The organism is Paenibacillus agricola (assembly GCF_011440305.1).
In the GTDB taxonomy this organism is placed as follows: domain Bacteria; phylum Bacillota; class Bacilli; order Paenibacillales; family NBRC-103111; genus Paenibacillus_S; species Paenibacillus_S agricola.
In genome coordinates, this window is the sequence record NZ_JAAOIW010000004.1 from 403,700 (window position 1) to 460,929 (window position 57,230).

Genomic DNA, 57,230 nt, shown 5'->3' on the forward strand with positions numbered 1-57,230 from the left:
TGTATGTTAAGCCAAACCGAGGAAAAACCGTCGTAATAAGCGCGTCCCTGGACGTCATACAGCATGATGCCTTCGCCGCGTTCAATAATGAGAGGGTCAGAGTTATTGTAGTCTTTCATTTGAGTAAAAGGATGCCATAAGTGATCCTTATTGATGGCAGCAAGCCGTTCGTAATCCGTTGTCACAAATTATCACCATCCGTTAATTACATCAATTGTAAACTTAATTATTATTATTTTGGTTGACAATTGAATATAGCCATTCTAGCAGACGAGGCCGTCCCTGTAAAGAGAGTTCGAAGTGTACTATCGCGGGCACCCGACTCTTACACGAGCTTGAGAATTCAAAAAAGCATGATTACACCCAAATATAAGAGGGCTAACCATGCTTTTTATATGCTGAAAATAATGCACTGGCGAGCAGCTCAAATGAGCGCAGCCGTTTCTGCCTACGAGTAGGTTAAACGATTCTACCACCTGTTCGTGGATTTCTGTAAAATTCAATCATATCGATAAAGGTAACCCGATATAAGCGTATAACTGCCTCTAATTCGTACATTCGGCCATGACCGTCCTCTTTTAATGCGTATACGACGTCGTGCCGTACCTTATCCATCGCAATTTTGCCGATGAACTGGTGCTCGTACTCTGTGTATTTCTTTTTAAAATCTTCATTAAATTCCAATACCTCGATGTAAGAACGCTCCAACATAGCGTTTACCAGTGTCAGTTCTTTATCGTTTTTATCAATCGCCACGTAATAGTTACCGCGATCATCCTTAATCAAATCCGTAAACAATTCCACATTCAAGGCCAGAATCTCCTTTCTTTTTTACTATTAGATGAAAAATAATTCAAGGACTAGCTTTTCACGTCGATTGAAGGAGCGCTTGGCCGTACAAAAAAAAGGCTATGCTGCAGCACACGCTTGTTCCAGGAAAACAATCTGACTCTCGGTTAATAGGCATCTCTTCCACACAATAGTTTTTCGATTCTATTGGAATTGCTCATGAGTTCGTATAGACTGTTTGTTTGTGTTATCTGGAGCAGATAACCGTATAGGATCTTTCTTATCAAGGATTAATTTTATGGCTCCTGCCATCCCTCTAATGGTAAACAAGGTGAAATTAATCGATGCAAAGGTATGAAAAGCCGACCATGATTTCCATTTAAATAACTTCGTTTTTTTCTCCATGATCCATTGAGCAATTGTCATAGGTACACTAAAGTACAGGCTTCTTAACAGTGTCACGGAAAACCTTGTATGATATGTACACTTTACCCAAATCACACTTAAAAGAGGATAAAAGAGAAGATCATATAAAATGTTGGTGTCAAAAATTTTCGGAAAAGGCCTAACTGGGTAGGAAATTTGGTTTCTCTTAATAAAGATCGAGTCAATTGAGGTTGATAATACCCCTTTTGCAAAAAATATAGTTAAGGACATAAGCAGATGTTTACGTTTAAATATAAATGGAATAGAGGCTAAACAACCTGTAAATAACAATTTAAGCAAAATTCGTTCCAATTTAATTTCCTCCCATTAAAAGTTTGTTCTTATAGTATGGGAACTAAAGAACAATTTTATGTGATCATTTATACGTTTAATATGATCAGTGGCATAAAAAAATCGCCCTCTCCATGGTAAACATGTAGAGGGCAATCAAAGCTTTGGAGAATCCTTCAAGAAGAAAAACTATCAGGAGGATTGTAAGATGGTTGTATTCGTTTGTGTTAAGGTTGTACGGTCGGTCTAATCACGATCTCGTTGACTCCAGTATCATCGGGTTCATTAATAACATAGGCAATCGCCCTGGCGACGCTATATGGGGAAATGGCCATTTTTACCATTTGACTTACCATAGCTTTGATATCAGGACTACTAATCGAATGGGTCAGCTCCGTATCCGTCATTCCCGGAGAGATGATGGTGGAACGGATATTAGAGGCAGGAGATTCCTCCTGGCGCAGCCCTTCCGAAATCGCTCTTACTGCAAATTTTGTAGCGCTATATACGGATGAAGTTGGACTAACACTGTAACCTGCAACCGAGGAGATATTGATGATATGTCCTGATTTTTGTTCCCTCATAGTCGGCAAAACTGCGGCAATGCCGTATAAAACGCCTTTGATGTTCACATCGATCATTTGATCCCACTCTTGGACTTGTAGTTCATTAAGCTGAGAAACCGGCATAATTCCGGCATTATTCACAAGAACATCGATGCGACCATATTGTTTTAAGGCAAATTGTGCCAGCTTCTGCATATCTTCCGATGAAGCAACATTGGTTGTTTTATAGATAGCCTCTCCGCCTTCTTTTTCTATCTGACTCACAATCGTTTGCAGGCGATCCTCTCTTCTTGCAGCTAATACAATCTTTGCGCCGTTTTGGGCCAATAGCTTAGCTGTAGCTTCTCCTATTCCGCTGGATGCTCCCGTTATAATAATCACCTTAGATTTCAAGTTTTCCAATGGATATCGCCCCTTAATAATATTTTCAACATAACAACCGTTGATTAATTAACTGTTGTTGATTAATATTATATAGGGAAGCTAAGTTAATTCAATCGCTAATAAACGCGCTTTTGTTTCTTATACAACGGATACACTGGAAGTGTTCATTAACTTGAGGAGGCAATTGCAGAATGGTAACCGAGACGAAGATAGATAGACGAATCTTAAAAACAAAGGAAGCCATTAACAAGGCGTTTCTGGAGCTGTTTACCGAGAAAGAACTCGATCGAATCACTGTCAATGATATTGCTGAACGAGCCAATGTAAACCGGGGAACCATCTATCTTCACTACACGGATAAATATGATCTGCTTAATAAATGCATAGAGGACCATTTAAGCAAAATGTTCGATTCATGCCTTTCGATCGAATATAGTCTTGAACAAACAGATTGGATCAGTGCGCTGAAGCCAGCATTTGTTTATTTCAAGGAGAACTATCTCTTCTTTTCTTCCATGCTCTCTAATAATAGAACTACCGTATTTCGGGAGCGCATGCTGCATAACTTTGCGGCTAACATACAAGTGAAGATCCATATGCAGAACATTAATCAGGGAATGGATAAGGAATTGATTACACAATTTATGAGCTCTGCCTTCGTAGGCACCGTGGAGTGGTGGATTCTGAATAAAATGCCACATTCACCTCAATTTATGGCAGAGCAGGTATGGAGATTGTTTGAAAGAAATGATATTTACCCCAGTTGACCGTTTAGTTCCCTCAGATTGCAATCATCTATGAAGGGACGGCTACGAGTTCTCGAAAGAATCATGGATGACCTAAATCTCTAACAAAACTCCACGCCATTCGTTTCAATGATTTCATCCTTATTCATCTTGGATTCATAAATCGTTAAATTCTGGTTAACCGCCTCGAAGGCTCTATCCAATTCCACTTGTTTTTTATTAAGCTCCAGCTTGTGCGTTTCCAAAATCATTTTTCTTTCCGTTATCGTAGCATCGCCTTGGGCGGTAAGGTCAACCATTCGCTTTAAGGAGGCTATGGTCATGCCTGTCGCACGAAAGCAAGACATGAGCTGCATCCAGTCCAAATCCTTTTGCTCAAAAATTCGGTTCCCGTACTGGTCCCGTTCAATAGAAGGCAATAAGCCTTCTTTCTCATAATAACGTATCGTATGCGAAGCGAGTCCGAGGCATTCTGAAGCTTCTTTCATCGAAAAACCCAATGCTCTCAACTCCCGTCCATGCTATTTTTTAGACCCATGTAATTTCTGCTACCTCATAGTCTACAATAGCTTTGGGTTCCACATAGTTTCCCAAGCCATAAGCGCCGTGCTCCCTGCCGAAAAATCTATTATAAAAAAAAGAACCATTAAACAGGTTTCCCCTGTTTAATGGTTCTTAGTATTGGTCACTGCACTCGAATCCCCAAGCATTATTTAAAATCTAGCAACAAAAACCTCAATATCCGCGGGAACGTTTCTAGTAGCTAACAAGTCTCCATCTGCATTTCTTATTCTTAGAACATATGACACGGTTGTTAAGGTACTTATCGTACCGAATCTGGCTACTCCGAATTCATCGAAATCGGCTCTTATCGTTGTAGTGCCTCTTGTTAATGTAGCAGTCCATCCCGTTGTATCGCGAGCTGCGTTACTTAAATTCGTCGCGATAACATGTAGTCTATCAAATGTTTGTCTGATCCTCTTTTTCTTTTTTAATGCAGATGCCTTCAATTTCTTAACCATCAGGGCCCTTTTCATCATTAGAGCTTTTTTGTTAGTAATTACCAAGTGCTTCACCGCTTTCTTGTGGGATACAACAGTAGATGCACGATACGCGTTTTATGAACCTTACTACTACCTATTTTCAGAGAAAAAATAATAATATTACAGATTACTAGTTACGTACCTACTGGGTCAGCAAGGCATACAATGACTGGAGAGGTGAGCTATCCAACCAATGAACGGACAAAATTGGCATCAAAAATATAAGGCAATAATCAATCGACCCTTAAGAAAAAGACTGCAGCAATCGTATGCTCAAAACGTTAAACCTGCTGTAATTCCCGTCATTATTCAATTTAAGCAAAAAATAAATGCAGTCCAGCTGCACGCATTACAAACACATTTAGGCGCCTATACATTTCCGATCAAATGGCGTATCCCCCTGCTCAATTGTGTGGCTTCAAAAATTACAGTGAATTGTCTACGACGGATGTGCAGCTGGAAAGGGATAAGAAAAATTTATTTGGACGGCATTAAAAAAACATCGCTCTATATAGCGACGCCGTCAATCGGCTCTACCGCTATTAAAAGGCAAAAAGGGCTTGCCGGAAAAGGGATCAACATCGCCATTATCGACACAGGTGTATTCCCGCACCCAGACCTAACCCGTCCTGTTAACCGGATTGTGGCCTTTAAAGATTGGGTCAACCGCAGAAAACGTACGTATGACGATAACGGTCACGGGACACATATCGCAGGGGATGCAGCCGGGAATGGTTGGATGAGCAAAGGAAAATACAGAGGCCCTGCCCCTGCTGCTGGAATCGTTGGTGTCAAAGTATTAGATAGGGAAGGCAGCGGATATGACTCCACGATTATTAAGGGAATCGAGTGGTGCATTACCAATCGAAAGCGGTTAAGACTGCGGATTCTTTCCATGTCGTTCGGCGGTTCGGTGAATTCCTCTTGCGTAGACGATCCTCTCTGTCAAGCCGTAGAAAAAGCCGTCCGGGCTGGTCTCACTGTCGTCATCGCAGCCGGAAACAACGGTCCAAGGCGCAATACGATTGAGTCGCCGGGGAACAATCCTTCGGCGATTACTGTCGGAGCCGTGGACGATCGCCGCAGCATCGCGCAAGCGGATGACCGCATCGCCTGGTATTCCAGCCGCGGGCCGACTTTGGGCGGAAGGACGAAGCCGGATCTGGTAGCACCGGGCGAGACGATTATCTCGCTTCGGGCTCCAGGCTCCAAGCTGGATCGAGAGCTTTCTCACCTGCGTGTAGGGAAAGGATACTTTACGCTATCCGGTACCAGCATCTCTACGCCAATCGTTTCCGGTGCGGCTGCGCAGCTACTGCAGAGTAATCCAGCTCTTTCTCCCATCCAGGTTAAAACGATCCTGAAAAAAAACGCGTTTTCTCTGAGGCTGGGAGCTAATACCGAAGGGAGCGGCGAGATCAACATGAGGTTTCTTGGACTTCGCAGCAAGAGAGGACGCTAGATATCGGACTGCGCCTAATAATTGGGGTGAAATTGGGACGTAATCGGGGCGTGTTGGATACGCCCTCATTTTTCTTTTGCAGGGGAGATTAATTCAAGGGGCTTACTTAAGCTCCTCCAACACTCAGGAACATCCTCACGAATTTCAACGTAAACAGCTCGCAGATGCTTGGACACGCCGGTAACCTGGTCTTCTACAAGCACTTCGCGGACTTCTGAGGCTTTTACCGGTACGGTGTGATTAATGAGGAGCTTGAACTGATCGAGTGGAAGGAACATTGCTGGACTTTTTTTATAGGAGCAGTGGATGGGAAAGCGCGGCGAGCTGCCTGAATCATATTTAGACAGCTTTACAGCAGAATCATGCTCAACTAACAAGGAATAAGCATCAAATTCCAATACAGCAAATCCCCCCTCCGGCTCTCTTCGCATGTAGGTACCGATCATTTTCTGGCAGTCTCTTAAGGTGGGCCACAAAAATACATGCCGATCCAAGCAAGCGCGGAATTCTTCCTGGGTGGTAGAAGCATCGATCATGCTGTTCGCAATCCTCAGATGTGCATTTATTGTCACCCAATTTCCACCAAAGTCCACTCGCTCTGCCACTAATCGGCGCTCTCCTGTGAAATCCGGGTTGATTCGGTGACTCGAAAATAGAGCGTCGAAATGCGCAATGGCAGCCAAATTATCCACCCTTGTAAAATGAAACAGAGACTGCCGGCTTTTTGTTTTGGTTATGGCAGCTACGATTGCATGATTCATGGTTCGGCTCCTTCACGTATGCGGATTCATTGTAGTATGCTCATTTCATAGACAAAAAAAGCCCCACACTTTGTTGCAAAGTGAGAGACTCCTACTTCATTGCTGGATGTTTATTTAACGGCCGGAACCGGAATAACACGCAAGGAATTAAAATAGTTCAAGAATATACAAAGATGATGAAATTTATACATGTAATCAGCGGCGGAGCCAGCATACTTCTCATGGCTAAAAATTTGGTGCAGCTCCCATGAGCTCGAATACATATGCTGCAATACGTCATCTTCTGTCTTCGGCTTATGTAAATCCATACCATGTGAGATTTCGAATTCTTCTATGATTTGACCTTTATAGTAAGGAAAAATATTTATAGAACCACCGATCTTCTCAGAATAGGCAATACCTGTATGCTCATATGGGAGCCATAGGAGATTAGTTATACGATCTTGCAACTGCATGGTGTAGGCTAAACCGTGGTGCAAAGGAACAGGATTCAGGGAATTGGGAACTTCTTTGGCTTTGATTTTTTTCCAAAGGTTCTCCAAGAAATTGGTTGGATACACGCAGGCTCACTCCATAGTCGTTATAGGACTATTTTATCACCTGATTGCATAAATCGCTAATGATATTACATCATAAATCATTTTTGCCATAATATTTAGTAAGCTCCACCAAAAAACTTTTAATAATCTCCAGCTCTGCCTCCTTATATGGATTAATGAATTGCAAGAATTGCTCCTGTGCTTTCAAATGTAGCTCTTCATGCCCGATGAACAGCTTTTTACCCGAGGGAGTGAGACGGAAAAATATTTCCTTTTTATTGTCGTTTAATTGAGTTTTACGTAGCCAGCCTGCCTTTAGCAGCTTCGTGGTCACCTTGGAGATATTGCCTTTGCTTAATTCCATTTTATCAGCTATTGAGGTTAACTTGATCGGCTCATTATGTCCGATGCAAGCAATGACATGGATATCCGTCATATTCATAGGAGCTTCAACAGTAACCGTCTTGCGAAGCTCCTCCAAAAAAGCGCTGCTTTCCTTATCCTCATATTGCTCCATCTGATGGAGAAATTTGATAAAAAGCTCATGTATATGATACCTGCTCATTGAATACTGTTCCATGAAAGCCCCGCTCCTTTGTATGTAGCTCCTTCCATTATAACAAAGTTAGCTTCTTTTCCGCAGAGGTACGCGACTTGGGCTTAGGAGCTTTATCAAAATAACCCATATGTAGCACCCCAACAATTCGCTCATTGGCCTGCACGCCTACACCCTGGCAAAATAGCGGGGAACGGATGAATTCCATCGTAGACCAGATCATCCCTAATTGCTGCTCCCACGCCAGCAGCTGAAAGTTTTGAATCAAGCAGCATATAGCGGCGTAGTCCTCCTCTTGCTTATGCTCGTCTTTATCCTCACGCATCACAACAATTAAGTTGGCTGGAATCTGGCTATATTTATGCTTCATCAGCTGCTTTAACTTGGCAGGCAATAGCTTCACGCGCTTCAAATGGCTTAATGATGCAAGCATTAAATCGGCCATTTTCACCTTCGCCTCATTCCGCTCAACCACTATAAAGCGCCATGGCTCGCGCAGGCCGTGATTGGGAGCCCAGACTGCATCGTTAAGCAACCGCAGAATCAAGTCTACCGGCACCTGCTGCTCTCTAAACTGACGGATACTCCGTCTTTCTCTAATCGTATGGGCGATGCTCATCGTTTCCTCCACCTCTCTTGGGTTTGGTGCATGCATAAACTGTGTTCATGGGCTTCCTCTGGTGCTTGGAAAATGCTTGCAGATTAATAATTTGTTTCATATGAAACAAATAATATAAAGATAATGGCTCATTACCGCAATCGGCGCTGCGATTTACACCACCATTTTGAAGGTTTTATAAAACGATTTAAAACATAATATAGTTTCACATGAAACAATTTTATCATACTGCGAATCTATTCATCAGTCAAACCCATTATTTGACGAGAAGCACATGACTGGTGCAGCATGTAACCCTACAAGCAAAAGCCGGAGCAGCTAACGGCTGTTCTCCGGCTTGGCTTATTCATTGGCTAACAAGATTTGAGGCAAAGCCTATTTATCCTTTTCAGCCAATAGCTGTAGAAACGTTGTAATCGTAAGCAGGCCGTAATCGAAATTTTCCAGGTTGAAATGCTCATTGGGCGCATGCAGGTTTTCGTCCGGCAGCCCAAATCCCATCAGCACCACCGGAACCGATAGCAAGCGGGAGAAAGCTTCGACAATGGGAATCGATCCGCCGTCTTTAGTGAATACAGGACGCTTGCCATAAACGCTTTCGTAAGCATCGGCTGCTTTTTGCAGGACAGGTGTAGCGGGATCAATCGTGAACGGGTTGCCCTTTTCCAATTGCTTAACGGTTAGCCTAGCACCCGTTGGCACATGCGCCAGCAAATGGCGTTCGATCTTGTCCAAAATATCCTGCGGCTTCTGGGTTCCAACCAGCCGGCTCGTGATCTTGGCAATCGCCTCGCGCGGAATGACCGTCTTTGTCCCTTCGCCTTGGAAGCCGCCATACAATCCATTGATCTCAAGAGTCGGACGTGCGCCGATTCGCTCCACAAACGAATAACCGTCTTCGCCGTACATCGCATCAAGCCCGAGTTCCTGCTTCAGCTTCTCTTCATCGAAGGCGAGCTTGGTGAATTCGTCCCGTTCCATGGCGGACAGGCCCGGCACATCGTCATAGAAGCCCGCTACAGCTACGCGGCCTTGCTTATCGTGCAGCGAATCCAACAGCGAGACGATCGCATGCAGCGCATTCGGGACACCGCCGCCGAAGGAGCCGGAGTGGAGATCCGTGTTCGCAGTTGTGATCGATATCTGCATCGAGCATAATCCGCGTAGCCCCGTGCTGATCGCGGGACGCCCCTTCTCCAACAAGGACGTATCAGAGATTAGCACGTAATCGGCTGCCAGCATGTCCCGATTTTGTTCCAAGAATGCGGGTAGATTAGGACTGCCAATCTCCTCCTCGCCTTCGATGCAGAACTTTACATTAACAGGGAGAGGCAATCCCTGCGCCAGGAAGGCTTCTACAGCTTTGATGTGGAGAAACAGCTGCCCTTTGTCATCGGTAGCTCCTCGGGCATACAGCTTTCCGTCACGAATATTCGGCTCGAAGGGCGGCGTTTCCCACAGATGAAGCGGATCAACGGGCTGGACATCATAATGGCCGTAAACGAGCACCGTCGGCAAATTTGTGTCGCGCAGATAATCGGCGTAAACAACGGGATGCCCTTTAGTTTCGCGAATCGAAACATGTTCGAGACCGGCGAGGCGCAGCGCGTCCGACAGCCATTCGGCAGCCCGGCTTACATCTTGCTTATGGGCAGATAACGCCGAAATACTCGGAATGGATAACCATTCCTTTAACTCCTGCAAGTGCTGTGTTTTGCGGCTTTCGAAATACGATTGAAACGTCATGGTTCTCCCCCTAACTAAGAGTGATGGAATATGGTTCTCCCCATTTCCTATCATATTCCAGCGTGAAAAGCAAACTTTACGTGGAAGTTGCCCGCATTACAGCAGCTTTTTATAATCGCTTTCCATAATTTGCTTCACCAAAATGGGCCATTGGGGGTTGGCCTGGCAATATTTTCTGGCCACCTTCTCTATACTCGTATAACCCTTATCGACATAATGCTCAGATATCAGCTGTCCGAATTTCTGGACACTATCTCCCTTGGTTTCGAAGCTAAAGGCTTTATTGTAAGCATCATTGTCAATGGCGTTTAATCCGAACATATTGTTTTTATTGCGGGCGATTAAGCTTTTTCCGTGACCGCTTTCAAGCTTCATCACAGCAATGGTGAAATACGCGTTAATCCCATATTCCTGCTCAACCTCTAATATCGCTTTTTCCAGCTCATAGCCTGAGAGGGCAGTTCCTTCAAAAATTTGGGCAATATGTTCTTCTGTAAGGCTGGATGTGGAATTCACCATAGACGTTGGTTTAATGGGAGCCTTAGCCGAATCTCCGCTTCCGTCCTCTTCTGGCTCTGCTGACATCTCTCCTGTCCCATTCACCGCTATTTCCCAAGCTTTAGTGGCTGTTATCTCTTCGGCTGGATGTTGGACGGATAGCACCTTTACCCGTGCCGACTCCTTCATGGAATCTTCAGTTGTGCTCGGTTCAACCAATTCACCTGCTTCACGAGCACCACTTGGACCACTGAGCAGCTTGGCATACTTCGCGGAGACATATCCCGCAAGCTTAAGCTTGAGCCAGCCATTGTCGGATACTTCGACGACTTCAAGTACGCTTCCTCTTTGGACGACCTCAATAATTTCCGTTGCCGCATCTGCATAAGCACGTACATTGAGCAAATACGCTGTAACCTCATATTGGGCAACGGCTGGCGCTAACGGTTTACCGTTTTGCTGCATAACATTGATTTCTGCCATGTTTAACTCCGGCTGTCTATTAACCTCAAAGGCTCTGTTTAAGTCAGCAGTTGGAGCTTGTACAAGAGATGGGAGTCCGTTAACAATAATTGGTTCGGACGGCACCGTATTTGATGTTGGCGGCACACTTGGCGTGAGTTGTGTAGCTGGTATGGATGATTCAGTTGCAATCGTTAATGTGGACGGCGTCAATGTCGGAGATTGATGAGAAAATATGTACGAAGGATGATTATTGCTGTCATCAACGTTAATACCCATGCCCATGGTGAAAATCACGGTTACGCTTAACAAGAAAGCATTTAATTTCCATTTTAACATACTACGCATCTGTAGCACCTCTTTCATAGAATAATAGGCTACATTGATTGTACATAAATGTAATCAAGAAGCCTGTCAGTTTATCAGTGACTATTTAGATGATAATTGTCAGAATAATAAATAATCGATAGCTCCAGTAAATTTTATGTCCAAACCCTTGCAAAAAATGAAATAAAAAAACTGCCTAGCACGCCAATAATGGCATATTAAGCATTTTGATGGATTATAAGCGTCCTTCCGCACTGTGCACTTTTGGCATATTTTAAATTACTTTGACAGATAGAGTAATGTATGTTAACTTTACTCTAGCAGATAGAGTAATCTTGAACACAGGAGGAACATCATGATTCGTAGCGATATGATTCGCGGGCATTTGGATGCCATTATTTTGCGGCTTATTTACGAGAAAGACCAATATGGTTATGAAATATCCAAAGAAATCAGCCTGCGGACAAATGAGCGTTTCCAGATTAAAGAAGCTACCTTATATGCCGTATTTCAAAGACTGGAGCGCAGGGAATTAATTGAATCGTATTTCGGGGATGTTTCCCATGGCGGCAAAAGAAGGTATTACACTATCACCAAGCTCGGGAAGGCTTATTTTAAAGAAACCGTTGAGGAATGGCGTGAAATCAAGGCAATCGTAGATATTTTTATGGAGGGGTTATGAGGATGAGCAAAATCAAAGCACATGTCGAGGATTTATTCAAGGCTATACCGGATAGTGAACAGAAAGAGATGATCCAGCAGGATATTATCGAGAATCTGGAAGAAAAAGTACGGGATTTAATTTACCAAGGCAAGGACGAGGAGGATGCGATCAATAAAGCAATCGTCGAATTTGGAGATATTGAAGACATTAAGGATGAACTGGGTGGTGCCGTAATGCCGGCAAATAATCGCTTTGCCCTACATTTGGGATTCTCACTTTGGGGGAGCGGTCTGATCGTTGCGTTATTTGTTTTTATCAACTTCTATTACACGCCAGAGACGATCTGGTTTGTTTATCCGACCTTTGCGGTTGTATGGTGGCCGCTGGTCATGTTCTACAAATGGTTAGGCTGGAAATAACGGAAATAACGAACCAGGAGGCATCCGCATGAATAACCAAAAAGCTAATTTCGCGATAGCAGGAAGTATCTTATGCATTTTGCTGTTTATGTTTATCAATTACACTACATCGCCCGAGTATATTTGGTTTATTTACCCTACTTTTGCTATTATACATTGGCCGCTATCTATCTACTTTCTTGCCAATGGAAACGTGAGACCTTATTCGCTCATAACAAGCATTTTGATCGTTATTTTTCTATTTATCGAAAATCGTCTGCACTACCCGCAGCATCCTTGGTTTCTGTACGCCTGTTATCCGATTCTGTGGTGGCCCATTCTGATGTATGCCGGCAAATATGCCAAAAGCCTCTCCATAGCTGTAATTGGCGGCATCTGCACGATTCTCTATTATTCCATATTAAATATTGTGCTTTCTCCCCCATACCCCTGGGCAATTTACCCTGCCTATGTGGTTTTATGGTGGCCACTAGCCATATTTTTCACAAGAAAGCAAGATTATTGGGGATTCTCGGTGTGGGCAAGCATGCTTACGATTCTCTTCTTTACCTCTGTAAATGCTTTTTCTTCCCCCGACACCATCTGGGCGATTTATCCGATATTTGCGATTCTCTGGTGGCCGCTAAGCATGTATTATTTCAGCAAAAAAGCCAAGGCCTGAGCTTAAAACCCAAAACCTAGAGCTTTAAATGCTTTTTGGCACTTGGGCTTCCAACTCCTAAACCTTAACTTTCTTTCAGCGTTTATTCAATTCAGGGCTTTCGCCTCTTCTGGCGCTTTCTCGGCCTTGGAGCCTAATTTCAACCTTCTTATAACCATGGCTATTACCAATAAAGCTGTACCGTTAATAACGAACACCGCTGGTATGTTCAATTGGCTGGATAAAAAACCGCCAAGCAGCGGTCCGAGCATCATGCCCGCCTGCATCATCGACTGGTTCAAGCTAAAGGCACGTCCCCGAAAGCTGGGATCGGTCGTTTTCACAATTAATGAATTGAGGGCTGGGTAAACCGCGGCAAAAAACAGTCCATATACAAAACGTAGCCCCCCGAACAGCACCAGATTATGGAAGGCGATCTGCAATAAATTGCCTAGCCCGCCACCAATAAGACCTATAAATAAAACCTTGCCATAGCCAATCCTCGAGCCTATAATCCCCCACCGTGGAGCGGCTATAATCGTCGCCACTCCAACAGCCGAGAAAATAATACCCGAGCTCATCGCAGCATTGCTTATGTTTGAGCCCAATTGCAGCACGTAAATCGTTAATAACGGCTCCAATATCATCACCGACATCGAGGTAATTAAAGTAAGCAGCAAAATCGTCGATAGATCGCGGTTAGCAGCGGCATCTTTAATATTGCCCCATACCTTCGATCTTGCCGACGATCGGTTAAAGTTCGTTTCTTTCACCCAGACAATCGCGATAATCAGCGAAACCAACGTTAACCCACTGGACACCAGGAACGTATTCCTGTTGCCAAGCCAATGGCTAAGAAAGCCGCCCATTAAAGGTCCCAAAATATTGCCTGCCGCATTCGCAGTCGACATCACACCAAGTGAATAGCCCACATGCTTTTCAGGTGTATTGGTCGCCACTAAGGCAATCGCAGCAGGTATGTATCCGGCAAACAGCCCATTAAGCAGCCTGACAGCCAGCAATTGATAAGGGTCCTGAACAAAATAAGTTAGGAAATATAAAATCGTAAAGCTTAATCCCGAGCGGACCATCATTGATTTGCGCCCATATTTATCAGCTATCGTCCCCCAAAAGGGCCCCATCAAAGCACTAGCCAAAAAGCTAATGGAAAATACGGCACCGGACCAAAGCTCCAGATTGTTCGTTACACCTAATTCATCATGAAGGAAAATCGGCAAAAAAGGCACTGAAACGGTATAAGAAGCGCTTATGAAAAATGAACCTATCCACATGATGTAGAGATTTCTTTTCCAAGAAAAAGCCATACTATGGTCCTCCTATCCAATCCCTGTTAAATTAAGCATAACATTAGAGCGCTTTCAGTGTGATCCGTTTTAGTTATCCTTATGATAAAAAACTACTATCGCAGGATTTCCCACATTCAATCATAATGACCCCAAACCATGCTTGGTAAGGACATCGTGTAAACCATATTGAATCATCACTTTTGTGACCCCTCCATTTATTCATGAATATTATTGGATAAGACTGCAAATACTTAACATAATAAATCAGGAATATAAAGGAGTTGCCGTTATGTATACAAAAGTGAAATCGGTACTTAAGGATTACTTCTTACCACAGAAGTTGCCCAATGATTTTTATTATTTGAATGAGTTTGGTATGTATTCTTACTACTATCATACAGAAACAGATATATTAAATGATGAGTTAGAAACATCGTATGTCCAACCCTTCCCCAACAAGCCATAAATACAATTAAAAAAGCCCTCTTTCCACTTGGATTGAGGGCTTTGCTGTATTTACACCCCAGCAATAATCATTCCTTACCCATTTCTTTCTGTATTCACCAGATAACGCGACTTACCCCGACCTTCATATATTTCTGCAGTATCGAATACAAGCCCGCCATCTCGCTGTGCCTTTATCGCCTCCATAGCAGAAGTCCAGTCAAGAAAATCTGTAAGAACTAGGACAATCGATTTATTTTGCTTGAATACGACTTCATACTTTGTTCCCATTTTCATCACTCATTTCTGCTTCATATTTTATATGTCCAGTAATCTCGATGAGTCTTATTACCCACAACTTTTATTTTTTCAACTTACATAAACATTTCTTAATATGTGTTTTAAAACGAAAAAGCCTCAATCTTTATGATTGAGGGCTTTGCTGTATTCCATAAACAAAAAATGCCCTCAATCCCGAAGGAAGGAGGGCATTGGGCTCCCACATTTGGAGCATGATTTTATTGCATTAGCCTAGGCCGTTTCATCATGAAATGGATTTTGAAACAGTCCGTAGTAGAAGCCCTTTTCCTCTAGCAGCTCCTCATGGGAGCCGCGTTCAATAACCGTGCCGCCATCGATTACAAGAATTTGATCGGCCTGCTGGATCGTATTCAGCCGATGGGCGATTACGATGCTCGTTCTGCCCTTCATCAGGCGGAACAACGCTTCTTGAATTTTCAGCTCGGTAATTGTATCGATGCTGCTCGTCGCCTCGTCGAGAATCAGGATAGACGGATCGGCCAGGATGGCTCTGGCAATGGACAGTAGCTGCTTCTGCCCTTGACTGATGCCGCTGCCATCCTGCTTGAGCAGAGTCTCGTATTGCATCGGCAGCTTCATAATAAACGTATGCGCATTCGCCGATAGAGCTGCCTGCTCGACATCCGCATCGGTGGCGTCCAGCTTCCCATAGCGGATGTTGTCGCGGATCGTTCCTTGAAACAGGAACGTATCCTGCAGGACGAAGCCCATGTGGCGACGAAGATTCGCCCGTTGTATGCTCGTGATGTCATGTCCGTCTATCAGGATCTGCCCGGCGTCCGCATCATAGAACCGGGAAAGCAGCTGGACAATCGTCGATTTGCCTGCACCGGTAGGCCCGACTAAGGCAAGCGTTTCGCCAGGCGCTACCCGAAACTCCACCTCACGCAATGTCTTCCCATCCTTATTGTAAGAAAACGATACATTCGAGAATACAATTTCGCCCCGCAGCGCCGTCAATTCGATAGCATCCTGCTCGTCGCTGACCTCCCCATTTTCCTCCAGCACCTCGAATACCCGCTCTGCTCCTGCAATCGCCGACAGAAAGGTATTGAATTGGTTGGCCAGATCATTAAGCGGGCGAATAAATTGCCGGGCATACTCGGAGAAGGTCACCACGACACCTATCGAGATCGTGCCGTTCATAACGAGCATGCCGCCTACGATTGCAATTACTCCGAAGCTAAGATTCGTTAATCCATTCATCACCTTAGGAATAAAGCCCGAGTAGGTCTGCGCCCAATAGCCGGACATCTTCAGCTTCTGTGCCTTGGCCAGAAATTCCTCGGTGACCTGCTCCTCCCGAGAGAATACTTTAACAATACTTTGTCCGGAAAGTGTCTCTTCGACAAACCCGTTAAGCTCCCCCAGGTTTTGCTGCTGCTGTTTAAAATATTTGCTCGTACGAGCCGTAATCCATTTCATCCCAAAGAACATCACGGGAATAATAAACAAAGTAATTAAGGTGAGCAGCGGGCTCAGCCAAATCATCAAAATAATCATCCCTGTGAACGTAAATACACTGGAAATCAGCTGGATAAATGAGCTGTTCAACGTTTGGCTGACATTGTCGATATCATTGGTGAGCCGACTCATTAATTCGCCATGCTGACGTTTGGCGAAATACGAAATGGGCAGCCTATGCAGCTGGCGAAATAAATCCTCCCGCATCGCATACACTGTTTTCTGTGCCACGCCGATCATCCAATAATTTTGCAGCCATGTCGACAGCGAGAATAGGATGTAGTTACAGGCCAGCAGCAAAAGCAGCAAAATAAGACCATCGCTGTCTGTAGACACGACAAACCTGTCGACCGCAACACCTAACAAATAAGGACCTAACAGCCCCAATGAGGAGCTTATAATAACCATACAAAAAATAAGTGCCAGCAGCCCTTTATAAACCGAACAATACGACCAGATTTTTCGCAGCGTAGCGCTCCAATTTTTTGGCATTGGTTTTTTGCTTGCATTCTTTGCTTCAGGCTTTGCGACAGGAGGCTTAGCCTTACTTGGTAATTGAGACATGTAGAGTAGCCTCCTCTCTTATCTGGGATTGCACTATTTCTCGGTACAGCGCAGACTGTGCCAGCAGCTCCTCATGGGTTCCAGCCGTACTTAGGCTGCCTTCCTCCAGAAGAAGCACCTTATCGGCAGCTATCGCTGTGCCGATTTTTTGCGTAATGATCAGTGTCGTACACTGGATCGTTCGTAGCGCAGCCAAAAGGGCTGCCTCTGTCCTGACATCAAGCGCACTGGTGCTGTCGTCTAAGAGCAGCAGCTTAGGCTTGCGCAGCAAGGCGCGTGCGATCGAGATCCGCTGCTTCTGGCCGCCTGACAGATTAACACCCTTCTGGCCAACAATCGTCTCATATTGCTCAGGCAGCTTCATAATCGTTTCATGGATTTGTGCCTTTTGCGCAGCCTCCATTATATCCTCCATGGAGGCATTATCCTTACCCCACAAAATATTTGCTTTGACGCTTCCTGTAAACAGCATCACCTCTTGAGGGACATAACCAATCTCGCTGCGCAGTACGCTAGGCTCGAAGGCTCCGATATCGTTTCCGTCAATCCAGATTTGCCCGCCGCTTAGCTCATATAGGCGCGGTATAAGCTGGAATAAGGATGTTTTGCCAGAGCCGGTTGCCCCTAACAGTGCAATCGTTTCCCCGGGACGTGCCTGAAACGAAACCGATTTGAGCACCGGTTCGGACATATCCGGATATTGGAACGATACTTGATCAAATACGATACTGCCCGCCGTCACCTGAGGAGTCGATGTTTTCAATTCAGCATTGGCTGGATCCTCGGTTGTTGCTAACACCTCGGTTACTCTGGTTGCCGATGCTTTGGCACGCGAAAGTGCCATCACCAGCATCGAGATCGTGGAGAAGGAGCCTGCTATCCGCGTTGCGTAATTGACAACTGCGACAATCTGCCCAATCGTGGCATCCCCCGTATTCACCTGCAAATGCCCTGACCACAGAATGAACATAATACTCAAGTTCATAACGAGCAGCAATAAAGGAACCGTGAGCTCAATCAATCGCAAAGCAGCCATCGTCCGCTCCATCAACGCTTCATTCGTTTGGCTGAAGCGTTTAATTTCATGGGCATCCCGCACAAGCGCCTTAATTAAGCGCATACCCATCAGATTTTCGCGCAGCACTCCATTTGTTAGATCCAAGCGCTCCTGCACCGATCGGAATAAATAAAACGCTTTCTTCATCATCCAGATTAAAAGCAATAACAATAGTGGTGTTACCAATACCAGAATCAACGCTACCTGAAAATGGACCATCATGGCCATCACCATGCCGAATACCATAAACAGGGGAGCACGCATCATGATGCGCAAGCCCATAAACACCGTATTTTGCAGCTGGGTCACGTCACTTGTAATTCTTGTAATCAATGATGAGGTTTGGAACTTATTGAAATCGGCATAAGGGATCGACTGTACCTTGGCAAACAAGCTTTTTCTAATATCGAACCCAAAGCTTTGGCTGACATGAGCGGCAAAAAACGAATTGACAATCCCACCCACAAAGCCGAGAAAAGAAATGACGACCATAATACCTCCCCAAAACAGCACGGTGGGAAGATCCTTCTGCATAATACCATTATCTATCACCTTGGACATTAGCAGTGGATGGAATAGCTCAACCATTAATTCAACAAGCATAAGCAACAGTGCAATGGCCATGGCCACCCGGTACGGCTTTAGAAACGACAGGATGCTGCGCATTCAATATCCTCCAATCCTATTAGTCTTTCATTACTGGCATAGACTATATAGAATTATACCCCTCCATTATAAAATATCAATAACATTAAATGAATATAGCAAGTAGATAAACCAAATTATTGCTAGCAGCTTTTTATTCCATGGTGGTTTCCAGTCCATATTTTAAATGATTGATTAATATACGCTAAAGAAAAACTGTCGAATTTTAATGGGGCGATGGAAATCAGAAAAAGGCTACTCTGCAAACCCGCTAAAAATAGTATCTTTTCAAAAAGAAGCCCCGATGACGCGTACATGCAAAAAACAACGCAATAGATAAATTTTTAGCTATTAATTTAAATCCATTAATAGAAAATGATTTAGTTCCCCAGGAAACCCTAATTTTTGCAAATCTCCATTTTTTTTATGTTTATCCATTTCAAAAACTCCCCAAAGTTTCTATATTTAGGCCCCTAATCCTGTGAGTTTGATTGCTTTGAGGCCTCTAGATTACGTTTAGGAACCTTCTTACCTTTTGAATACTCATTGCTTGCGGATAAAGTTGAGAGTTCCTTTTTCATATTTCTTGAGCCCGAACTATTATTCATACTCGCTTTCCCAATCAGAGATATAGCCAGTCTGGTCATCCAATAGTTCTTTCAATCAAATTCCGGGCTTTCCCCTTACTTTTACGCCAAGCGGAGCCCAAGCGAGCGCAGCCATCTACAATGTGGTCGAGACCGCCAAGGAAAACGGGCCACATCCCTTCCGTTATCTGAAGTACTTGTTTGAACAGTTGCCACAAATTGCTGATCTGCAAGAGCCTCGGGTATTGGAGCTGTTTATGCCGTGGTCACCACAACTCCCCGATTTTTGTCGCTTAAGTCAATCTGTGCTCATCATACACTCGCTCCCATCTGACCGCTAGGTGGGGCTATTTGACGCATACTTTTGAAAGTCTTTGAAAAGGACATCGGCTGCGATTTCGCGCAGTCCCTCTTGTTGAATCTGGGCATGTAAGAACAATTTTAGGTAAGCATAAGTCGTGAACTTCTTGACGTAGTTATCTTGTTCTCCTTGGGCAATCCGTTCTTTGAAAGTCTTTGCACAGATGGGAGAAATCCATTTACCAAATGAGGAAAATAGGGTATGGTTGTCCATGGGCTGAATCCTTTTCGATGGATTATGGACAGGTACTACCTGACCATTTCAAAATTATGAATATTCAGAGAATATTAATGCAACGCTAGTGATATAAGTTCTTGTCCCCAGTAAAAGACAAGAACTTATATCCATTAAACGAAAAAACCACACCGGGCATTGTTCTCGTTAGATCTGACGTTTCGCACCCTTGCATAAAGTTCAAAATAATATTATTTTTATGTATAATTTAAGGTTAATATTCAATATAAAGTAATTATTTTGCATAAAACCAAAATTACTCTGCATAAATACTCAAGGGTGCGAAATGTGAGTTAGATATATGTTCCTGTCCAATTACAACAGTCGGTGACAAGAACTTGATGTCATAAATTACAAGAACTTTAAAAAGGGAATGCCGTTACTCTATAAAAGACGCTTTTACTAATAGCTAGAAATTGATGAGAAAGGAAGTATTTCTTTGAGTGAACGAACTAAGCATCATATTCAACAAGCATTTTATACGTTATTGAAAACGACATATTTCTCTGACATTACCGTGCAGGATATTTGTGATCAAGCTAGGATTCACCGTAGTACATTTTATCGCTATTATAATGACAAATATGTACTATTAAATATAGTAGTTGAGGGGAAATTTAAAGATATGCATTCTACACTCCCTTTATCAGAATCGAAAACAACTATTGTTGCGCATATAATTGATTATTTTGAAGATAATATGTCATTCTTTAAACACATAACAGCAGAAAATTCGGATTATTTATATGAATCACTGGACCAATTTATCAGTCAAATGCTTTTACAAAATGCATCAAAGTATGAAGATGCTTTATCACAAAAGATTCATAACGCTAAGCACCCAGAATTACTAAGTAATTTTTATAGTAGTGGTATTCGTAAAATTTTAAAAAAATGGGTTATTGATCCTGATGATCAATATACAAAAGATGATATTATTGAGTTTTTTGTATATATAGTTGAATGAATTTCATAATTCCAAACCCTTGGTGGGCTTAAGTCTTTAAGGCAAAAAAAAAAGGAGTACCTCCCCAAATCTCGAAGTGTTTAGCACCGCTACCACACACTTGAGAGAAGGTTGGACTCCCTATGTATAGGGTACACCAAGAAAGCTTGTTTACGTTAGAAGATTTATTGATTTTGTTCCCCAAGATACCTACCGGTTCTTTTTCAACACGTTGGATATCCGTCCTTTTTTGAAGGTCGTATCCAAAAAGTTTGTTTTAGGAGCACCCACTCAACTGAACTATACGGCCCTGTTGGGGTCGTTTTTGCTGTCTTCGGGTTCGATCAACGACGGAAAGATGGCAATTCCCTTGTTAAAAGCTTTAGCTGAACACCATCCCGAGCTGGAGGTAAAGCAAGTTTTAGCAGACGCTGGCTATGACTTGGCCCCGATCTATAAGCAAATCGAAGGCATGGAAGCCCAGGCACTCATCGACTATAACCGCAGGAACGAATCGCCGGTTGAATGCACAGACAAGTATTTCCGCCCCCTTTGCAAAGAGGGCAACAGTTACCGGTACGATAGCTTTAATGCCAAGTCCAACACGCTGAAGTATACGCAGCCTAAAGAATGTGCCAATTGCCCATTTAACGATGGGACTTGCCAGAAGGTTTTTAAAATTAAAAGGGATTCAGACCCCAGAAAATACACGGTTCCGGCAAGGGGAAGCGATCGTTACTACGCTCTCTACAAAAAGCGAACTGCCGTTGAACGTGTCAATGCCTATCTCAAGGAGTACTTTCAAACTGAAAAATGTGAGGCATCGCGGCACGAAGGCACAAGTTAATTTTTACTTTTCCTGCTTAACTTATCGCTTGCAAACTAACTGTGGACCGCTGGAACCAAACCCTGAAACGCTCTACCAAGAAAGTCTCTTAATTTTTAAAAATACTCAATCATTATTCTGTTCGTACGGTTTCAAGTATTAATCTTTATGAAATTGATTCAGTTAAATAAAAAGAAACAAAAATTATTATATGTTGCAAATTAAGACACTTTTCTTTTTTTATTCGTGGTCGATCTCCGATATAACTTTTATTATATAAATACAAAGTAACAAAATACTTTGGAAGTATCACGTTACCATACAAAAACTAATATCATAAAAAAGGAGATCACCCAAGATGAACGAAAAAAAATTAGAAGACTTAAATGTAGTTATCATAGGTGGCGGTATTGGTGGTTTTGCAACAGCAGTCGCATTACAAAATAAAGGAATTCAAGCACATGTTTATGAGCAAGCACAAAGACTTGGAGAAGTAGGAGCAGGGATTACCATACATCCATCTTCTCAACATTTATTTGAAAAGTGGGGCTTAGGTGAAGTCTTTTACGAGAAAGCACGTATAAATAAGACTATTGAATTTTTTACACCGCAAGGTGAGTTAGTCACAAACGATGTAGAAAAAATACTACCTTCATTAAAACAAGACAAATTAGGTTTACATCGAGCATCTATCCATCGTGCACATTTATTAGATTTATTAATATCACCAATTGATCCAGAATACATTCACTTAGATCATAAATTTAAATCACTTATTGAAACAGATGACTATGTAGAAATAACTTTCGAAAACGGTGCAGTAGTACGAGCAGATGTTGTGATTGCAGCGAACGGAATTCACTCAAATATCCGTACAATCTTCAGTAATGATGAACCAATCTATTCAGGTATACATTCGGTCCGTACAATCTTAGGTCTAGAAGCAACAAAAGAAACAGCAAAAGAAGATGGTACTGTCATGTATAGAGATGATAGAACGGTCATATTAATGCAACCAGTAGCTGGAGGTATGCACTTCGATATCCTCTATCCTTCTGAGGATTCATCTTGGGTAAAGGACACAGTAAAAGAGGAACTACTCTCTAAATTGACTTCGTTCGATGAAAAGCTAGTTAGACTGTTAGATACGATTGAATACCCTATCGTATCTCGTGCATTATATTGTCGTCAACCAATCCCACAGTGGAGTACAAATCGTGTTACATTACTTGGTGATGCAGCACACTCCATGTTACCGACACTAGGTCAAGGTGCTAACTCAGCAATTGCTGATGCCGATTCGATTGCACGAGCATTGAGTGAATGTGCGACAGTAAAAGAAGCCTTACAACAGTATGAAAATGAACGCCGCCCAGTTACAACTGCCATTCAAAATGAATCTCAACAATATGATCAATTATTAAACAAATGATAATTCTCTAATTTACCAGGAACTGATAGTACTATTCCTTCTCTGTCCATTCCTTGGCAACCATTTGTCTTGCTGTATAGTGATAATAAAATTATTTAAAAAAGATAAGAGGGGCTGTCTTATAAGTTAAAACAGGTGAAGAAAAACAAATCGTTTTTCTTCACCTGTTTTTCTATTTTTATAATAATTTACTGAAAGTAGCTGACGTAATCCAGCTACTTTCAGTAAATTATGTGCTAGGGCTACGATGCCAAACTCCGTTTGAACTTTCGCTAAGCCCCGAAGCGAAAAGCGACGGAACGACCTATTGCCCTTTATTTTCTTGGTCTAACACTTTTTCAGTCTAAAACTTTATTTTCTTTCGACACATAGTACGGATGTTCATAAGTACAGAGGTTTTAGTTTTCAGTTCTAATACAAACGAACGGGACACGATAGTTTAATAAAGCAGCGGCAGTCTAGGACTTAATTTTCATGTCCAAGGCTGCCGCTCTTTATTGTGGCAAAGTCAGTCTAATACTTATTAATAATTGAGAGCTGCCGATTTTGCGCCCCCATAAGCCGCGTAAAATCAATAACTCCGGTCTACAACTTTATTTTCTTCGTACACAAGAAGGCCAATAAAATAAGGAGCAGCCGCTTAAGGCACTGCTCCTTGTTTCGTAAAGATTATCATTTGTTATGTGTTCAAGAAAGATCGATTCAGGCTTTGCTTTCCCTGCTTCAATCTCACTCAAAGTACCTTGGGCTACGCCAATTAAGCCGATGATACAATGGCCTTAACACGTACACCCTAGCATGGTATAAATCCCGCCAGCACTCCGATCAGATTTCCCTGGTGCCGTTAACCCGCTTCTGTACCTCCCCTACCTGATACGGGTCACGAAAAAAAATATTTTTAGATCTTGCGTGTTCGTATTTAGTTCGCATAAAATATGTATAGAACTAATGTTCCCACAAATAGGAGGTAATACAAATGATGAACGTATCCAAGCGGCCAGAAAGAGATGAATCCGATCTGGAAGAATTGGGAGATAAGCTGGGTGAGGCCAAGCATGAAAGAAACGAAATGCTGCTGACAGTATGGGGGAAATCCGAGGTCATTCGAGGCCGAATCGTGGAGTTGGATGCTAACACCCGAAAGGTTCATGTAACCCAATACGGGGGAGAAATGGTGAAGATTCCTTTTATGGACATCATGAAGGCGGAAACATGCGGCGCCTGATTGAACGCCGGCATGTATATCCGTTAGGTTTTTATTCGTACTTGGATATATTTGAGACGACAACAAACACCCCATTCTGCTTTCTTAGCAGTTTGGGATGTTTGTTTTGGGATACCCTCTTGGACGTTAATAGATGCTTGTAAAAACAGAAGACGTGCCATATGCTAATGGAACTGCCAGTGCGAGCATCAGGATCGGCCCCCACCATACCGCCAAAGAAAAACCTACAAATAAGCTTAAGAGCAGCAGCGCTGGTAGCACCATAATCGGTGTAACAGCCTGTAAGGCTTGGTGCTTAGCCTTATCCTGGATATGAAATAAATTCAGAAAAGGGGCCGCTAATTCTTCTTTGCAGAACCTTCTTCGCCAGTAAGCCAGCAAGCAAGCCGCTACGAGCAATAAAATAATTTTGAGAATGCCCGGTACGAAAAACAAGACAGCTCCCATCACAACAACAAATTGCAGCGTAAGACGCCATTGCGAACCACTGCGAAAAAAAGATTTGACCAGGAAATCCGATAAGCCAACACCTGGCCCTGTCCCTTTGAACAGCCGCTGCGACTTTCCGAATAAAACTGGGCGTTTGCGGGCTGGCCTGATGCGCTTCCTGCGCACAACTCGGATCAACAGGATCGAGACGATCCGCATCCGCGAATCGCTCTCCCTAGCGATATCAGCGAAGAAAGCTCCCTTCTGCCTTAGCCGCCAAATGCTTATACATACAAGCAGCACCAGCAATATCGCGATAAGGGCCCAGCTTATCATAGGCATTTCGTTAAAATGGACAAGCTGGTATTCATACAGAAAGTATAAGCCGAAGAACAACGTCACCCGAACCAGCCACAAAACGATGCCATACAAATGGATCGTCAGCAATTGGCGTGCCATGCCCATGTTTACTTTTAACAAATAGGTCACCAGAAATAAGCATATTAGCTGATTCTGGCTCATAACGTACGTGTTTACCAATAAAGGAAGCAGTAGCAAAACCAGCAAGAGCGTTGTCACACCCTGCAGCATAAGCGAATACCGCCAGCCCTGGACCATCAAATGCTTAAACCAACGTGTATTTTGCCGCAAGAAAAGCTGGTCGCCCTCCTCTACAAAATAACGAATCGTCCCTAGCCAAGCAAATATGTAGAACACCACTATCACTAGAGACAACGGTATCCAACTAAACCAATCAGGCGGCTCCATCAGCCACGTATAATAATGGTAGCCTGCTATCAGCATAACCGGAATGACAAAATATAAAGCAATAATCCAATCGACTACAAGCCTCATTGCCTGAATTTGATAGCCCCAATCGGATTGGACTCTCCTAATAAACAACCGAAAGCTACTGGTCATTGCAATCCGTCCCCCTATCATAGCAGGGAGTGAAAGCAATCGAATAAAGGAGCGTCAGGCAAGCCACTCTGCTTTTGAATATCCAACAACGTCCCGTTCGCTACCAATCGGCCGCCCGAAAGCAGCACAAAGGAGGTACAAATACGTTCAGCTGTATCCAGTACATGGGTACTCATCAAGATGCCAGCACCGCGTTTGCGTTCATCATCAAGCATATTCAAGAAATCCTTGATCGCCTTGGGGTCTAGCCCAATAAACGGCTCGTCCACAATATAAACGTCAGGCTTATTTAGGAAACCCAGAATCAGCATAATTTTTTGCTGCATGCCTTTGGAGAAGTTGCTTGGCATATTGTGCTTTTCATCCAAAAGCCTAAAACGCTGCAATAATTCCTCGGCTCTTTCCAGAAAAACCTCCCGATCCAACTCATACACCGCCGCGGCAAATTCCATATGCTCCCATAAGGTTAGCTCATCATATAAAATCGGCTGCTCAGGAATATAGGCATAACTTTTACGCTCACCCGAAAAGGAAATCTCCCCTTTAAAATCCTTCAGCAATCCGAGAATGCTCTTGATTGTAGTACTTTTCCCGGCTCCATTGGGACCCAAAAGCCCCACAAGCTCGCCACGGCGCACTTCAAATTGGATCTGTTTAATAACATCAGACTGGCCGTCATAGCCTGCTTGCTCGATATTGACCTTCAATACGGCTTGGTCGCCATCCTCAAGATTTTTAGCGGTTTGTTTTTTTTCGGTATGCTTTTTCTCTCTATGCTTTTTTTCCAACATTTTTTTCTCTACTAATTTGTTTTCTGCCACTTGCGCTCACTTTTCCTTTCCGATGTGTACCGCTCTACATATATGATCTTCCAATTATATAGCACAATGCGTAATAAAGCACATGTAACCCTGACCACAAAGGGCCAGAGCACACCTAAGCATATGTATTAATATACAAGCTTAATGCTGGAACCTAGCTACCAGACCTCTAAGATTCGTCGACAGCTCGGTTTAACTTCATTATGTCCCAGTCACGACTAATTTCGACATGTTGATTATTCAATCAAATATACGGGAAAAACACATTATTTACTAGTAAATATTTCATACAGGATTAAATAGTCATCGATTTGCCTGAATCCATATTCGACTTTTGGGGGGAACCACTTTAACCGGTTCTGGTCTCCATTTGCCCACCTCTTTTTTACAGCTCTTGAGCGTTAAAGGTATCGCCTCCCTGTAAATTGCCGCCCTGAAAGCCTTTATTAAACCAGCGCTTGCGCTGCTCGGACGTACCATGCGTAAAGCTGTCTGGCACCACATAGCCTTGCGCTTGCTTTTGAATGCGGTCATCACCTACAGCACTTGCTGCTGTTAAAGCCTCCTCCAGATCACCCTGCTCCAGCAAATCCATCTGCTGGGCATGGTAAGCCCATACGCCTGCCAAATAGTCGGCCTGTAATTCAAACCGCACCTGAAATTTATTATATTCGGTTTGGCTAAGCTTGGCACGTAAAGGCTCCAACTGCTCGGTAGTCCCTAGTAGCGTTTGTACATGGTGCCCTACTTCATGGGCAATTACATAGGCCATTGCAAAATCTCCAGGAGCCTTGAATTGATCCTGCAGCTCTTGATAAAAGCTGAGGTCTATATAAAGCTTCGAATCACCCGGACAATAAAAGGGCCCTACAGAGGAACCGGCTGTACCACAAGCGGACTCTACACTGCCTGAATATAGGACAAGAACCGGATTCTTATATTGTAGGCCTTCCTTACGGAATACATCTGCCCATACCTTTTCTGTATCAGCAAGAACAACGGACACGAATTGTGCAAGCTCTTTATCCTGCGCGGTTTCCTGGTAAGCCGTGCTGCTGGAGCCTGTATTTTGACCCGTTCCCAGAAAATCTCCGGGATTGCCGCCGAGTAAAGTAATGATAATGACGATAACTAGTCCGATTCCACCGCCAATCACACCTTTGCCGCCCATGCCTCTGCGATCCTCAACATTCGAGCTACCTTGCCTGCCTTGCCATTTCATCGCAATTCCCCCTTATAGGTGTGTAATTCACATGATGTAGTTGCTATATTAATAGTCATATACCCGTAATGGCTAGTATTTAACCGAAGGCGCAGCACTCACTATGATTATTCACCGAACCTCTAACTTGGCAAGTTATGCAAATACAACTTCCTTTTATGCTATACTAGCTTTAAAATTTCGCAGAATGGGGGTAATGATGTGGAACCATACCAGACGTTAATTGGAGTCGTATTGGAAAAGGTCGGGCAAACCTATAAGGAATTAAAATTCAACTATGATGGTTTAGAGGGCGTTCTTAAGGGGCATTCTCAAGCGGAAATCGAACAAACCCCTGAGCTGCTCACGATCACTATGCTAAAGGATATGTACGGGGCACTTATTCTGGAATTAGAACAACAGCTTCCCGGAATTAAGGATTGATCTTTTATAGGTACATTTCCAAGTATAAATAGCTAGCTGGCAAGGAATGCTAAAGATTATATTTCCAATTCCTTTAAAGGAGCTAGCCTATGCTGGAAAATATGATCGTTGCCCTCCTCTTATTTAGCGCATTACTGGCTTGTGATTTCCGAACAATCGCCCAATTAGGCTGGAAATCAAGGTCGTTATATTTACTTTGTACCCTCTCATCGATCTATTTAGCGCTTATTTTTATATTCCATTTATCTTGGTTCCACTACGGTGACCTTCTGAAGGCTATATATGGATGGCCGGCTGGGCAGGTGGTGGGCTATCTCAAGCATGAATCTTAAACCTTCCACAATCTCTTCGACCCAGCTTGCCGCCTTATTAATGGCTTATTCCTTGGGCTCAGCCATCGTTTATATTCCCAATCCACTAAGTCAGGCTGCAGGTAATGATGCTTGGCTTTCCTTGATTCTGGCCTATGTCTTCGGGATGATTGTGCTGGCCTGCACGCTTTACTTATACAATAAGCATGATGGAGCCAGCCTGATCGCATACAGCCGCAGCCTGATTGGAAATGCGCTAACCATCATTGTTGCTATTCCTTTAATTGGCATGCTTCTTTTTGCCACTTCGGCAATCAATAGCGGAATTGGTGATTTTGTGACAGATGTCATGATGGATAGAACTCCCCTTTACGCCTTTAATTCTATTAGTATGGTTATTGCCGGCCTAACCGCCAGAGCGGGAATTAGTGTTACGGCCAGGATGTTCGTTTTATTGCTGTTTTTGCTGGTTGTCTTCTCCATGAGTGTGCTTATCCTTGCCATTCCCACGTATGATCCGGGCCACCTGATGCCAATGATGGAGGAGGGGATTCGCCCTCTGCTTCATGGTGTTTTTATCTCTTCCGGCTTTCCCTTTGGCGAGGTAGCTTTATTCTCGATGCTGCTTCCCTTTACCAATTCCAAAAAAGTTGAAAAGCTTCCATCTAAACTGTATATGGCATTTTCATTTACAAGCCTGATGCTGGTGTTATGTACATTATGTACGACAATGGCTTTTGGCAATGCTTCTGGTTATTTCAAATATTCCTTGTACCGTCTTGCCAGTGAAATCCAAACTCCGGAAATTTTTCAACGGGTTGAGTCCATTGTTAGCATAGCCTTGATTCTTGGCTCCTATATGAAGGCGACTTTGTTTCTAATTATTTTGAATCAAATCATCATCCAGGTTTTTCGGATCAAAGAAGAGCGAGCCCTGATTTATCCGCTCACGCTGTTGTGTATCTTTTTATCGCTTACGATGTTCCAATCTCCCGCCGATTTTGAGCAGCAAGTATACCAAATATGGCCATTCACGGTATTGGTCGTAGGCTGCGGATTTATCTTTTTGTATACGCTGTTGACATGGCTGCGCAGTATGAAGAAATAACCAGAGATGGGGCGTTCAACCTGGCTACAACCAATAAAACCAAGCAACCGTTTGCTTCAGACTTGGCCACCAATCGGCAACAGATGGAGCTTGTATTTGCCAATTGCCATGATATGGTGTTCGAAATCTGGAATTACGGTGATGAGCTACAGTTTGAAGCTATGACCGTCTACTGCTGCTCGTTGGTTAGTATGCAGAAGCACAAGATCCTGGAGCAAACGCTATCGGATTTGGTTTTTCACCGAGCGGGCATTGCAGAACCTGTAACCCCTACGTTCGTAAGCAGCTATTTCGGCAATAAGGGGGTAACCAAGCATCCTTTTTTTCTTATTTGCACTTTAGAGGAAGCCTATAAATGGCTGATGGACGGGCATGTCGTTATTTTAATTGACCAATGGGATGAAGCGATTGTTTACCGAACTGAAGGACCCAGCAAAAGACAGGTAACTGAACCCGTCAATGAACCCGTCGTACATGGCCCTCGTGAGGGCACTGTTGAAAATTTGGAAATAAATATCGGAATGCTGCGACAACGGATTAAAAATCCCCAATTCAAAATCGAATATTTCTATGCGGGTGAAATCGCCCGAAACAAAATCGTTTTTGGCTACCTTGAAGGAGTAGTAAATCCTGAGGTGCTGCTGGAATTCCGCTCCCGCATTGCCGGCATGGAACAATACGAGGTGCTGGAAACCTCTTATCTGGAGGATTGGATCGAGGATTCCCATTACACCCCCTTCCCACAAGTCCGTTACACAGAGCGAACTGATTCTGCTGCTGCCTCGCTTATGGATGGAAAAATTATCGTCATGGTAGAAAATTCTCCAATGATCATGATTTGCCCTGCGCTATTCGTCGAATTTATGGGAACAAGCGAGGATTATTATGTAAGGTCGGTGTTTGCAACATTTGTACGGCTATTAAGAATTATCGCTTTTCTGATCGCACTTACATTGCCCAGCATTTATATCGCCCTCTCCACCTTCCATCCCGAGCTTATCCCTACCGTGCTGCTGTTAGCCATTCTTGATACCAGAGAGGGCATTCCCTTCCCTGCCTTCGTTGAGGCTTTAATTATGGAGGTATCCTTCGAGCTGCTGCGCGAAGCCGGTATCCGCCTCCCCCGCCCTGTGGGATCAGCCGTCAGTATTGTTGGTGCTCTCGTAATCGGACAAGCCGCCATCATGGCCAAGATTGCTTCGCCCATCATGGTAATCGTAATAGCTACTACAGGGATTGCTTCCTTTGCTATCCCCCATTATGATATTGCGATCGCCATTCGCGTGCTGCGTTTTCCGATGATGATTGCTGCGGGGCTGATGGGCGGCTATGGATTGATGGCTGCATTTTTGTTGACGTTGCTCCATATGACTTGCCTGCATACGTTGGGCCAGCCCTACCTGTCTTCGTTGGCACCACTAAAAATTCGGGACCTACGCGATATATTCATCCGTGTTCCCCTGGAATATTTCTTGCGTTCCCCGCGTAACCGCCGTCTCCATCGTTCTGGAGGCAATAACCGCAGCTAGAGAGGAGCTCCGTCCATGCATAAACTGGCAGCCACCATTATGCTTTCTATTACGATTGCCGTGACAACTGGATGCTGGAACAAGCTGGAGCTTACCGATTGGGGCTTTGTACAAGCCGCCGCCATCGACGAAACGGCGGATGGACGCATTCGCTTGACCTCACAAGTTTACAAGCCCGGCGGCTCGGACAAGCCAAGTATGGAAGCCTCCCAAGGCTCTACCTTTATTGATATTATTAACGAAAACGAAACCGTCTATGGCGCTTCGCTTGATGCTACCAATGAGCTAGGCAGAAATCTGCAATGGAGCCATATGCGTGTACTGCTAATCAGTGAGGATATTGCGAGGCATAAAAATATCGGGGAGCTGCTTGATTTTTTTTCGCGTACCCATGAACCCAGAGGAACCGTAGCCATCCTGATTACAAACGGAGCGGCAAGCCCCTATTTGACATTAAAGCCCTTGATCGAAAGCACGATGGGGCAGCAGCTTAAATCGATCGAGCAATTAGCCCATGACCAATCTAGCAAAACGTTAGAGGTCACGCTAACCGATGTATTCAAGCTGTCCAAAGAACCTTTTTCTACATTAACGATTCCTTATGTGAGCCGTGTTAAAGAAGCTCAAGAAGTGGCTACTGTTTCCGGAATCGCCGTTCTTAATTTCCCTGAAGGCAAGATTAGCAGCATTATCCCTAGTGAGCGCACCCCTTATTTGCTCATGCTCATGGATCAGTACAAAGGCGGATTGATCACTATCCCTTGCTCAGGCCCTAATAAAGATGCACCATCCAGCTATGATTCCTTTCGCGTTAACAAGCTACACACCTCCTTGAACCCAAGCCTTCGCAACGACAAGCTTTTTTTGCAAATCCGTATCGTCATGGAAGGGACAGTAGGGGAATTAAGCTGCTCAAGGACGATTTCTGAAGCGGAGATAAAGGATTTTACTACTCGAATTAAGCAGAAGGTGGAAAAGCAAATCCGTGATACCTTCGTCTATATTCAGAAGCAAAAAGCCGATGTGATCGGGATAGGCATCGAGCTTCACCGTTGGCATAATAGCTTGTGGAAAACATGGAAGCCGGATTGGAAGGAGCATTTTGCGGAAAGCGACTTTACGATTGATGTGGACGTCTCCTTAATTAGCACCGGCGTATATGCAGGTAAACCTTTCTCAGCCAATAGCAACAAGTAAACAAATCCAAGACTCACACCAGCCAGTAAGCATGTGTATGCCATGCTTGACAGTGATAACTATTGTCAGCTATAATAATGAGAATGTTCGTAAATATTACGTTTTAACAACGAGTAAAAATCGTAAAATTTACACTGTGGGCTTAGCTACTCCCCCAAATAAAATTATAGACAGGATGAGGCAAAATGAGAGAAGGCATACACCCAGTTTACCAAGAAGTTATCATGCTTGATGTAAGCAGTGGCTATAAATTTTTGACAGGCTCTACAAAAAGCTCCAACGAAAAAATGGAATGGGAAGATGGCAACAGCTATCCGGTTATCCGTGTAGAAACAAGCTCTGCCTCCCACCCTTTCTTTACAGGCAAAATGCGTAATGCTGAGATTGGTGGCAGGGTTGACCGCTTCAACCAAAAATACGGTAAGAAAGACTAAATCCGCTTAAGAAATGACTTAAAAAAAACCGTCCCCAAGATCACTAGATCAGGGGACGTTTTTTTTCATAGCCAGTAGTCAGGTTGTTGGATGGGTCTGGCACTCCTCACAAATCCCATATACCTCAAAACGATGATTCAATATTTTATAATCTCCTGGAAGCACCATTTGTTGTTCCATTGGACAGTAGTCGAACGTCAAGGTCTTCTCACAGTTAACACAAATCAGATGGTGATGGTGATGGGAAAGACAGCTTCCTTTGAACTTTAAACCGCCGTCCATAAAATAAAACTGCTCCAATACCCCCATCTCGCTCAACATGCGAAGATTCCGGTACACGGTGTCAAAGCTCACGCTCGGGTATTTAATGCTCATTTGATCGTACACGTCTTTAGGAGACAGGTACCCCTCATGAGTTGAAAAAACTTGAGCCAGGGTTCGACGTTGGTCGGTTATTCGCCAACCGTTTCTGGACATAACGGCAAGCATATCCTGAACATTGTTCTCTGACAATAGTACTCACATTCCTTTCCTATTCCAATCCGCTCATCTAATATATGAAAATATTTATATGAGTATATGCATATATTATCACTTTATCAAAAAATCGTGAAAACTCCAAGCGTTTCTCTTGTTTATTTGACAAATTTCGCGGCTAAGCCTGGAACTGCCGCTGGGGAATACGTTCGAGCAGGCTCGCCCCGTAGATGGATTCAAAAGGCAGCTCCGGCATATGAACATAACCGATGTAGCAGCCGCATTGCTTCAGCTGGCATGGCCTTTCAGCCGACAAAGCAGCAAGACCATCCCGGTACAGATGGCCGAGCACTCTTTTGTCTTTATAGCAACGCTTGACCTGCCCGTTTCCTAATATAAAAAACACATCCAATCCCGTGCGGCAGCTTTGGCCAAGGCTTTCGTAATCCCGGAGATTATGCTGAAAATAAGGGTCAATTGCTTGCAAAAGTACAAGATCCTCTTTGCTATAGTAGCGAGGCTGATCCTTGAACGCATTCACCCATAAATAAACATCCTCTGGCAGAGCCTGCCGCATCGATTGGATGGGTTCAAAATATTTTTTTAACCCAACTGTCCCTACACTAAAGGATAAGCCCTGCTTATATAGCTGGCTGCCTTGGGACAAAAAACGCACTTCGGTCGTTTGCTCGGGATGGTAGGTCGCCCAAAAAGCCGCCGTCTTGCGATTCAGCTCACCCGTCCAATCTAGCTTGGCGGAAAGGTTCGTTTGCACAGCAACTTTATCGATATGGGCCATATGCGAGAGCTCGACCATCGCTTCCCTATACCACTTATGGACAAGCGCCTCGCCATAAGGGTTAAAAAAGATCGACAACCGCATCCCGCTCGCCGCTTGGCCACGTACCCATGCAACAAATTGCTCCAGCTGCTTACGGTCCTCAGCAAGCACCTCCATGCTGTCAACCGTTTTGCTGAACGGGCAGTAGGGGCAGGTATAGTTACAGGAGGATAAGGCTCCACGATAATAAAGTACCGTCATAGGAGCACATGCTCATGCATTAATTCCCTAACCGAATCCGAGATCAGCCAGTCCCCGATCGCATCCGAGTAGCCCAAGCCTTCGTCCGTCAAGAGCAGCAGCCCCTCACTAATATGCGCGAAGCCAATGCGGACAAGCCTGTATAGCTCCGGGTAGTCGTCCAGTGCTGCTGTACCGAAACGCTGCCCGTAATCCGTAAGCAGCAGCCCCTCACGGTGGAGGATCGCCTTGAGTATAAACCTGCGTTTTTGCTCAGCGAGGCTCAGCACATAGCCGTAATCGGCCCTCGTATAGTCAACTGTGTCCACGTAGTCGGCGATAATGCTTTTCGTAGCTTTGTAGCTGACTCCATAACGTGATGCATAATGAACCCCGCGCGTATAAGAACGGGCGCCACAGCCGAGACCAATCATCCCTTCCTCCTGGCAGCTAAACGGCAGCAGCTCTTTGGAAGGCTTAGCAATGGGCTTGGAGAATCTGCGCATCGAATGCTGGGCATAGCCGGCACTAGCCAGCTTGTCACAGGCGAGCCTATAGCATTCCATCCGAATATCTTGCCCACTTTGTTTGACTTGCTCCGGCTTGAGGAACGTATTCTCTCGTGTGTACAACGGATAAATAAAAATTTCCTCGGGCTCATAAGCAAGTGCACTGTCCAGTGAGTACAGCCAAGAAGCCGTAGTTTGTCCCGGCAGCCCATAGATCAGATCAAGATTAAGGATCGGAAAATCATATTTTTTCAACAGCTCCAGCGCTCGCTCGACCTCATTTTTCTTTTGCGGACGGTGGATGGCAGTAGTTTCTGTATCTGTAAAGCTTTGTATACCCATGCTGACCCGATCCACCGTGCGTTGCTTGAGAAGGCTCAGCCGCCCCTCAGTAACGGTGTCCGGTGAAGCCTCGACCGAGATTGAGGTTGTACGCAAATCAACCTTCATAGTATCCTCGGCGATGATGAACAAGCGGTCGAGCAGCCCTTCATTCAGCAGGGTCGGTGTGCCACCGCCAATCGCCAATCGTGATGCCGGCCTGTGCCCCACAAAAGGTGCCCATTGCCGAGCTTGCTTCTCCAAAGCATTGATATAGACTTCATGCACATCATCACGCCGGTCCGGTAACGTAAATAAATTGCAAAATCCGCAGCGCATCGCACAAAATGGAATATGCATATATAAAAAGAACGAATCCCCTTGCTCTTGCTCCCAGAGTGCTGGCAGCGATAACGGAGGTTCAAATTCACGATAAGCGGTTTTATGTGGATATGAATATAAATAAGATAAATAAGGAGCCGCTGTGAGCTGGTTCTTCCACAAGGCAAGATCTAGATCTCTTTGTACGGAAAACATTTTGTTCTCCCCTCCCCATTATGTGTTTACAATGCTCTGTTATGTTAATACAATACTCCGTTATATTAATACAAATTCTCTGTACGGCACGTTCCATACTACATCATGCGCCAATCTGTGCCCGTGATAGCCATCCTCGCCATAAGCGGTACCATGGTCAGAGCATACAATACAAAAGGTATTCCCGCGTTTGCGCATTGCATTGAACAAAGGTCCCAACTGCGCATCCACATAACGCAAAGCCGCCCGCTGGGTTTCAATCGAATCCTGCCTTGCCCCTGGCACAAAATAATGGTTAGGGCTATGGATTGCCGACACATTCATAAATAAAAAGAGGCGCTGGCTGCGCTCATATTGGTTCAATAGCTTCAAGGCATGGTTCACCTGATGCTCGGTCGATTTGGGCTGAGTTACCCCGAAGGTTTGGCGCCAATAGCTCTCCTGAAAATAGGAAGGAAGCACTTTGGCTAAAGGTACTTTTTTAGTGAAAAATATAACGCCACCGATACAAATGGTCCGGTAGCCAACAGCTTGAAGGCCGGATACTACATCGGTTGTATCAAATAACCAGGTATGAGGCTGCGTCTTGAGCCCCGTCCCTTTGGAATGGAACAATCGGCTATGCTGCGTTTTATCCGTAGTCACTGGCGTGGGCAGAAAGCCTCCAAAAAAAGCATGATGCGCCGCATACGTAAAGCTGCCTGGTGTATGACGCTGCTCCCACGGACCCGTGCCACATAAGTTCGGGCAATTGGCCTCCTCCAGCTTGGCGACATCATAGCGCAACGTATCCAACGTAATAAACAAAATATCGTGGGTGCCCACGATATCATTCATATTGATCATAGCTGCCCATCCTTTATGGCTTACTTGCCTTGATACTTAAACGCATCGTTCGCATCGTTTCGTTCCATTTCATGCGTCACCAACCGCTTTATGCACACACGCCATTTCCCATTTATAGGTGTTGTATCCATTAAATTCAACTTCGTACAGTAAATCTCCGAATGGATTAATATCCGCCACGTAAGGCTGGTGAGAGCCTCTGGCTAGTAAAATATCAATCCCAGCTACAAAAGAGGACTTGAATAAGCCCATCGTAGCTTCTGCGGCTTGTCCAACTGCAGATAACACTTCGTCTGAAAGCCCCAGGCTTGCTGGGTCAGCCCGCTCATTACGCAAATGTAGATTGGTGATTGGCGTATGGCTTAATCGGGCAATACGGTGGCAAGCCCGTTCTCCCACGACCAGCTGGCGTATATCAAAGGCACGGCTGCCTGCTCCCGCCTTTTCCATCCACCGCTCTATATGAACACCCTGGGCACATAACCAATTAATAATTTGCTGGATCGGTTCGCCCTGCGTATAGGTCCGTAAAGCACCCGCATTGTAATAAATCCATTCGTTACCACGTCTTTCGATGCCAATCGTTGTGGTCGCCTTTTCCGCTCCGGTGGATGGATGGACCTGGTAAGCGATAATACCGGAAGCAGAGGAGCCGTAGGCCAGCTTAATAAATACGCGATGCATGCGTTTTGCATGCATCGCATCCCTTAGCTGCTCATAGCTGCGAATACTGCCGATGACCGATGGCAACGGGGGAACCGGAACGCTGTGGGCGGACAGCAGCTGATGGCAGCGCCGCTTATCGAACATCAGCGCAATTTCGGCTGGGTCATTCATCCAACGGACGAATGGATCGACCGCCTCAGCTTGCTGCTTGATTCGTTGCAGCAATCGGCACCAGCCGCGAAACCATTGAGCCGGCTCATAGATGCGCCCCTGCTCGGGCAGCAAGCTTCGCGCCTGCTCAGCAGAAATGCTAGCTGCGCTGCTCAAATGCAGCAAGGGATGATACGCATCGCCGGAATGGGCCTGCCTTTGGTATCTTGCTGCATCGGTAGCAAAAGCAAGGGCTGGGCTAACACATCCCGCTGCTACTGTTGATTGCGTCGCTTTTGCAGCTTCAGCAATATCCGATGTTTGGACAGTATCACTTTTTCCGTCTGCTTCACTTGCATCCTCTGCGCCGAGGGCAATCAGCTCTATCTCCACCTCGAAATTCTCGCCCGGAGAATCGAGCCGGATCATCGGCAGCCTGCCAGCCTCATCACAGCAGGAGAACAAGATCCGTGCCAGCTTGGCAGGCTCCTGCTCTACTGTCAGGCAATCTAAGTAGGAAATAACAATCGCCTCTGGCAAGCCAAGCTTCAAACGCGCCTGCTGCAACAGCGCTGTGCGTTTATTGCCTGGATTTCCGACAACAATCAACCGCTGCGCCATCCCTACTCCGTTACAGCCGGGTAGCGCCAGTCATCATCATCGGAGTCACCCTCTTGGTCACTTACGTCTACCTGCATGCCCGTTTCACCCCATCGCTTCATCATGGCTTCGGACATATAATGGTAATTCAAATTAAGGAATGAGAGCTTTTTAATGCGGCTGCTTGCTATTAAGGCTTCGGCTCCAACATCACTTAATGTGCCTAATGACAAATCCAGCGTATGCAGTTGGTCAAGGATTGGGGCATCCGCAATAGCTGTCGCGATTTCATCTTGAATTTCACTATTTTTTAGACCCAGATAAGTAAGCTTAGGGAAAAGCTGCGACTGCATAAAAGGCGCAAGATCATCAACGGTTCCATCCCATCCATAATTATCTACGCCTAGATATAATTCGAGCTTCTTCAGTTCAGGCAGCTCTGCCTGCTGGATATCCTTGATCACTTCAAGTGGCAAACCGCCACAAATGATAGTAAGCTCTTCCAATTGAGCGTGCTTCATATCGCTTAGCCTTAATCCCTGGCTGCCTTTAACGGTAAAGGAGGTTAGTGCAGGGAATGCTGCAAGCAACGGACTGAGATCGCATTGGTTGATCCAGGAAACCTCACACTCTTCTCCCTCCATATCGCCAATGAATAGCTTTTTCAAATTGGGAAAGGAATCATGGTTACGGATGAGAGCCTCCATTAAATGACTGGAATCATTCTCGTAGGCATCACCCCATGAGCCAATAATTAAGGAATCCAGCTCATGGCTTTCCGGCTTAGCAGCGAGCTCGTCAATCATTTTTTCCATCGTTAAACCTTTTTCATGATCTTCGTAGTCAAGTACCAATTTCACTTCCGTCATTGCTACATCCTCCTTGATCGTTATCCTTCTTGTACCATTTTATCAACAATACTGGCATTAATCCATTTTTGTTCAATCGCAAAAAGCCTGCTATGTATCCAGTCCGGATAGCTACGGCAGACTTTAGAGGTAAGCATCTATGGTTGGTGCCTATCCTTGTTCAAGCTTGTAAAGCTCGGCACAATGCTCTATTTGCAGACAGAAGCTGCGATTATGCCCGATCAGGAACGATGAGAGGTCATATCGCTTGCGACCTGGCTCGAACACTACCAGCAGCCTATGCTTCATTTGTTGCTTTGCCAGGGCGATAAACCGTTCTGTCTGCTCAGAAGCCAAAAAGGTAATGTAGGCATACAAAGAATGGTCCTCAGGCTCATCCAATATACTTACGCCCGCACACGAAAATTCGGTTTGGATCTGCTGCTCCTTGAATATCGTCAAGGCTTTATGAAGCTGGGCATCCACAGCCACTTGGTCCAGCATCATCGTTTGCTTAGGCAGCCTGCCCAGCTTATCCCGATTTACCCATGTATCAAGCTCACGCCTCCGCCTCCGCCATTGCTCTGCGGTTTGCTCGGTCAACACAATTTCTTCATCGTTATTGATGTCGTTGTCAACGTTAGATGTTGTCATCTTATTCACTCCCTAGCCATAGCTGCCGGCCACTTTACTTACAATCCACTTTAGCTTTACTCCGAAGATCGCCAATTACTGTTCATCTCTAGAGGTGTCAATAGTGCTGCATCCAAGGCTGGTAAACTCATTTTACGAAAACACTTCTTCTATGTATAGTTATTTGTAAAAAATAACACAGTCATTTAATAGTAATTCTGTCCAACTTGTTCCGTGCTAACATGCTCTTAAATGAATAACCAACCGCCCGAGCTGGGATTAGTGGAGATTGATCTTCTTCTGCATCGTTGGCAGGCTTGGATTGCCTTTATAATCCGAATAAGTGGCATCAGATACACCGCCGGGCTATAAGGCTTGTTTGATTTTCCAAGCATGCTCCTTTAGATTGGCTATTAAATTTCATTCCACCACAGCACATACCATTGATTTCGGCTCATTCCCACCCCTTTTTAAATGTAATTATTACTATTATTTAAAATAGCTAATGAATTGCTGCTCAATCGGCATATTATTATTCGTAATATTTACTAATTGAGTATAGCAGATATAAATAGCTTTGAAAAGGTGTAACCTAGCAAAAAAACGCAATCACGATGCTCTCCCTCCATTTTCGCAGGATTGGCAGAGCAACGCTTTGCGCCATATGGGTCTATTTTCAAGCGGATTACTTGCTTATCCTGCCAACTAAAGCATCTTCCAGCTTTTACCGCCGTCTAAGGATTGCAGCAATCTTGATTGACTCGCGGTGGAAGCATCCCCGTTTTTCAGCAAAAGCCAGCCTGTCCCGTTTTCTCTAAATTCCATTTTAACCGGATAATCGAAAGCTTTGATCGCTTCAGCCAAGACAGGATCGCTGGCGAGCGCTTGCCAGGTAGCTCCACGATCTGCGGTGTGGCTCATTTGCCCCTCGACAAGCGACCAGCCTTCCTTATCGTTAACAAACGTCAGGAGCGCGGCTTCGCCCGCTTGAGTCGATTGGGTTTGCAGCGGCTGATAGCTCCAGGTTTTCCCGCCATCCGATGTATGCAACGCATCGTAATGCTGGGCTTCATTTTCCCGGACAGCTACAGGCATCCAGCCTACCATCCGCTCCGCGCCCCAAAACTCCGGTGCCGCTGTGATTGAATAGCTCGTTCCTTCCTTCTCCTCGAGCGACGGTAAAACGATATCGCCCCAGGTTACGCCTCCATCAGTTGTCCCGTACAACTTCAATTTGCCTTCAATCGATTCAATGGGTACAAAGCCGTTGGACGCATCCTTAAAGCTGATCCCCCGAGCATAGCCCAATTGGGGAATCGCCTCTGGCGTTGGGTTCTCTGTGGGCAAATAGCCGGTATTTCCCATAATCCGTTTCCAGCTTGCGCCGCCGTCCTTCGTCTGGTAAAGTGACTTTTCCGATTTGCTCATGGCCGCGTCGGAGGATGTGAGCAGCCAGCCATGGCTTGGATCAGTAAAATACATGCCTGTTGCACGAGCCGTGACCGGAAGCTCAGTAGAGCTCCAGGTTTTGCCACCATCTGAGGTGCGGAGTATCGCTGGCTTTTCTTCATATTGAGCCGATCGGTAGACCCATATATGATCACGGTCAAAGAAATAAATCGTGTTCTTTTCTTTGGGCGAAGCAAGGAATGGTTTGCCCTCCGCCTTCGGCGACACGGCTGTCCATTTGCTTCCTCCGTCATCTGTACGGTATAATCTTAGCTCCTTGGCTGTAACGCCCCAGGCAAAACCAAGCTTGTCACCCAGTAAATGTACATCTGTAAGCATCGTCTGGATTTGAAATTCTGAGGGCTCTGCGCCTTGTGATGCATTGGCGGAAGTATTCGCAGGAGGCGTCGCAGCCCCTGCGCCCGTCGAAGTCGAGCTTGCAGGATCTGCGTTGCCATGAGCGGGATTTTTCACGCTGGATGGATTGGCAGCAGCATCCATTCCGCAGCCCGAGGCAAAAAGTAGCGACAATAACACAAAGGGTACCGCATATTTGGGCTTGATTAGCCGTGAGTTTAGCAGATTTTTTTGTTGGTTCATAATAACCTCTCCTTTTATAGCAGATGACAGGTTATGGATCTACAGCTCCTGCTATCTAATAGTATTACCCTCCTACACTAATTTTGATTGCTGGCATTAGAAAAAAGCCCGGAAAAGCAAGCTGCAAAGCTTGCCTTTTCGAGCTGAAGCCAACCTGCTCCTGCCTCGCTTCTTAATTGAAACCTCGCCTTATTTCGCCTCACACAAGCCCGCTTTCCCGTAGCTCCCTCAGGGCATCCTCCACATTACGCTCCGGGTTCAACGTTTGGATGATCGAAGCTTCGATGGGTTCTCCAGCATAGATCCGTTTTACCATCTCCATATGGAGTTCCATTTCAAAATAATCGTTTGCCCACTCCACATAGGGCTCTGGTGCTGCATAAAGCGTTCCCAACAGCCAGCCTGCTCCGTCGTCCATTCCTGTAGGGATGTCAACTTGACCCGATCGCCACTTGGTATCAACAGCCTCACGCCAAAGGCAAAAGGTAACGTGATCCTGCTCGAACGCTTCATCATTAAGCAACCCAAGCAGCTTAGGCGGCACCTCGTCATAAATACCCGGCCATACCTCAAATTCTTCTCTGGCATGTGGGCTAAGGCCCGACTCATGGTCAAAGCCTTTTAAGATAACCCCATCTGCCGCAAATATAACGAACAGCTCGTCCCCAGAACCATTATCGACTTTTGCCGCCGAGATACCTGGAGACCATAACGGGGCAAAGCTGTGGTAACGAAGCCATGCCTGGTCACACACAATTAGCTCAATGATCGCCATAGCGACCAGCCTTTTTTTCAATAGCTCGGGCTCGCCCAGCCATTCATTAAAACCGGCCATTCTTCCCGCCCCCATTAGACAAAGCTGCCTTCCTGGCTGTCGAATATAATAGCTCCATATTCACTTTCCAGCCATTCCAGCACCATAAGTACAGCATTAAAATAATCCATATTGCGATCTGGATCGGCGCTGGTCTCCAATCTCCGCTTGCATGCAGCTAGCTGCGCTTGATCTGGACGTTCCTTGGCAGCCATTTCGGCAATTTCCGCAGATTCCTCCAGCACATACGGCTCTTCATTATAAGCAATACGCAGGCTCCAATCATCAATCGTAAAAACCACAACCTGCCTAGGCTCCTCCAAACGGATATTGGCGGTGTCACCAAACCTTTGCTTGAAACGCTCCATAAAAACAAACATATCCCATTCGGAATCTGAGAGCAAGAAACCCATATAGGAATAAGGTGTGTAGCCCATTATGTAACCTCTTTCCCGATAAAATTTCATTACTCTCATCTATTAAACATCCCTCGTTGCACCCAAACCTCTAGACCGGCTTATCCGCGAAAACCCTTTACCCCTGGTTCAGCTTGGTGAACAAATCCCTAAAAATCCGGTCACGATATACAAAAGAGAAGCAACGTATAAAATGCCTTGACGAATCAAAGCTCCAGGTCATTTGGTCGGTCACTATGGGACTATGGATCAGGCTGCTCTTATAAAAGCCCTCATCCAATAAATAAGCGATTGCCGCTATATCCCAGATTACCTTCGAGTAGCCAAAATGGTCATCCGCATATGCCTCCAGCCTTTCCGTCAAAAATGCACCAATGCCGCCCGCATCGCCCATATTTGCTTTAATCTCCACCAGTGTCGTCAGTAAATGCGAGGTTACGCCCATGCAAGGAATCAACACTAGCGGAACACCGCTATCCAGAACCGTTCGCGCCGCAGGAACGTCCTGCTTCAAATTAAACTCTTTCGTATCCTCCCAATGCAGCGCGTGTCCGCCAAGCCAAACGACTACAATATGCTCGATTATGGCTGGCTCCAGCATAATCGCCGATGCTATATTCGTAATCGCACCTATCGCTACCACATATAAAGGATCGCCTTCAGGTGAACTCATCGCCCTGCGTATCAAATCATCAACCGCTTCACTACGCACAGGACCATCCGCATCCACAATAAAATCGGTCGAACCGCGGTACACGAAACCTTCAGAAGCTATGCCCATTTGCTCCAATACACGCAAGATCTCCTCATAGCTTTTCTCCATGCCATCCCCCGCGCCTGTAGATCGTTTGTTCAGAAAAGGAGCGGCATAAATCGCTTCAACCTGCAAGCGCTCGGGGGATTTCAATGCGTACGCAATCGCAAACTGGTCATCGACCTCGTTATAGGCATCTGTGTCGAGAACCATGCGAATTTTTCCTTTGGGAAACTCCAGCTTTTCTAGCAGCCTTGCTGTTGGTAATGGTTGTCTGTTCATATCCAGCACCTCTTTTACTATTGTTTGGATGGGGTAACCCTCTTCAATAAGTTATCAAAAAAGCGCTAGCCTAACTACCATAATTCGGTGATTTTGTTGCAGAATTCGGCTATACTTCAATTAACCAAGGCTGCCCGATTGGCTGCCGATTTATTAAGAAAGGATGCTTATTATGAAAACGCTTGTCCACTTTTTCAACCATTCCAACCGCGAGAGCGACAGCTATATGCCCAATCATAAACATCCCATGTTCGAGATTGTCTATTACTGCAAGGGGTATGGACATACCACAATTAACGGAGTAATTTCTCCCTACTCCCCAGGGCAATTTGCCATTATTTATCCGGAAGTCGTCCATGATGAATATCGAAAAACGGCTACAGAAGTTATTTATTTCGGCTTTATAACTCCTTATGAATCCATCCAGCTGGCCCAAGGGCTCCATACCGATACCGAATACGGAACCCTGCGGAAGCTGCTTCAAGAAATGATGCTGGAAACCGCGCAAAAACGAAATCACTATACGATCAAACTCGATTTGCTATTGCAAAGCGCACTCATCGAAATAAGTCGTATGCATGAAAAGCTGCCGGTACAGCCAAGCTCAGACCATGAGGAACGCTTGACGCCCGTTATCCAATTCATCGAGCAATATTATGCCGACAGCCTCAACATCAAGCAGCTTGCACATATTGCAGGCTATAGCTATGACCACTTTCGCCATATTTTCAAGGAGTATACGGGTGCCACACCAATGAACTATTGGATCCATCTGCGCATCCAGAAATCCAAAGAGCTGCTGCTAGAGCATCAAAAAAAGATGACGCAAATTGCCTTTGAATGCGGTTTTTCCAGCTTATCTCATTTCAGCAATACATTCCGTACGCTAACCGGGCATAGCCCACGAGAATTCGTCAAGCAAAATAGAGCCTAGCTCGCCAGCCTAGAGATAGGCATTGGTAAACTTTGATTGCTTTCCCTGCTAAATGTTACCATAAGAAGGAAGCAGGAAGAATAAATGAAGCGCAAAACCACATTGGACAGGAGCTGGTCAGCACTATGAACGAATCCATCAACGGATGCTTGGAAGCTCTTCTTTTATGCTATAAGCAGAGGAATGTGGACGACCGGACCCCAGCCATCGAAAGACTGAAGGTCTTATATGACAGTATCATCCCTCCCCAAGAGCGGTCCCCCATCAGCATTAACGAGTATGAAAGCTCACTAATATGGGAGAAAAAGCTGATCGGCGTGTTCCAGGAATCCAGCCTCCCCACCGAGCAATTATGGGCTTACATCTGCCAGGTCGAGGATCCGATTATATATGGACATTTAGTGCTATATCTTATTGAAAAGCTAGTCTCCGAGCAAAAAATCCAGGAAAGCTATACTTATATCGAGCACTTGCCCGTCCTTCAATTTTTCAAAAAAGAAGATACGAAATATAAAGGGTACCGGGTGCTGCTGAAGTATTACGCGGAGCTTCCTGATGTTAACATGTTTATGGAGCTACTCAAAAAATCGCAGACGATTAAGCAAAAGCATGAAATCGAAAGCTGCAAATGGACATTAGTTGAGCGAACAAGCGAAATATCTGGATGGGAAGCCAGTATCCAATTATGCCAGCACAAAAAAATCGGCGACAAATATATAAGGGCTGCATTGACACCCATCACGGAAACTTGGGCATATAGCAAGGTCTACCAATTATTCGAGAAGCATCCAGAGCTCGACTCCGACAAAACCCATACAAGGCTGCAAATTCTCATGAAGACCTATAGCCAGAATGCCAAGAGTGACCCGAGTATTGAAGCTTTGGAGTTCGAGAAATTATTCGAGGAGGTAAAGCAGATCGATCCCGCATTGAAATGGGGTGACTTCCGTTTACGTGATGGTTTATTGATGGATTTGGGACTCAGCAGCCACAATAAGGCTAAAATCACTCTGTGCAGAAAAACGATCAAGAACAATGCACTCAAAAAAGAATTAAACTTCTGGCTCGAACAGCTCATCTAAATTCCTAATCATTACGTAATACTATTGTAAGGTATTTACCTTATAATAGGAGTTAGATAGTTCGGAGGTGAGTCCGTGGATGAATATCAAAAAATGGAGCCTTATCGTGTTACCTCTTCTGCTTTTATTCCTCACCGTTTACGCTTCCAATATGTGGAGCCCTAAGATTAAAGCGTCTAGCACCCAGAATATGGCCCATATACAAGGTGAGCTTGCGACCTTTGCCGGTGGTTGCTTCTGGAGTACAGAGTCCTCTTTTGAAAAGGTGCCGGGTGTTATCAGTGTCATTTCTGGCTTTACCGGTGGCCATCTGGATAATCCTACCTATAACGATGTCATCACAGAAACTACCGGCCATCTGGAATCCGTTGAGGTTCGCTACGATCCCAGTGTCATCAGTTACGACGAAATCTTGCAGTTTTACTGGCGCACCATTAATCCTACTGATGCCGGAGGCCAATTCTATGACCGCGGCGAATCGTATACGACCGCTATATTCGTCCACAATGAGGAGCAACGGCAAATAGCCGAGGCATCTAAGAAGGCCGTAGAAGCCTCAGGGAAGTTCACTAAGCCGATTGTGACGCCGATCAAGACCGCTTCCACCTTTTATAAAGCTGAGGAATACCACCAAGACTACTATTTAAAAAACCCGGACCATTATGACGGCTACCGCAAAGCTTCAGGGCGAGATGCCTACTTTGAACAAACATGGGGAGCTGATCGCGAAGTGAAGCTTACCCCCAAGGAAGAGCCTTACAAAAACGTGAACAAAGCAGAAAAGCTTAAAGCCCTTACCCCGCTCCAGCTGGATGTCACACAGCATGAAGGAACCGAAAGCCCTTACCACAACGAATATTGGGATAGCAAGCTCGAAGGCATCTATGTGGATATTGTTTCGGGTGAGCCCTTGTTTAGCTCCAAGGATAAATATGATTCGGGAACCGGTTGGCCCAGCTTCACACAGCCGCTTGAGCCAGGCAATATTATAACCAAAGAAGACCGCAGCTTAGGCGGTTTGCGTGTGGAAGTCCGCAGCAAATATGCCGATTCCCATCTCGGCCATCTCTTCGATGACGGTCCGAGGCCAACAGGCCTGCGTTATTGCATGAACTCGGCTTCTATGGAATTTATCGACAAAGCCGACCTCGAGAAAAGAGGCTATGGCAAATATGCCAAGCTTTTTGCTTCATAAACAAAAAAACAAGCAGTCTAGAACATTTAACCTGTTCCAGACTGCTTGTTTTAGTGCTTGTTTTAGTGCTAGACTAGCCTATTCAAGACTAGACACCCAAGCATTTTTCAATAATGGCCATGCGCATGAATAAACCGTTTTGCGCTTGGCGGAAGTACGCCGCGCGAGGATCTGCATCCACGTCAGCATGAATTTCGCCCGCACGTGGTAATGGATGCAGAATGAGGGCTTCCTTCCTCATCTGGTCCAGCAAAGGGAGGTCAATAATATATTTGCCTGCCGCTTTGTTATATTCGTCAATCGATGGAAACCGCTCTTTTTGGATCCGGGTTTGGTAAAACACATCGGCGGTTTGGGCTACCTTCAGCAAATCTGGTGTTTCTTCGTAAACAATGCCTTTTTCCTCGAGGTATTGCTTGACGTAAACGGGAATTCTTGCGTTATCCGGAGCGATAAACGAAATTTTTACATCCTGGTAATTGGAGAGCAGGTAGCTAAGCGAATGCACCGTACGCCCATAGGTTAAATCTCCAATCATTACAATATGCAAGCCATCGATACGGCCAAGCTCCTTTTGGATTGTGAATAAATCCAGCAGCGCTTGTGTAGGATGCTCGCCTGAACCATCTCCAGCATTAACAATAGGCACGGTCGATACTGCCGCTGCACGTTGTGCCGCTCCGACCTCCGTATGCCGCATCACAATAAGGTCACAATAGCTGGATACCACGCGGATCGTGTCCTCCAAGGTTTCCCCTTTAATCGCAGAAGAAAATTGCGAAGCGTTTTCCGTACCGATCACGCGTCCGCCCAGACGATGCATCGCCGATTCAAAGGAAAAGCGCGTACGGGTACTCGCTTCGAAAAATAGGGAGCACATGATTTTATCTCCGAAATGGTTGGCTCCTCCCTGTGAGGCAAGCTGCTCCATCTCTTTGGCTGCAAGGAAAAGCTCCCCTAATGCAGCTTTGTCGAATTGCTTTGATCCGATGACATGTAATAAGTTAGAAATGTGAATCAGTTCCTTTCTCGCAGCGAAGCAAGCTTCGTGTTAATGGTCAACAATTTCCGACATTTGAATTATATCGCAATTTGGAGCTAGGCGATACGGCTGAGGCTCCCCTATTGAATCCCTACCTCGCATATCGCTTATTAACTGAAACCTACTGTGAGTTTAATCACAGCCCATTCTACTATTTAAAGCTACTATAAAAGAAATCACATTTGGCTATTAAACGAAATGAGGGCTCGAAATGCCACTGGGCATCGTCAAAAAAATGGTTTTGGGCATTACTTCAGTCTCTATATTAACATACGGCACAAGCGCATTTTTTATTTTTGTACTCAAAGATACCCTTGCCCCACAAATGTCAGAATGGCTGTACATGGCAATCGTCATGGGGCTTGGCGTATTCTGGACAGGCTTCCTCGGATGGCTGGCCGCTCGCTGGCTGGTCAGCCCACTGCTGCGCTTAACGGTCGCAGTTAACGAAGCGGCAAGCGGCAACCTAAGGGTTATGATTCCCATCCCTAAAAGCAACGATGAATTAAGGACGCTTAGTGTCTCCTTTAATGGAATGGTCGACAATCTAAGGCAAATCATTAGCGAAATTTCCAGCAATGTGTCCTTCACAGAGCGCAATGCTTCTGCATTAAGCAGTGCACTCCAGCATGCTGCCCATCAAATCGAGAAGACGGCCATCACCATTGATGGCATCTCCAAGGGTGCCGACCAGCAAGCCCAATCGACTCACCACACCTTCGCTGCTGTAGGCACAATCACGCAAGCCGCTGAGGATGTCAGCACTAGGGCCAATACTGCACTGCAGCTATCCCACCATATGGTCACGACGACGGAAGAGAGCAGCATTGCGATCCACTCGCTTGTAGAGGGACTTCTTGAGCTGAGCCAATCCAATATTGGCACGTTAGACCACGTACATAAGCTTGACGTAACCGCTCAGGAAATTGGCCATATTTCCAAGGTCGTAGGGGAAATCGCGGATCAAACCCATTTGCTTGCGCTTAATGCTTCTATCGAATCTGCACGTGCAGGCGAGCATGGAGCCGGCTTCGCCGTGGTTGCCGTAGAAATCCGCAAGCTTGCCGAGAAATGCTCGGAGGCGGTTCGTAGCATTAATGAACGCATTGAGCATATTCAAGTTCAGGTTCATGGGGTTGTAACGAATATTTCTGGCCAAGTGCAAGCCGTTGACCAAGAAGCGGCGCAAGGTGGTGCTATTATAAACGCATTGGCTGGCATGATGGCGGCTACGCATGAAACGGCTGGGGCGGTTGAAGCGATCACCCATGTTATTGCCGGGCAGATCCAGCAAATCAACCATACGCTGAACCAAACCCACGAGATTGATAAGATCGCCGAACACATATTGACAGGTGCCAAGGAAGTTGCCGCATCGACCCAGGAGCAAACCGCGGTTATGCAGGAAATTGCCGCATCATCGGAAATCCTGAGCGAGCATGCAGACCAGCAAAAAACTACAATTAGCATTTTTCGAATTTAAACCTTACATTTCATCACTGTCTTCAAAACAAAAAGCACCTTAACCGGTGCTTTTTGTGTAATTTCCTTCAAACGATTCAATAATAATGAGGCTCATCTAAATAATGAATAAGCTCTGTTATGTTATGAATATGGCCAATCGCTTGCACCCCTCGTGCTTTCATCAGCTCCAAATCCGCTTGGTAGCTAATAAAGCGAATACCTGCCTCTCTGGAAGCAACCCCATCTATCCATGAATCACCTATAGATAGCCAAGCTGAGCTAGCCACTTGTGGAAAACGATCCAGCACATAATGAAAAGCCGCCGGCGATGGCTTGAGCGCTGACGCCAGCTCCCTACCCACAACCAGGTCGAAGTACCTGCTAATCCCTGTGCTATTCAATGCTCGTTGTGCTGCCTCCAAAGCATTGTTGGTCACGATTACCAACACATATTTGCGGTGGAGCTGGCCCAGCAAAGCTTCAACTCCAGGCTCCAGCCCCGCATCCACCATCCCAAGCAGCTCATGCTTGGAGGCGATTTGCCAAACCTCCCGCTCCTGCTCAGGCGCCAGACCGTTGAGCTTGGCATGCGCAATTAATGTAGCCGTTGTATGCTCGGCTGCTACATAATTCGCCGGCACGGCGCCAATAGAACTTAAATAAGTGAAGATATCCTGTTTCATCGCCACAAAATTAATGCTCGATTGCAGCAAGGTATTATCCATATCGAATATAATGCCTTGTACCTGTTTGTTATTTTTATCTGATTCATGCTCTCTTGGCATTCCTGATACCCCTTCCAATTTAATTTCAATTAATTCCACTCCTTTGGTCCCTAACTACGCTATATTACGCTATATTTGGTTTGGACTACTGGATATTTTAGTAATGTAATGGGTACACTACTATCTTAGATATTTTCTCTGCGTTGTAGGTAGTCGCGTTGAGAAAATAGCCATTTAGGACAACGGAGGTTTACATGAATAAGAGTAGCTTGAATAAGGACAGCTTGCAGGAAGTCAAGTTTTGGCCCATTATGATTGCCATTTTTTTCGGATCCTTTATTACCGTTTTAAGCTCCAGCACCGTCACCATTGCCATTCCCCAGCTTCAGGAGCATTTTGCTACAGATCTTCATCTCGTGCAGTGGACGATGACGGGTTTTATGCTCGCCATGGGGACGATCTCCCCTGTTGCCGGTTATCTTGGCGAGAAGTTTAGCTATAAGCGGCTCTACTTTACGGCGCTTATCGGATTTACCCTTGCTTCACTACTATGTGCCCTATCCTGGAATATTCAATCGCTTATCGCTTTCAGAATTGTTCAGGGCATCTTTAGCGGTCTTATTATGCCGGCTACTATGACGATTATTTACCAGGTAATCCCGCGGGACAAGCAGGCCATGGCGATCAGCCTCTGGGGGCTTTCGGCGATGCTCGCACCTGCGATTGGACCCACTTTAGCTGGGGTATTGATGGCAATGGGTGGCTGGCAATGGCTGTTTATTATGAACATACCAATCGGTGTAATCGCAACGGCTATGGTCATGTGGCTGATTCCTTTTTATCGGTTAAACGTGCCCAAATCCTTTGACCTCCCTGGTCTGGTCACTGTATTTATCAGCAGCATCTCCTTGTTGGTTGCTTTCAGCCAGAGCGGTTCATGGGGCTGGACCGATTGGAAAACCGTAACGCTTTTTATAGTAGGCGGCATTGTTTTGATCTTGTTCATATGGCGTGAGCTGACCGTGAAAGAGCCTTTGCTTAACATTCGCGTACTCACTAATGGCAGGTATACACTCACCTTGATCATTACGACGATCATTACGATCAGCTTGTACTCGGGCACGTTCCTGACTCCGATCTTTTTGCAAAATATTCAACATGTAAGCCCTTTAGATACCGGACTGATTCTGCTTCCAGCTTCGCTTGCGATGGCATTAACGATGCCGATTGTAGGCAAGTTTTATAGTGTGGTTGGCCCTCGGCTTTTAATGACCATTGGTATCGTCCTCGTCATAGTCGGAACGTTTGCTCTAACTAAACTAACCATCGACATTTCTTATATGTATATCCTGATTTGGATGATGGTACGCAATGTCGGTATTGCCTTTACTATGATGCCTGCCAGCAACGCCGGGATGGAACAAATATCCCCGATGCTTAGTGGACACGCCTCTTCGCTCAGCAATTGGATCCGTAATGTATTCGGCTCATTTTCTATCGCGATCTTCACCTCGCTGCTTGGCACCTTTGGCAGTCGGGAAGCAGCCGCAATCCTCCAATCAGGTGTTCAGGATGCTGCACAAATCCAACTGCTCTCCTTCACGGCAAGTGTCAACGATGTCTATCTTGTCGCCACCGTTATAGCCATTTTGGCTGTACCGCTTACCTTAATGGTTCGCAAAAATAAAGCACGGGCTCCACAGCTGGATACCAGCAAATAAAAGAGGCGGTTCATAAAAATGCATCACTCTTTTGTCCACAGCTATCAAATTGTTCCACAGGCTTTCCCCATAACATCCATAACATCCATAACCATCCATGCAAAAAAGCATAAGGCGCGAGCCTTGTATCTCCAATTTGGACATACAACGGGCTGGCTTCCTTATGCCTAATGGCTTTAAATCCTCTAACCTGGATACCGTTTTTCACTGGAAGAAGAATTTTTCGTCTTTTCTTTATTCTTTTCATCTTCTACACTTATCTTCAGTTCTTCCACTGGAATTGGATCTACCGTTTGCTCGCTTTCAAAGCGGTCAAGCAGGCTCTCCGTATCCGTTGGTGAGCCTTCTGGATTATCTCGTATATCCTTTTTTTCTATTTCTTTATTTCTTTTTTCGACTTCAGCCATGCTTATTACCTCCTAATCGACACGCTCCACGTGTCCACTGTTACGGCGAATAAGGTTTCTAATTTCTTCATAATCTTCTTCCTGTACCTTGACAGACAGCACATAGTGTAAATTACGATGACCATCCATATCCAAGTCATCATCATCAACGCCGCCCATTACTGCTGCAGGTGCAACGCCTGTTTCGTTGCCTGTAACCCCTGTTCCACTGGTTGTGTCGGAGCCTACACCAAAAACGGGAACGATAACTCTGCGGTCACCTTGGTAACCATCATCCAGCTTGCCAACCTCTAACGCTTCGATATTATAGGTTTGCAATAAGATTCTTACATGCTCCGCTTCGTTTTCTGTATGAAAGTAAGCTTGAATGTGTTTGGACATGATAATCACTCCTCATATTTGGGTATGTATGCGTTATCTTCTTATGTATTGTTTACCCCATATGCCGGACTATTACACACCTAACACCAAATTATTTATTACGGACTACAGCTTAAAGCGGTATCCGGCTCCCCAAACCGTCTCAATATATTGGGGCTTGGACGGGTCCAATTCCACCTTTTCCCGCACCTTGCGGATATGGACGGTCACAGTGGCAATGTCGCCCATCGAATCCATGCCCCATAGCTGCTCGAACAGCTGCTCCTTGCTGAATACCCGATTCGGATTAGCCGCCAAATAGGTCAGCAGGTCGAATTCCTTAGTCGTAAATAGCACTTCCTGGCCATTTACCGTAACGCGGCGCGACGTTTTGTCGATCACCAGCCCGCGGATGCGCACCTCTTCATTGCCGGCATCACGGCGGCCCATCAGCCGCTCATAGCGGTTCAAATGTGCCTTTACCCTGGCAACCAGCTCGCTTGGGCTGAATGGCTTAATAATATAGTCATCGGCTCCGAGACCAAGGCCACGGATCTTATCGATATCTTCCTTTTTCGCGGAAACCATCAGAATGGGTGTATCCTGGACGCTCCGGATGCGTCGGCAGATTTCAAAACCGTCAACCTTCGGCAGCATTACATCGAGTATAATCAAGTCATAGGGATGCTCCAAGGCACGCTGAAGTCCAGTGTCGCCTCGGCTCTCCATATCGACCTTGAAGCCATCGATCTCCAGATAATCACGCTCCAGCTCGGCAATGCTTAATTCATCTTCAATGATAAGGATCTGCTTCATCTGTTCTCCCCCGTAACCTCGTTAGCCTCGGCAAGGCTATAATAATCCGTGTCCCGTGCCCTTCTTCGCTCTCTGCCCGGATCGTTCCATCATGCCCCAATATAATCTGCTTGGCAATAGCAAGGCCAAGCCCACTGCCCCCTGTTGCCATATTGCGCGAGGGATCTGCACGATAAAACCGGTCGAATATTAACGGCAAGGCTTCAGCGGGAATACCTTGCCCGTTATCGGCAATCTCCAGCACCATATGCTGCTCCTGCTCCTGCAGCTTCACTTGGATGACCGTCTGTTCTTTGTCCGCGTACTTGACTGCATTTTCCCATATATTTGTAAGCACCCGCTTCAGCTTCTCACGGTCCGCCTTCACCTTAATCGACCTGCTAGCTTGGGCGAGCTCCAGCGTCAGCGTTACTGCTTTTTTTTCCATATCAAATTGCGCTTCACCTACCAGGTCCTCCAAATACGGAACCAGCTCGACCTCTTCAAAATAAAAGGGCAGCTTGCCCAAATCCAGCTTCGAAAATAAAAAGAGCTCATCAATCATCCGGTCCATATCGACTGTTTTCGTATAGATAGTTTGCAAATATTTGTCTAGCTTATCCGCACCTGCCACACCGTCCAGAATTCCTTCCACATAGCCTTTAATCGAGGTTACCGGTGTCTTTAAATCATGGGAAATGTTCGAAAGCAGCTCCTTGCGGTTATCCTCATATTGGAGCTGCAGCTCCACCGAGTCCTTCAATCTACGCCTCATTTGCTCGAATGCCAGACTCAATTCGCCAAGCTCATCCTTGGAATGGGTGGTCACCTCATAGTCCAAATTGCCTTCACCAATATGCTCAGCGGCCTGCTTCAACGAGCGAAGTGGACGAATAATGCTACGGGATACCAAATAGGTCAACAGCCCATTCGTCAGCACCAAAATAAGGAATAAGCTCAGCAGCAGCAAAAGCGCGTAACGAATGGCATATTTTTCGAAAAAGCTAATGTCCGTAACCAGAAATACACTGCCTTGGCTTTGGTCGGTAAAGATAAAATCGAATTGCTTGTACAAAAACCAATGGTTGTAGGCTTTGAATGTATTTTCCCGATTCTCATCCAAATCCTTATTGCCATAGGCAGGCAGTACCTGCAAGGCAGGAGAGCCCTCCAAACGTGCTGAAACAACGGCAAGCTCCTCATTCTTACGGATCACTAAACCCATATTAATTCGGTTTAGCTTTCCCTCCAGCTCCTCCACAACCTTCGGGTCAAGCAATGTCTCTGGACTGCTTGATGAGCGTAAGCTAATATCGCTAAGTACAGCCGCCTGCTGCTCCATAACCTGCTTGAATGGATTGTGGTGCTTCATATCGACCTTGTAAACCGATTTGAAATCCCCCACAAACACCATCCCAATAACCAATACAGCGATGGCAAATAATAGGATCGGAACGACCAGCATGGCGATGTATGAAATCAGCAGACGTACTTTAATCGACATGTCGCGTATCTCCTATAATTGTCTTTTGTCGAACATAGCAAATGCAGCCGTAAAACACAAGATACAGCAGGCCAACAAATAGGACGAAGCATTAAACAGCCTGCCTGCCGAGACGGCACTATTGATCCACAGCTCATGCCAATCGGTATAAAAGGTCGGCGAATACGCCGTTATCTGTGGATAAAACAGCCCCAGCCCTTTAAATGCCATGTACAAAATAATCGCAATCGCCAAGGCTCCGCTCGCGCTTCGAAAAAATTGCGCCAGCAAGGCTGCGGCCGCAGCCAAAGCTACCATCGGCACCCAAGCAATTCCGTAGGATACGAATGCCTTCATTACAGCCTCGCCGATCCCGGAAGCTCGGGCTTGCAGCGCCAACCCCGCGAGCAGCGAAACGACCAGCGTGGCTGCCAATATCGCCAGCGCATAGAGAACAAGCACGGTGAACTTTGACGCGAACACTTGAAACCGTGAAATCGGGCGGGTCAAGGTAAGCTTCAAGGTGCGGTCCTGCACCTCTCCAGCGAATAAATCAGCAGCAGCCATAAAGATTAACAGCGGCAGGAAAAAATTCGTAAATATGCCTAGCATCAGCTGTGGAAAATCACCGGTTGAAATCGCAGCTATACCGATGCCGGTTTGAAGCTGTGATAGCAGGATCGCCGCGGCAACTGGAAATAATAGTAGGATACCTGGAAGAATAATCATCTTCCTTCTGGCGATCAGCTTGCTTAGTTCGTTCCTGACCCCTACTTTATAGCTAAACATGTACATGTGCGGCTTTCCCCCTCTCTTGCTTCACGGATGCCATAAATAATTGCTCCAACGAAGCAACATGGACGCCGTCAACCAGTTCGTTTAGCGCACCCTCGCGCACCAGTCTTCCTTCTACGATAATCCCGATGCGGCTGCACATCAATTCCATTTCCTGAATCATATGGCTGGATATGAAGAAGGTCATCCCTTGCTCACGTGCCAAGCTGACCATCAGCTCACGCATGTCTACCATGCCTTCGATGTCTAACCCATTGGTCGGCTCATCAAGGATTAAGAGCTCAGGCTTCGACAGCAACGCCGCAGCCAACCCAAGCCGCTGCTTCATCCCCAGCGAGTAGCCAGCCACCTTCTCCTGTTTATACGGAAGCAAGCCTACAAGCTCCAGCACCTCATCAATCCTGCCTTTGCCAAGCTCGGGATAAAAACGCGCTGCCAGCGCTAAATTAGCTGAGCCGCTCATATATTCAAAGGCTTCCGCGGTTTCGATAAGGACGCCTGTTTTTTGCATAGCTTGGGTAAAATGGGTGATCACATCATAGCCAAATAATCGCGCGCTGCCAGTGTCTGCTTGGCTTAGGCCGACCAGCATTTTCATCACGGTTGTCTTGCCTGCTCCATTGGGTCCGAAAAACCCATAAACCTCGCCCCGCCTTACCTCCAGCGAAATATTGTGCACTCCACGACCATTTTTATATGTTTTACTGAGGCTATCCAGCTGTATTATCGGTTCCGACATGGGGTTCCCCTCCTAAGAGTTTTGCTTTAGCAAAACCGGCTTCGTACTCATTTTAAAAGTAGACCGAATCTAAATAATAGGCTGTTCTTTTTACGCATGCAGCGTAACAACGCGCGCCCAGGATCCGCGCGCGTTGGGAAAAGGCTAGACCATAAACGATGAAAAACATCGTTTTAGGTCTAAGAGCCCCAATTTATGGCTCTAATAAGCTTCTGCCATGCCTCGTACCGTTATTGCTTAATGCTTATTTCTAGGACCGCCCCATTGCTTCGTATCAACGGCCTCTACCGTCTTGCCTGTCAAATCAATCGTATCTGGAGTTGTCGCATTGACACCTGATAAGCCAAGGTCGACGCTAACCACAACTGTGTGTGCGGTACCGGCTGCATCCTTGCCCTCGATGGTCAAGCTTGCCTTTTGATTGGCAATAAAGCCACTTCCGTCAACAGTAGCCTGCAAATCCACCTTGGTGATGGCAACATCTTGGGAAAGCTTAGGCATCGTTTGCTTCAAAGCGCTAAAGTCTGTACCCATCGGCGACTTGAAGGTCTTATCGTCCATGCCTTGGTTATGATCATAGGAAGACTTTTTAACCAAAAACGAGCCTAGCGCATTAACAGCCGTCGGGATTTGGCTACCGGACAATGAAACCTTAATTTCCTTAGCTCCATTCGTAGTCGGGGCTTCAGTCACATACTGCTTCAAATTCCCGACAAGCGCATCGACTAAATTTTCCGCTTCCTTATGGAACGTATCCATCTCTCCGTTAAGCTCTTTATCTCCGTGTTCCATGTTCTTGAAATGCTCGGAGCCCGCCTT

At 45.4% G+C, this 57,230-nt stretch carries 60 protein-coding genes and 2 pseudogenes (2 of these 62 running past the window's edge); 21 read left to right on the forward strand and 41 right to left on the reverse strand.

Annotated elements, in window-relative coordinates; genetic code table 11:
* The 4 genes from bioA to G9U52_RS13310 all read right to left on the reverse strand — a co-directional run.
* Positions 1-185, reverse strand: partial view of an adenosylmethionine--8-amino-7-oxononanoate transaminase gene (gene bioA, locus G9U52_RS13295; RefSeq protein WP_166150182.1) — the start only. It extends 1,177 nt beyond the left edge of the window; only the first 185 of its 1,362 coding nucleotides appear in the window; the start codon lies at positions 183-185; its stop codon lies beyond the left edge, outside the window.
* A 274-nt stretch (positions 186-459) separates the two neighbouring features.
* Complete coding sequence (locus tag G9U52_RS13300) at positions 460-810, reverse strand: hypothetical protein (RefSeq protein ID WP_166150184.1); 351 nt, start codon at positions 808-810, stop codon at positions 460-462.
* Positions 811-993: 183 nt separating this feature from the next.
* On the reverse strand, positions 994-1,527 hold the full coding sequence (locus tag G9U52_RS13305) for a CBO0543 family protein (RefSeq protein ID WP_207952944.1): 534 nt from the start codon (positions 1,525-1,527) through the stop codon (positions 994-996).
* Positions 1,528-1,733: 206 nt separating this feature from the next.
* Positions 1,734-2,474 (reverse strand): SDR family oxidoreductase, encoded by a 741-nt coding sequence (locus G9U52_RS13310; protein WP_166150187.1) that lies wholly within the window; start codon positions 2,472-2,474, stop codon positions 1,734-1,736.
* A gap of 173 nt (positions 2,475-2,647) precedes the next feature.
* Here G9U52_RS13310 and G9U52_RS13315 point away from each other — a divergent pair, with 173 nt between their 5' ends.
* Positions 2,648-3,223, forward strand: a complete 576-nt coding sequence (locus G9U52_RS13315; protein ID WP_166150189.1) for a TetR/AcrR family transcriptional regulator — start codon at positions 2,648-2,650, stop codon at positions 3,221-3,223.
* An 80-nt stretch (positions 3,224-3,303) separates the two neighbouring features.
* Here the strand turns inward: G9U52_RS13315 and G9U52_RS13320 are convergent, their stop codons facing one another.
* The gene (locus G9U52_RS13320) at positions 3,304-3,702 is read right to left on the reverse strand and encodes a MerR family transcriptional regulator (protein WP_166150191.1); all 399 of its coding nucleotides are present in this window, start codon (positions 3,700-3,702) and stop codon (positions 3,304-3,306) included.
* 213 nt (positions 3,703-3,915) lie between these two features.
* On the reverse strand, positions 3,916-4,242 hold the full coding sequence (locus G9U52_RS13325) for a hypothetical protein (RefSeq protein ID WP_207952945.1): 327 nt from the start codon (positions 4,240-4,242) through the stop codon (positions 3,916-3,918).
* A 196-nt stretch (positions 4,243-4,438) separates the two neighbouring features.
* Between G9U52_RS13325 and G9U52_RS13330 the strand changes: the two genes are divergently transcribed.
* Positions 4,439-5,707: a S8 family peptidase gene (locus G9U52_RS13330; protein WP_166150195.1), complete on the forward strand. Its 1,269-nt coding sequence runs from the start codon at positions 4,439-4,441 to the stop codon at positions 5,705-5,707.
* A 65-nt stretch (positions 5,708-5,772) separates the two neighbouring features.
* Here G9U52_RS13330 and G9U52_RS13335 read toward each other — a convergent pair whose 3' ends face one another.
* From G9U52_RS13335 to G9U52_RS13360, 6 genes are all read right to left on the reverse strand, one after another.
* Entirely contained in the window at positions 5,773-6,468 is a 696-nt protein-coding gene (locus tag G9U52_RS13335) for a DUF7002 family protein (protein WP_166150197.1), read from the reverse strand.
* Between the two features lie 110 nt (positions 6,469-6,578).
* Entirely contained in the window at positions 6,579-7,028 is a 450-nt protein-coding gene (locus G9U52_RS13340; protein ID WP_166150199.1) for a hypothetical protein, read from the reverse strand.
* 70 nt (positions 7,029-7,098) lie between these two features.
* Positions 7,099-7,587, reverse strand: coding sequence for a MarR family transcriptional regulator (locus tag G9U52_RS13345; RefSeq protein WP_166150201.1), 489 nt, complete (start codon positions 7,585-7,587; stop codon positions 7,099-7,101).
* A gap of 34 nt (positions 7,588-7,621) precedes the next feature.
* Complete coding sequence (locus G9U52_RS13350) at positions 7,622-8,182, reverse strand: nitroreductase family protein (RefSeq protein ID WP_166150203.1); 561 nt, start codon at positions 8,180-8,182, stop codon at positions 7,622-7,624.
* A 375-nt stretch (positions 8,183-8,557) separates the two neighbouring features.
* Entirely contained in the window at positions 8,558-9,928 is a 1,371-nt protein-coding gene (locus tag G9U52_RS13355) for a dipeptidase (RefSeq protein ID WP_166150205.1), read from the reverse strand.
* A gap of 96 nt (positions 9,929-10,024) precedes the next feature.
* Entirely contained in the window at positions 10,025-11,236 is a 1,212-nt protein-coding gene (locus tag G9U52_RS13360) for a glucosaminidase domain-containing protein (RefSeq protein WP_166150207.1), read from the reverse strand.
* Between the two features lie 334 nt (positions 11,237-11,570).
* Here G9U52_RS13360 and G9U52_RS13365 point away from each other — a divergent pair, with 334 nt between their 5' ends.
* The 3 genes from G9U52_RS13365 to G9U52_RS13375 are packed head-to-tail and all read left to right on the forward strand — an operon-like array spanning position 11,571 to position 12,959.
* Positions 11,571-11,897, forward strand: coding sequence for a PadR family transcriptional regulator (locus G9U52_RS13365; RefSeq protein WP_166150209.1), 327 nt, complete (start codon positions 11,571-11,573; stop codon positions 11,895-11,897).
* A gap of 2 nt (positions 11,898-11,899) precedes the next feature.
* A complete protein-coding gene (locus G9U52_RS13370; protein WP_166150211.1) occupies positions 11,900-12,298 on the forward strand; it encodes a permease prefix domain 1-containing protein in 399 nt (132 codons plus the stop codon).
* A 28-nt stretch (positions 12,299-12,326) separates the two neighbouring features.
* Positions 12,327-12,959, forward strand: a complete 633-nt coding sequence (locus G9U52_RS13375) for a hypothetical protein (RefSeq protein ID WP_166150213.1) — start codon at positions 12,327-12,329, stop codon at positions 12,957-12,959.
* Positions 12,960-13,045: 86 nt separating this feature from the next.
* Here the strand turns inward: G9U52_RS13375 and G9U52_RS13380 are convergent, their stop codons facing one another.
* From G9U52_RS13380 to G9U52_RS13395, 4 genes are all read right to left on the reverse strand, one after another.
* The gene (locus tag G9U52_RS13380; protein ID WP_166150215.1) at positions 13,046-14,263 is read right to left on the reverse strand and encodes an MFS transporter; all 1,218 of its coding nucleotides are present in this window, start codon (positions 14,261-14,263) and stop codon (positions 13,046-13,048) included.
* A gap of 522 nt (positions 14,264-14,785) precedes the next feature.
* Positions 14,786-14,986, reverse strand: coding sequence for a hypothetical protein (locus G9U52_RS13385; RefSeq protein ID WP_166150217.1), 201 nt, complete (start codon positions 14,984-14,986; stop codon positions 14,786-14,788).
* A gap of 234 nt (positions 14,987-15,220) precedes the next feature.
* On the reverse strand, positions 15,221-17,038 hold the full coding sequence (locus G9U52_RS13390) for an ABC transporter ATP-binding protein (RefSeq protein ID WP_166150219.1): 1,818 nt from the start codon (positions 17,036-17,038) through the stop codon (positions 15,221-15,223).
* A complete protein-coding gene (locus G9U52_RS13395) occupies positions 17,019-18,761 on the reverse strand; it encodes an ABC transporter ATP-binding protein (RefSeq protein ID WP_166150221.1) in 1,743 nt (580 codons plus the stop codon). Before G9U52_RS13395 ends, G9U52_RS13390 begins: the two co-directional genes overlap by 20 nt.
* A 709-nt stretch (positions 18,762-19,470) precedes the next feature.
* Between G9U52_RS13395 and G9U52_RS13400 the strand changes: the two genes are divergently transcribed.
* Positions 19,471-19,668, forward strand: a complete 198-nt coding sequence (locus G9U52_RS13400) for a transposase domain-containing protein (protein ID WP_166150223.1) — start codon at positions 19,471-19,473, stop codon at positions 19,666-19,668.
* Here the strand turns inward: G9U52_RS13400 and G9U52_RS13405 are convergent.
* Complete coding sequence (locus G9U52_RS13405) at positions 19,665-19,901, reverse strand: DUF4372 domain-containing protein (RefSeq protein WP_166150225.1); 237 nt, start codon at positions 19,899-19,901, stop codon at positions 19,665-19,667. The two genes, G9U52_RS13400 and G9U52_RS13405, sit on opposite strands and share 4 nt — an antisense overlap.
* A 460-nt stretch (positions 19,902-20,361) precedes the next feature.
* Here G9U52_RS13405 and G9U52_RS13410 point away from each other — a divergent pair, with 460 nt between their 5' ends.
* From G9U52_RS13410 to G9U52_RS13420, 3 genes and pseudogenes are all read left to right on the forward strand, one after another.
* On the forward strand, positions 20,362-20,889 hold the full coding sequence (locus tag G9U52_RS13410; RefSeq protein WP_166150227.1) for a TetR/AcrR family transcriptional regulator C-terminal domain-containing protein: 528 nt from the start codon (positions 20,362-20,364) through the stop codon (positions 20,887-20,889).
* Between the two features lie 298 nt (positions 20,890-21,187).
* A pseudogene (locus tag G9U52_RS13415) lies at positions 21,188-21,807 on the forward strand (transposase); the annotation flags it as partial.
* Between the two features lie 245 nt (positions 21,808-22,052).
* Positions 22,053-23,126 (forward strand): FAD-dependent oxidoreductase, encoded by a 1,074-nt coding sequence (locus G9U52_RS13420; protein WP_166150229.1) that lies wholly within the window; start codon positions 22,053-22,055, stop codon positions 23,124-23,126.
* Between the two features lie 219 nt (positions 23,127-23,345).
* Here G9U52_RS13420 and G9U52_RS42080 read toward each other — a convergent pair.
* Positions 23,346-23,444 (reverse strand): annotated as a pseudogene (locus G9U52_RS42080) (transposase); the annotation flags it as partial.
* A gap of 658 nt (positions 23,445-24,102) precedes the next feature.
* Here G9U52_RS42080 and G9U52_RS13430 point away from each other — a divergent pair.
* Complete coding sequence (locus G9U52_RS13430) at positions 24,103-24,351, forward strand: YolD-like family protein (RefSeq protein ID WP_166150232.1); 249 nt, start codon at positions 24,103-24,105, stop codon at positions 24,349-24,351.
* 126 nt (positions 24,352-24,477) lie between these two features.
* On the opposite strand, the gene G9U52_RS13435 is transcribed toward G9U52_RS13430, so the two are convergent.
* The 3 genes from G9U52_RS13435 to ypfJ form a co-directional block, all read right to left on the reverse strand.
* Complete coding sequence (locus G9U52_RS13435; RefSeq protein WP_166150234.1) at positions 24,478-25,701, reverse strand: ABC transporter permease; 1,224 nt, start codon at positions 25,699-25,701, stop codon at positions 24,478-24,480.
* A gap of 17 nt (positions 25,702-25,718) precedes the next feature.
* Entirely contained in the window at positions 25,719-26,522 is an 804-nt protein-coding gene (locus G9U52_RS13440) for an ABC transporter ATP-binding protein (RefSeq protein ID WP_311764858.1), read from the reverse strand.
* Positions 26,523-26,907: 385 nt separating this feature from the next.
* Positions 26,908-27,744, reverse strand: coding sequence for a KPN_02809 family neutral zinc metallopeptidase (gene ypfJ, locus G9U52_RS13445; protein WP_166150236.1), 837 nt, complete (start codon positions 27,742-27,744; stop codon positions 26,908-26,910).
* A 201-nt stretch (positions 27,745-27,945) separates the two neighbouring features.
* Here ypfJ and G9U52_RS13450 point away from each other — a divergent pair, with 201 nt between their 5' ends.
* The 6 genes from G9U52_RS13450 (at position 27,946) to G9U52_RS13475 (ending at position 32,746) form a co-directional block, all read left to right on the forward strand.
* Entirely contained in the window at positions 27,946-28,167 is a 222-nt protein-coding gene (locus tag G9U52_RS13450; protein WP_166150238.1) for a hypothetical protein, read from the forward strand.
* A gap of 89 nt (positions 28,168-28,256) precedes the next feature.
* A complete protein-coding gene (locus G9U52_RS13455) occupies positions 28,257-28,499 on the forward strand; it encodes a hypothetical protein (protein WP_166150240.1) in 243 nt (80 codons plus the stop codon).
* Positions 28,489-29,586 carry a GerAB/ArcD/ProY family transporter gene (locus G9U52_RS13460; RefSeq protein ID WP_166150242.1) on the forward strand — a complete coding sequence of 366 codons (1,098 nt, stop codon included), beginning with the start codon at positions 28,489-28,491 and terminating at the stop codon, positions 29,584-29,586. The genes G9U52_RS13455 and G9U52_RS13460 overlap by 11 nt, the downstream gene beginning before the upstream one ends.
* A complete protein-coding gene (locus G9U52_RS13465) occupies positions 29,502-31,115 on the forward strand; it encodes a spore germination protein (protein ID WP_243767312.1) in 1,614 nt (537 codons plus the stop codon). The genes G9U52_RS13460 and G9U52_RS13465 overlap by 85 nt, the downstream gene beginning before the upstream one ends.
* 15 nt (positions 31,116-31,130) lie before the next feature.
* On the forward strand, positions 31,131-32,312 hold the full coding sequence (locus G9U52_RS13470; protein ID WP_166150244.1) for a Ger(x)C family spore germination protein: 1,182 nt from the start codon (positions 31,131-31,133) through the stop codon (positions 32,310-32,312).
* Between the two features lie 185 nt (positions 32,313-32,497).
* A complete protein-coding gene (locus G9U52_RS13475; RefSeq protein WP_166150246.1) occupies positions 32,498-32,746 on the forward strand; it encodes a type B 50S ribosomal protein L31 in 249 nt (82 codons plus the stop codon).
* 78 nt (positions 32,747-32,824) lie between these two features.
* Here G9U52_RS13475 and G9U52_RS13480 read toward each other — a convergent pair whose 3' ends face one another.
* The 11 genes from G9U52_RS13480 to G9U52_RS13530 all read right to left on the reverse strand — a co-directional run bounded on the left by G9U52_RS13480 (position 32,825) and on the right by G9U52_RS13530 (position 43,669).
* Positions 32,825-33,235, reverse strand: coding sequence for a Fur family transcriptional regulator (locus G9U52_RS13480; RefSeq protein ID WP_166150761.1), 411 nt, complete (start codon positions 33,233-33,235; stop codon positions 32,825-32,827).
* A gap of 166 nt (positions 33,236-33,401) precedes the next feature.
* Positions 33,402-34,265 carry an STM4011 family radical SAM protein gene (locus G9U52_RS13485; protein ID WP_166150248.1) on the reverse strand — a complete coding sequence of 288 codons (864 nt, stop codon included), beginning with the start codon at positions 34,263-34,265 and terminating at the stop codon, positions 33,402-33,404.
* Positions 34,262-35,611: an STM4012 family radical SAM protein gene (locus G9U52_RS13490; protein ID WP_166150250.1), complete on the reverse strand. Its 1,350-nt coding sequence runs from the start codon at positions 35,609-35,611 to the stop codon at positions 34,262-34,264. Before G9U52_RS13490 ends, G9U52_RS13485 begins: the two co-directional genes overlap by 4 nt.
* A 60-nt stretch (positions 35,612-35,671) precedes the next feature.
* Positions 35,672-36,457: an STM4013/SEN3800 family hydrolase gene (locus tag G9U52_RS13495; RefSeq protein WP_166150252.1), complete on the reverse strand. Its 786-nt coding sequence runs from the start codon at positions 36,455-36,457 to the stop codon at positions 35,672-35,674.
* 69 nt (positions 36,458-36,526) lie between these two features.
* Positions 36,527-37,894: an STM4014 family protein gene (locus G9U52_RS13500; RefSeq protein WP_166150254.1), complete on the reverse strand. Its 1,368-nt coding sequence runs from the start codon at positions 37,892-37,894 to the stop codon at positions 36,527-36,529.
* Positions 37,895-37,896: 2 nt separating this feature from the next.
* The gene (locus G9U52_RS13505; RefSeq protein WP_166150256.1) at positions 37,897-38,742 is read right to left on the reverse strand and encodes an STM4015 family protein; all 846 of its coding nucleotides are present in this window, start codon (positions 38,740-38,742) and stop codon (positions 37,897-37,899) included.
* A 150-nt stretch (positions 38,743-38,892) separates the two neighbouring features.
* Positions 38,893-39,375: a hypothetical protein gene (locus G9U52_RS13510; RefSeq protein ID WP_166150258.1), complete on the reverse strand. Its 483-nt coding sequence runs from the start codon at positions 39,373-39,375 to the stop codon at positions 38,893-38,895.
* Positions 39,376-40,059: 684 nt separating this feature from the next.
* Positions 40,060-41,403 (reverse strand): WD40/YVTN/BNR-like repeat-containing protein, encoded by a 1,344-nt coding sequence (locus tag G9U52_RS13515; RefSeq protein WP_166150260.1) that lies wholly within the window; start codon positions 41,401-41,403, stop codon positions 40,060-40,062.
* 199 nt (positions 41,404-41,602) lie between these two features.
* A complete protein-coding gene (locus tag G9U52_RS13520) occupies positions 41,603-42,238 on the reverse strand; it encodes a hypothetical protein (protein WP_166150262.1) in 636 nt (211 codons plus the stop codon).
* Positions 42,239-42,252: 14 nt separating this feature from the next.
* On the reverse strand, positions 42,253-42,693 hold the full coding sequence (locus G9U52_RS13525; protein WP_166150264.1) for a hypothetical protein: 441 nt from the start codon (positions 42,691-42,693) through the stop codon (positions 42,253-42,255).
* Between the two features lie 58 nt (positions 42,694-42,751).
* Positions 42,752-43,669, reverse strand: a complete 918-nt coding sequence (locus tag G9U52_RS13530) for a nucleoside hydrolase (RefSeq protein WP_166150266.1) — start codon at positions 43,667-43,669, stop codon at positions 42,752-42,754.
* Between the two features lie 172 nt (positions 43,670-43,841).
* Between G9U52_RS13530 and G9U52_RS13535 the strand changes: the two genes are divergently transcribed.
* The 3 genes from G9U52_RS13535 to msrA all read left to right on the forward strand — a co-directional run bounded on the left by G9U52_RS13535 (position 43,842) and on the right by msrA (position 46,880).
* Positions 43,842-44,603, forward strand: coding sequence for a helix-turn-helix transcriptional regulator (locus G9U52_RS13535; protein ID WP_166150268.1), 762 nt, complete (start codon positions 43,842-43,844; stop codon positions 44,601-44,603).
* Between the two features lie 125 nt (positions 44,604-44,728).
* A complete protein-coding gene (locus tag G9U52_RS13540) occupies positions 44,729-45,685 on the forward strand; it encodes a hypothetical protein (RefSeq protein ID WP_166150270.1) in 957 nt (318 codons plus the stop codon).
* Positions 45,686-45,875: 190 nt separating this feature from the next.
* Entirely contained in the window at positions 45,876-46,880 is a 1,005-nt protein-coding gene (gene msrA, locus G9U52_RS13545; RefSeq protein WP_243767341.1) for a peptide-methionine (S)-S-oxide reductase MsrA, read from the forward strand.
* An 88-nt stretch (positions 46,881-46,968) separates the two neighbouring features.
* Here msrA and pyrB read toward each other — a convergent pair whose 3' ends face one another.
* A complete protein-coding gene (gene pyrB / locus G9U52_RS13550; protein WP_207952986.1) occupies positions 46,969-47,901 on the reverse strand; it encodes an aspartate carbamoyltransferase in 933 nt (310 codons plus the stop codon).
* Between the two features lie 232 nt (positions 47,902-48,133).
* On the opposite strand from pyrB, the gene G9U52_RS13555 reads away from it, so the two are divergent.
* Positions 48,134-49,405, forward strand: a complete 1,272-nt coding sequence (locus tag G9U52_RS13555; RefSeq protein WP_166150275.1) for a methyl-accepting chemotaxis protein — start codon at positions 48,134-48,136, stop codon at positions 49,403-49,405.
* A gap of 76 nt (positions 49,406-49,481) precedes the next feature.
* On the opposite strand, the gene G9U52_RS13560 is transcribed toward G9U52_RS13555, so the two are convergent.
* Positions 49,482-50,171 (reverse strand): HAD family hydrolase, encoded by a 690-nt coding sequence (locus G9U52_RS13560; RefSeq protein WP_166150277.1) that lies wholly within the window; start codon positions 50,169-50,171, stop codon positions 49,482-49,484.
* 194 nt (positions 50,172-50,365) lie between these two features.
* Between G9U52_RS13560 and G9U52_RS13565 the strand changes: the two genes are divergently transcribed.
* The gene (locus tag G9U52_RS13565) at positions 50,366-51,832 is read left to right on the forward strand and encodes a DHA2 family efflux MFS transporter permease subunit (RefSeq protein WP_166150279.1); all 1,467 of its coding nucleotides are present in this window, start codon (positions 50,366-50,368) and stop codon (positions 51,830-51,832) included.
* A 185-nt stretch (positions 51,833-52,017) separates the two neighbouring features.
* Here the strand turns inward: G9U52_RS13565 and G9U52_RS13570 are convergent, their stop codons facing one another.
* From G9U52_RS13570 to G9U52_RS13600, 7 genes are all read right to left on the reverse strand, one after another.
* Positions 52,018-52,239: a YczO family protein gene (locus G9U52_RS13570; RefSeq protein ID WP_166150281.1), complete on the reverse strand. Its 222-nt coding sequence runs from the start codon at positions 52,237-52,239 to the stop codon at positions 52,018-52,020.
* 12 nt (positions 52,240-52,251) lie between these two features.
* Complete coding sequence (locus tag G9U52_RS13575) at positions 52,252-52,620, reverse strand: hypothetical protein (RefSeq protein ID WP_166150283.1); 369 nt, start codon at positions 52,618-52,620, stop codon at positions 52,252-52,254.
* Positions 52,621-52,725: 105 nt separating this feature from the next.
* The gene (locus G9U52_RS13580; RefSeq protein ID WP_166150285.1) at positions 52,726-53,415 is read right to left on the reverse strand and encodes a response regulator transcription factor; all 690 of its coding nucleotides are present in this window, start codon (positions 53,413-53,415) and stop codon (positions 52,726-52,728) included.
* Positions 53,393-54,898 (reverse strand): sensor histidine kinase, encoded by a 1,506-nt coding sequence (locus G9U52_RS13585; RefSeq protein ID WP_166150287.1) that lies wholly within the window; start codon positions 54,896-54,898, stop codon positions 53,393-53,395. The genes G9U52_RS13580 and G9U52_RS13585 overlap by 23 nt, the downstream gene beginning before the upstream one ends.
* Positions 54,899-54,910: 12 nt before the next feature.
* On the reverse strand, positions 54,911-55,672 hold the full coding sequence (locus G9U52_RS13590) for an ABC transporter permease (protein WP_166150289.1): 762 nt from the start codon (positions 55,670-55,672) through the stop codon (positions 54,911-54,913).
* Positions 55,659-56,411, reverse strand: coding sequence for an ABC transporter ATP-binding protein (locus G9U52_RS13595; RefSeq protein WP_166150291.1), 753 nt, complete (start codon positions 56,409-56,411; stop codon positions 55,659-55,661). Before G9U52_RS13595 ends, G9U52_RS13590 begins: the two co-directional genes overlap by 14 nt.
* Before the next feature lie 237 nt (positions 56,412-56,648).
* On the reverse strand, positions 56,649-57,230 hold the 3' portion of the coding sequence (locus G9U52_RS13600; protein ID WP_166150293.1) for a hypothetical protein. 357 nt of this gene lie beyond the right edge of the window; 582 of the gene's 939 nt are visible here — the last part of the coding sequence; the start codon falls outside the window, past its right edge — the gene reads right to left on this strand; its stop codon occupies positions 56,649-56,651.

Excerpts from the sequence above, each read along its gene's own strand:
- G9U52_RS13315 (WP_166150189.1), top strand. The coding sequence starts at position 2,648 with ATGGTAACCGAGACGAAGATAGATAGACGAATCTTAAAAACAAAGGAA.
- G9U52_RS13325 (WP_207952945.1), bottom strand. The coding sequence starts at position 4,242 with ATGATGAAAAGGGCCCTGATGGTTAAGAAATTGAAGGCATCTGCATTA.
- G9U52_RS13330 (WP_166150195.1), top strand. The coding sequence starts at position 4,439 with ATGAACGGACAAAATTGGCATCAAAAATATAAGGCAATAATCAATCGA.
- G9U52_RS13335 (WP_166150197.1), bottom strand. The coding sequence starts at position 6,468 with ATGAATCATGCAATCGTAGCTGCCATAACCAAAACAAAAAGCCGGCAG.
- G9U52_RS13345 (WP_166150201.1), bottom strand. The coding sequence starts at position 7,587 with ATGGAACAGTATTCAATGAGCAGGTATCATATACATGAGCTTTTTATC.
- G9U52_RS13350 (WP_166150203.1), bottom strand. The coding sequence starts at position 8,182 with ATGAGCATCGCCCATACGATTAGAGAAAGACGGAGTATCCGTCAGTTT.
- G9U52_RS13355 (WP_166150205.1), bottom strand. The coding sequence starts at position 9,928 with ATGACGTTTCAATCGTATTTCGAAAGCCGCAAAACACAGCACTTGCAG.
- G9U52_RS13360 (WP_166150207.1), bottom strand. The coding sequence starts at position 11,236 with ATGCGTAGTATGTTAAAATGGAAATTAAATGCTTTCTTGTTAAGCGTA.
- G9U52_RS13365 (WP_166150209.1), top strand. The coding sequence starts at position 11,571 with ATGATTCGTAGCGATATGATTCGCGGGCATTTGGATGCCATTATTTTG.
- G9U52_RS13370 (WP_166150211.1), top strand. The coding sequence starts at position 11,900 with ATGAGCAAAATCAAAGCACATGTCGAGGATTTATTCAAGGCTATACCG.
- G9U52_RS13375 (WP_166150213.1), top strand. The coding sequence starts at position 12,327 with ATGAATAACCAAAAAGCTAATTTCGCGATAGCAGGAAGTATCTTATGC.
- G9U52_RS13380 (WP_166150215.1), bottom strand. The coding sequence starts at position 14,263 with ATGGCTTTTTCTTGGAAAAGAAATCTCTACATCATGTGGATAGGTTCA.
- G9U52_RS13385 (WP_166150217.1), bottom strand. The coding sequence starts at position 14,986 with ATGAAAATGGGAACAAAGTATGAAGTCGTATTCAAGCAAAATAAATCG.
- G9U52_RS13390 (WP_166150219.1), bottom strand. The coding sequence starts at position 17,038 with ATGTCTCAATTACCAAGTAAGGCTAAGCCTCCTGTCGCAAAGCCTGAA.
- G9U52_RS13395 (WP_166150221.1), bottom strand. The coding sequence starts at position 18,761 with ATGCGCAGCATCCTGTCGTTTCTAAAGCCGTACCGGGTGGCCATGGCC.
- G9U52_RS13405 (WP_166150225.1), bottom strand. The coding sequence starts at position 19,901 with ATGGACAACCATACCCTATTTTCCTCATTTGGTAAATGGATTTCTCCC.
- G9U52_RS13420 (WP_166150229.1), top strand. The coding sequence starts at position 22,053 with ATGAACGAAAAAAAATTAGAAGACTTAAATGTAGTTATCATAGGTGGC.
- G9U52_RS13430 (WP_166150232.1), top strand. The coding sequence starts at position 24,103 with ATGATGAACGTATCCAAGCGGCCAGAAAGAGATGAATCCGATCTGGAA.
- G9U52_RS13435 (WP_166150234.1), bottom strand. The coding sequence starts at position 25,701 with ATGACCAGTAGCTTTCGGTTGTTTATTAGGAGAGTCCAATCCGATTGG.
- ypfJ (WP_166150236.1), bottom strand. The coding sequence starts at position 27,744 with ATGAAATGGCAAGGCAGGCAAGGTAGCTCGAATGTTGAGGATCGCAGA.
- G9U52_RS13455 (WP_166150240.1), top strand. The coding sequence starts at position 28,257 with ATGCTGGAAAATATGATCGTTGCCCTCCTCTTATTTAGCGCATTACTG.
- G9U52_RS13460 (WP_166150242.1), top strand. The coding sequence starts at position 28,489 with ATGAATCTTAAACCTTCCACAATCTCTTCGACCCAGCTTGCCGCCTTA.
- G9U52_RS13465 (WP_243767312.1), top strand. The coding sequence starts at position 29,502 with ATGGCCATTCACGGTATTGGTCGTAGGCTGCGGATTTATCTTTTTGTA.
- G9U52_RS13470 (WP_166150244.1), top strand. The coding sequence starts at position 31,131 with ATGCATAAACTGGCAGCCACCATTATGCTTTCTATTACGATTGCCGTG.
- G9U52_RS13475 (WP_166150246.1), top strand. The coding sequence starts at position 32,498 with ATGAGAGAAGGCATACACCCAGTTTACCAAGAAGTTATCATGCTTGAT.
- G9U52_RS13480 (WP_166150761.1), bottom strand. The coding sequence starts at position 33,235 with ATGCTTGCCGTTATGTCCAGAAACGGTTGGCGAATAACCGACCAACGT.
- G9U52_RS13485 (WP_166150248.1), bottom strand. The coding sequence starts at position 34,265 with ATGACGGTACTTTATTATCGTGGAGCCTTATCCTCCTGTAACTATACC.
- G9U52_RS13490 (WP_166150250.1), bottom strand. The coding sequence starts at position 35,611 with ATGTTTTCCGTACAAAGAGATCTAGATCTTGCCTTGTGGAAGAACCAG.
- G9U52_RS13495 (WP_166150252.1), bottom strand. The coding sequence starts at position 36,457 with ATGATCAATATGAATGATATCGTGGGCACCCACGATATTTTGTTTATT.
- G9U52_RS13500 (WP_166150254.1), bottom strand. The coding sequence starts at position 37,894 with ATGGCGCAGCGGTTGATTGTTGTCGGAAATCCAGGCAATAAACGCACA.
- G9U52_RS13505 (WP_166150256.1), bottom strand. The coding sequence starts at position 38,742 with ATGACGGAAGTGAAATTGGTACTTGACTACGAAGATCATGAAAAAGGT.
- G9U52_RS13510 (WP_166150258.1), bottom strand. The coding sequence starts at position 39,375 with ATGACAACATCTAACGTTGACAACGACATCAATAACGATGAAGAAATT.
- G9U52_RS13515 (WP_166150260.1), bottom strand. The coding sequence starts at position 41,403 with ATGAACCAACAAAAAAATCTGCTAAACTCACGGCTAATCAAGCCCAAA.
- G9U52_RS13520 (WP_166150262.1), bottom strand. The coding sequence starts at position 42,238 with ATGGCCGGTTTTAATGAATGGCTGGGCGAGCCCGAGCTATTGAAAAAA.
- G9U52_RS13525 (WP_166150264.1), bottom strand. The coding sequence starts at position 42,693 with ATGAGAGTAATGAAATTTTATCGGGAAAGAGGTTACATAATGGGCTAC.
- G9U52_RS13530 (WP_166150266.1), bottom strand. The coding sequence starts at position 43,669 with ATGAACAGACAACCATTACCAACAGCAAGGCTGCTAGAAAAGCTGGAG.
- G9U52_RS13535 (WP_166150268.1), top strand. The coding sequence starts at position 43,842 with ATGAAAACGCTTGTCCACTTTTTCAACCATTCCAACCGCGAGAGCGAC.
- G9U52_RS13540 (WP_166150270.1), top strand. The coding sequence starts at position 44,729 with ATGAACGAATCCATCAACGGATGCTTGGAAGCTCTTCTTTTATGCTAT.
- msrA (WP_243767341.1), top strand. The coding sequence starts at position 45,876 with ATGGCCCATATACAAGGTGAGCTTGCGACCTTTGCCGGTGGTTGCTTC.
- G9U52_RS13555 (WP_166150275.1), top strand. The coding sequence starts at position 48,134 with ATGCCACTGGGCATCGTCAAAAAAATGGTTTTGGGCATTACTTCAGTC.
- G9U52_RS13560 (WP_166150277.1), bottom strand. The coding sequence starts at position 50,171 with ATGCCAAGAGAGCATGAATCAGATAAAAATAACAAACAGGTACAAGGC.
- G9U52_RS13565 (WP_166150279.1), top strand. The coding sequence starts at position 50,366 with ATGAATAAGAGTAGCTTGAATAAGGACAGCTTGCAGGAAGTCAAGTTT.
- G9U52_RS13570 (WP_166150281.1), bottom strand. The coding sequence starts at position 52,239 with ATGGCTGAAGTCGAAAAAAGAAATAAAGAAATAGAAAAAAAGGATATA.
- G9U52_RS13575 (WP_166150283.1), bottom strand. The coding sequence starts at position 52,620 with ATGTCCAAACACATTCAAGCTTACTTTCATACAGAAAACGAAGCGGAG.
- G9U52_RS13580 (WP_166150285.1), bottom strand. The coding sequence starts at position 53,415 with ATGAAGCAGATCCTTATCATTGAAGATGAATTAAGCATTGCCGAGCTG.
- G9U52_RS13585 (WP_166150287.1), bottom strand. The coding sequence starts at position 54,898 with ATGTCGATTAAAGTACGTCTGCTGATTTCATACATCGCCATGCTGGTC.
- G9U52_RS13590 (WP_166150289.1), bottom strand. The coding sequence starts at position 55,672 with ATGTACATGTTTAGCTATAAAGTAGGGGTCAGGAACGAACTAAGCAAG.
- G9U52_RS13595 (WP_166150291.1), bottom strand. The coding sequence starts at position 56,411 with ATGTCGGAACCGATAATACAGCTGGATAGCCTCAGTAAAACATATAAA.